Source organism: Sinorhizobium terangae (assembly GCF_009601505.1).
GTDB lineage: Bacteria > Pseudomonadota > Alphaproteobacteria > Rhizobiales > Rhizobiaceae > Sinorhizobium > Sinorhizobium terangae.
Genome location: NZ_WITC01000036.1, coordinates 228,544 through 280,104 on the forward strand (window position 1 = coordinate 228,544; position 51,561 = coordinate 280,104).

Annotated in this window: 54 protein-coding genes; 13 read left to right on the forward strand and 41 right to left on the reverse strand. The window is 61.3% G+C overall.

Translation table 11 applies throughout. The features are described 5' to 3' along the window. Positions 1–79: 79 nt before the first annotated feature. The 6 genes from motC to GHK62_RS09485 all read right to left on the reverse strand — a co-directional run bounded on the left by motC (position 80) and on the right by GHK62_RS09485 (position 7,179). Complete coding sequence (gene motC / locus GHK62_RS09460; RefSeq protein ID WP_153438406.1) at positions 80–1,384, reverse strand: chemotaxis protein MotC; 1,305 nt, start codon at positions 1,382–1,384, stop codon at positions 80–82. A gap of 4 nt (positions 1,385–1,388) precedes the next feature. Further along, positions 1,389–2,597: a MotB family protein gene (locus GHK62_RS09465; protein ID WP_153438408.1), complete on the reverse strand. Its 1,209-nt coding sequence runs from the start codon at positions 2,595–2,597 to the stop codon at positions 1,389–1,391. Next, complete coding sequence (locus GHK62_RS09470) at positions 2,594–3,247, reverse strand: hypothetical protein (protein WP_153438410.1); 654 nt, start codon at positions 3,245–3,247, stop codon at positions 2,594–2,596. Before GHK62_RS09470 ends, GHK62_RS09465 begins: the two co-directional genes overlap by 4 nt. A 432-nt stretch (positions 3,248–3,679) precedes the next feature. Beyond that, a complete protein-coding gene (locus GHK62_RS09475) occupies positions 3,680–4,651 on the reverse strand; it encodes a flagellin N-terminal helical domain-containing protein (RefSeq protein WP_153438411.1) in 972 nt (323 codons plus the stop codon). Positions 4,652–5,008: 357 nt separating this feature from the next. Next, positions 5,009–5,953 carry a flagellin N-terminal helical domain-containing protein gene (locus GHK62_RS09480; RefSeq protein WP_153438412.1) on the reverse strand — a complete coding sequence of 315 codons (945 nt, stop codon included), beginning with the start codon at positions 5,951–5,953 and terminating at the stop codon, positions 5,009–5,011. A gap of 281 nt (positions 5,954–6,234) precedes the next feature. Further along, positions 6,235–7,179, reverse strand: coding sequence for a flagellin N-terminal helical domain-containing protein (locus GHK62_RS09485; RefSeq protein WP_153438414.1), 945 nt, complete (start codon positions 7,177–7,179; stop codon positions 6,235–6,237). A gap of 404 nt (positions 7,180–7,583) precedes the next feature. Between GHK62_RS09485 and GHK62_RS09490 the strand changes: the two genes are divergently transcribed. Beyond that, on the forward strand, positions 7,584–9,494 hold the full coding sequence (locus GHK62_RS09490; RefSeq protein WP_234886834.1) for an O-linked N-acetylglucosamine transferase, SPINDLY family protein: 1,911 nt from the start codon (positions 7,584–7,586) through the stop codon (positions 9,492–9,494). A gap of 163 nt (positions 9,495–9,657) precedes the next feature. Here GHK62_RS09490 and fliP read toward each other — a convergent pair whose 3' ends face one another. The 14 genes from fliP to GHK62_RS09560 all read right to left on the reverse strand — a co-directional run bounded on the left by fliP (position 9,658) and on the right by GHK62_RS09560 (position 19,545). Then, positions 9,658–10,395, reverse strand: a complete 738-nt coding sequence (gene fliP / locus GHK62_RS09495) for a flagellar type III secretion system pore protein FliP (protein ID WP_153438418.1) — start codon at positions 10,393–10,395, stop codon at positions 9,658–9,660. 48 nt (positions 10,396–10,443) lie between these two features. Continuing rightward, positions 10,444–10,935 carry a flagellar basal body-associated FliL family protein gene (locus GHK62_RS09500; RefSeq protein WP_153438420.1) on the reverse strand — a complete coding sequence of 164 codons (492 nt, stop codon included), beginning with the start codon at positions 10,933–10,935 and terminating at the stop codon, positions 10,444–10,446. Positions 10,936–11,025: 90 nt separating this feature from the next. Then, positions 11,026–11,736, reverse strand: a complete 711-nt coding sequence (gene flgH / locus GHK62_RS09505; protein ID WP_153438422.1) for a flagellar basal body L-ring protein FlgH — start codon at positions 11,734–11,736, stop codon at positions 11,026–11,028. Beyond that, a complete protein-coding gene (locus GHK62_RS09510) occupies positions 11,733–12,272 on the reverse strand; it encodes a MotE family protein (protein WP_153438424.1) in 540 nt (179 codons plus the stop codon). The genes flgH and GHK62_RS09510 overlap by 4 nt, the downstream gene beginning before the upstream one ends. After that, entirely contained in the window at positions 12,269–13,384 is a 1,116-nt protein-coding gene (locus GHK62_RS09515; RefSeq protein WP_153438425.1) for a flagellar basal body P-ring protein FlgI, read from the reverse strand. Before GHK62_RS09515 ends, GHK62_RS09510 begins: the two co-directional genes overlap by 4 nt. After that, positions 13,381–13,887 carry a flagellar basal body P-ring formation chaperone FlgA gene (gene flgA / locus GHK62_RS09520; RefSeq protein ID WP_153438427.1) on the reverse strand — a complete coding sequence of 169 codons (507 nt, stop codon included), beginning with the start codon at positions 13,885–13,887 and terminating at the stop codon, positions 13,381–13,383. The genes GHK62_RS09515 and flgA overlap by 4 nt, the downstream gene beginning before the upstream one ends. 18 nt (positions 13,888–13,905) lie before the next feature. Then, positions 13,906–14,694, reverse strand: a complete 789-nt coding sequence (gene flgG / locus GHK62_RS09525; protein WP_136506087.1) for a flagellar basal-body rod protein FlgG — start codon at positions 14,692–14,694, stop codon at positions 13,906–13,908. Between the two features lie 11 nt (positions 14,695–14,705). Next, entirely contained in the window at positions 14,706–15,041 is a 336-nt protein-coding gene (gene fliE, locus GHK62_RS09530) for a flagellar hook-basal body complex protein FliE (protein WP_153438429.1), read from the reverse strand. Further along, positions 15,041–15,460: a flagellar basal body rod protein FlgC gene (gene flgC / locus GHK62_RS09535; RefSeq protein WP_153438431.1), complete on the reverse strand. Its 420-nt coding sequence runs from the start codon at positions 15,458–15,460 to the stop codon at positions 15,041–15,043. Before flgC ends, fliE begins: the two co-directional genes overlap by 1 nt. 5 nt (positions 15,461–15,465) lie before the next feature. Further along, positions 15,466–15,846 carry a flagellar basal body rod protein FlgB gene (gene flgB, locus GHK62_RS09540; RefSeq protein ID WP_136506090.1) on the reverse strand — a complete coding sequence of 127 codons (381 nt, stop codon included), beginning with the start codon at positions 15,844–15,846 and terminating at the stop codon, positions 15,466–15,468. A gap of 222 nt (positions 15,847–16,068) precedes the next feature. Continuing rightward, on the reverse strand, positions 16,069–16,626 hold the full coding sequence (locus tag GHK62_RS09545; protein ID WP_184108450.1) for a flagellar protein: 558 nt from the start codon (positions 16,624–16,626) through the stop codon (positions 16,069–16,071). Continuing rightward, positions 16,623–18,026 carry a flagellar protein export ATPase FliI gene (gene fliI, locus GHK62_RS09550; RefSeq protein WP_153438897.1) on the reverse strand — a complete coding sequence of 468 codons (1,404 nt, stop codon included), beginning with the start codon at positions 18,024–18,026 and terminating at the stop codon, positions 16,623–16,625. Before fliI ends, GHK62_RS09545 begins: the two co-directional genes overlap by 4 nt. Positions 18,027–18,041: 15 nt before the next feature. After that, positions 18,042–18,764, reverse strand: a complete 723-nt coding sequence (flgF, locus tag GHK62_RS09555) for a flagellar basal-body rod protein FlgF (protein ID WP_184108432.1) — start codon at positions 18,762–18,764, stop codon at positions 18,042–18,044. Between the two features lies 1 nt (position 18,765). After that, entirely contained in the window at positions 18,766–19,545 is a 780-nt protein-coding gene (locus GHK62_RS09560) for a DUF1217 domain-containing protein (protein ID WP_184108431.1), read from the reverse strand. Between the two features lie 183 nt (positions 19,546–19,728). Here GHK62_RS09560 and motA point away from each other — a divergent pair, with 183 nt between their 5' ends. The 6 genes from motA to GHK62_RS09590 all read left to right on the forward strand — a co-directional run bounded on the left by motA (position 19,729) and on the right by GHK62_RS09590 (position 24,985). Then, positions 19,729–20,607 (forward strand): flagellar motor stator protein MotA, encoded by an 879-nt coding sequence (gene motA / locus GHK62_RS09565; RefSeq protein WP_153438433.1) that lies wholly within the window; start codon positions 19,729–19,731, stop codon positions 20,605–20,607. Position 20,608: 1 nt separating this feature from the next. Then, positions 20,609–21,556, forward strand: a complete 948-nt coding sequence (locus GHK62_RS09570) for a FliM/FliN family flagellar motor switch protein (protein WP_153438434.1) — start codon at positions 20,609–20,611, stop codon at positions 21,554–21,556. Between the two features lie 58 nt (positions 21,557–21,614). Beyond that, a complete protein-coding gene (gene fliN, locus GHK62_RS09575; protein WP_167528201.1) occupies positions 21,615–22,229 on the forward strand; it encodes a flagellar motor switch protein FliN in 615 nt (204 codons plus the stop codon). 28 nt (positions 22,230–22,257) lie between these two features. Then, positions 22,258–23,289, forward strand: coding sequence for a flagellar motor switch protein FliG (fliG, locus tag GHK62_RS09580; RefSeq protein ID WP_153438438.1), 1,032 nt, complete (start codon positions 22,258–22,260; stop codon positions 23,287–23,289). A 167-nt stretch (positions 23,290–23,456) separates the two neighbouring features. After that, positions 23,457–24,539, forward strand: coding sequence for a flagellar biosynthesis protein FlhB (gene flhB, locus GHK62_RS09585; RefSeq protein WP_153438440.1), 1,083 nt, complete (start codon positions 23,457–23,459; stop codon positions 24,537–24,539). Continuing rightward, a complete protein-coding gene (locus tag GHK62_RS09590) occupies positions 24,539–24,985 on the forward strand; it encodes a hypothetical protein (protein WP_184108449.1) in 447 nt (148 codons plus the stop codon). The genes flhB and GHK62_RS09590 overlap by 1 nt, the downstream gene beginning before the upstream one ends. 143 nt (positions 24,986–25,128) lie before the next feature. Here GHK62_RS09590 and visR read toward each other — a convergent pair whose 3' ends face one another. Further along, positions 25,129–25,872 (reverse strand): transcriptional regulator VisR, encoded by a 744-nt coding sequence (gene visR / locus GHK62_RS09595; RefSeq protein ID WP_153438444.1) that lies wholly within the window; start codon positions 25,870–25,872, stop codon positions 25,129–25,131. An 11-nt stretch (positions 25,873–25,883) separates the two neighbouring features. After that, positions 25,884–26,621, reverse strand: coding sequence for a transcriptional regulator VisN (gene visN / locus GHK62_RS09600; protein WP_153438446.1), 738 nt, complete (start codon positions 26,619–26,621; stop codon positions 25,884–25,886). A gap of 183 nt (positions 26,622–26,804) precedes the next feature. Here visN and GHK62_RS09605 point away from each other — a divergent pair, with 183 nt between their 5' ends. After that, entirely contained in the window at positions 26,805–27,077 is a 273-nt protein-coding gene (locus GHK62_RS09605; protein WP_153438447.1) for a hypothetical protein, read from the forward strand. A 403-nt stretch (positions 27,078–27,480) separates the two neighbouring features. Here GHK62_RS09605 and fliF read toward each other — a convergent pair whose 3' ends face one another. The 18 genes from fliF to GHK62_RS09695 form a co-directional block, all read right to left on the reverse strand. After that, entirely contained in the window at positions 27,481–29,154 is a 1,674-nt protein-coding gene (fliF, locus tag GHK62_RS09610; protein WP_153438449.1) for a flagellar basal-body MS-ring/collar protein FliF, read from the reverse strand. A 247-nt stretch (positions 29,155–29,401) separates the two neighbouring features. Then, positions 29,402–29,794, reverse strand: coding sequence for a chemotaxis protein CheT (gene cheT / locus GHK62_RS09615; protein WP_153438451.1), 393 nt, complete (start codon positions 29,792–29,794; stop codon positions 29,402–29,404). A gap of 66 nt (positions 29,795–29,860) precedes the next feature. Continuing rightward, on the reverse strand, positions 29,861–30,409 hold the full coding sequence (gene cheD, locus GHK62_RS09620; protein ID WP_153438453.1) for a chemoreceptor glutamine deamidase CheD: 549 nt from the start codon (positions 30,407–30,409) through the stop codon (positions 29,861–29,863). After that, positions 30,406–30,795: a response regulator gene (locus GHK62_RS09625; protein ID WP_034851752.1), complete on the reverse strand. Its 390-nt coding sequence runs from the start codon at positions 30,793–30,795 to the stop codon at positions 30,406–30,408. The genes cheD and GHK62_RS09625 overlap by 4 nt, the downstream gene beginning before the upstream one ends. Then, a complete protein-coding gene (gene cheB, locus GHK62_RS09630; RefSeq protein WP_153438454.1) occupies positions 30,795–31,853 on the reverse strand; it encodes a protein-glutamate O-methylesterase CheB in 1,059 nt (352 codons plus the stop codon). Before cheB ends, GHK62_RS09625 begins: the two co-directional genes overlap by 1 nt. Then, positions 31,850–32,758, reverse strand: a complete 909-nt coding sequence (locus tag GHK62_RS09635) for a protein-glutamate O-methyltransferase (RefSeq protein WP_153438456.1) — start codon at positions 32,756–32,758, stop codon at positions 31,850–31,852. Before GHK62_RS09635 ends, cheB begins: the two co-directional genes overlap by 4 nt. Next, positions 32,755–33,225 carry a chemotaxis protein CheW gene (locus GHK62_RS09640; RefSeq protein ID WP_153438458.1) on the reverse strand — a complete coding sequence of 157 codons (471 nt, stop codon included), beginning with the start codon at positions 33,223–33,225 and terminating at the stop codon, positions 32,755–32,757. The genes GHK62_RS09635 and GHK62_RS09640 overlap by 4 nt, the downstream gene beginning before the upstream one ends. A gap of 5 nt (positions 33,226–33,230) precedes the next feature. After that, entirely contained in the window at positions 33,231–35,501 is a 2,271-nt protein-coding gene (locus GHK62_RS09645) for a chemotaxis protein CheA (RefSeq protein ID WP_153438459.1), read from the reverse strand. A 19-nt stretch (positions 35,502–35,520) separates the two neighbouring features. Beyond that, complete coding sequence (locus GHK62_RS09650) at positions 35,521–35,886, reverse strand: response regulator (RefSeq protein WP_065784641.1); 366 nt, start codon at positions 35,884–35,886, stop codon at positions 35,521–35,523. Between the two features lie 3 nt (positions 35,887–35,889). After that, entirely contained in the window at positions 35,890–36,183 is a 294-nt protein-coding gene (locus tag GHK62_RS09655; protein WP_153438461.1) for an STAS domain-containing protein, read from the reverse strand. 38 nt (positions 36,184–36,221) lie between these two features. Continuing rightward, complete coding sequence (locus GHK62_RS09660) at positions 36,222–37,856, reverse strand: globin-coupled sensor protein (protein WP_184108430.1); 1,635 nt, start codon at positions 37,854–37,856, stop codon at positions 36,222–36,224. 678 nt (positions 37,857–38,534) lie between these two features. After that, the gene (locus GHK62_RS09665) at positions 38,535–39,929 is read right to left on the reverse strand and encodes an FGGY-family carbohydrate kinase (RefSeq protein ID WP_153438465.1); all 1,395 of its coding nucleotides are present in this window, start codon (positions 39,927–39,929) and stop codon (positions 38,535–38,537) included. Further along, positions 39,926–40,240 (reverse strand): L-rhamnose mutarotase, encoded by a 315-nt coding sequence (rhaM, locus tag GHK62_RS09670; protein ID WP_153438467.1) that lies wholly within the window; start codon positions 40,238–40,240, stop codon positions 39,926–39,928. The genes GHK62_RS09665 and rhaM overlap by 4 nt, the downstream gene beginning before the upstream one ends. A gap of 8 nt (positions 40,241–40,248) precedes the next feature. After that, positions 40,249–41,253: an ABC transporter permease gene (locus GHK62_RS09675; RefSeq protein WP_153438469.1), complete on the reverse strand. Its 1,005-nt coding sequence runs from the start codon at positions 41,251–41,253 to the stop codon at positions 40,249–40,251. Further along, positions 41,253–42,233 (reverse strand): ABC transporter permease, encoded by a 981-nt coding sequence (locus tag GHK62_RS09680; RefSeq protein ID WP_153438471.1) that lies wholly within the window; start codon positions 42,231–42,233, stop codon positions 41,253–41,255. Before GHK62_RS09680 ends, GHK62_RS09675 begins: the two co-directional genes overlap by 1 nt. Then, positions 42,230–43,741 carry a sugar ABC transporter ATP-binding protein gene (locus tag GHK62_RS09685; RefSeq protein WP_153438903.1) on the reverse strand — a complete coding sequence of 504 codons (1,512 nt, stop codon included), beginning with the start codon at positions 43,739–43,741 and terminating at the stop codon, positions 42,230–42,232. The genes GHK62_RS09680 and GHK62_RS09685 overlap by 4 nt, the downstream gene beginning before the upstream one ends. Before the next feature lie 284 nt (positions 43,742–44,025). Beyond that, positions 44,026–45,015: a rhamnose ABC transporter substrate-binding protein gene (rhaS, locus tag GHK62_RS09690; RefSeq protein ID WP_153438473.1), complete on the reverse strand. Its 990-nt coding sequence runs from the start codon at positions 45,013–45,015 to the stop codon at positions 44,026–44,028. 123 nt (positions 45,016–45,138) lie between these two features. Continuing rightward, entirely contained in the window at positions 45,139–45,951 is an 813-nt protein-coding gene (locus GHK62_RS09695; protein ID WP_153438475.1) for a DeoR/GlpR family DNA-binding transcription regulator, read from the reverse strand. Between the two features lie 200 nt (positions 45,952–46,151). On the opposite strand from GHK62_RS09695, the gene GHK62_RS09700 reads away from it, so the two are divergent. From GHK62_RS09700 to GHK62_RS09720, 5 genes are all read left to right on the forward strand, one after another. Further along, the gene (locus tag GHK62_RS09700) at positions 46,152–48,251 is read left to right on the forward strand and encodes a bifunctional rhamnulose-1-phosphate aldolase/short-chain dehydrogenase (protein ID WP_153438477.1); all 2,100 of its coding nucleotides are present in this window, start codon (positions 46,152–46,154) and stop codon (positions 48,249–48,251) included. A 13-nt stretch (positions 48,252–48,264) separates the two neighbouring features. After that, positions 48,265–49,557, forward strand: a complete 1,293-nt coding sequence (gene rhaI, locus GHK62_RS09705) for an L-rhamnose catabolism isomerase (RefSeq protein ID WP_153438479.1) — start codon at positions 48,265–48,267, stop codon at positions 49,555–49,557. A gap of 173 nt (positions 49,558–49,730) precedes the next feature. Then, positions 49,731–49,985 carry a GlsB/YeaQ/YmgE family stress response membrane protein gene (locus GHK62_RS09710; protein ID WP_153438481.1) on the forward strand — a complete coding sequence of 85 codons (255 nt, stop codon included), beginning with the start codon at positions 49,731–49,733 and terminating at the stop codon, positions 49,983–49,985. A gap of 69 nt (positions 49,986–50,054) precedes the next feature. Beyond that, the gene (locus GHK62_RS09715; protein ID WP_153438483.1) at positions 50,055–50,243 is read left to right on the forward strand and encodes a hypothetical protein; all 189 of its coding nucleotides are present in this window, start codon (positions 50,055–50,057) and stop codon (positions 50,241–50,243) included. A 95-nt stretch (positions 50,244–50,338) separates the two neighbouring features. After that, positions 50,339–50,800 (forward strand): YbaK/EbsC family protein, encoded by a 462-nt coding sequence (locus GHK62_RS09720; protein ID WP_153438485.1) that lies wholly within the window; start codon positions 50,339–50,341, stop codon positions 50,798–50,800. Between the two features lie 44 nt (positions 50,801–50,844). On the opposite strand, the gene GHK62_RS09725 is transcribed toward GHK62_RS09720, so the two are convergent. Next, positions 50,845–51,561: nucleotidyltransferase family protein (locus GHK62_RS09725; RefSeq protein WP_234886835.1), on the reverse strand; the 717-nt coding region annotated here is incomplete at its 5' end.

The window sequence follows — 51,561 nt, forward strand, 5'->3', positions numbered from 1 at the left end:
TGCTCTCTTCCGCCCTGCCGCGATCCTGCCTTGCCTGTTGCTGCCGGGACTGCGCTACGCAAGTTCTCTTCGAGAGGCCTCATAGTCCTTCCTCCTTCAGGAGCGCATCGATCTCAGCGATCTTCGAGCGACCGTTGGTGACGAACCCTTCAAACGCCGGATCCGCAGATGGGGCCGCTCCGACGCTGGTCTGGCCACCGTCCCTCGGCTGACCCGGTGCCTCAGCCGCCTCGCCGAACGGGCTCATCCCGCTTCCCGTCTCCTCGGGCACAAGCTGGCCCTCTACCGCGGCGATTCCGTCTTGTGTAGGCGCTGACGCTTGTGTGAAGCTTTCATCCTGCGGCAGTTGCACCACCGCGTCCGCAACCGTCTTGGCCGCATCGCGGAGCGCACGGTCGCGCGGAGACAGCTTTTCATCAGGGATTGCATTGATGGTCTCGGTGGCGGCGAACACGTCCGCAGAGGGCACTGCGGCGAGCCCCTCGTAGAAGCTCGCGAGTACCTGCGACTGCGAAGCGCCTCCGTCGGCGAGACCTTCGGCCCGCTGCGAGGCAAGCCGCGCGAGCGCCTGGTTGCCGCCGATCGCCGCACGCCGGGCGACGCGAAGATAGACCTCGCGCTGGCGCGGTTGATCCATGAAGGCCAGGATTTCGGAGATCTTCTGCTCGGCGGCTTCGTCGAAATGTGCAACCGCGAGTTCGACGAACACGTCCGCGAACTGACTTGCGTAAGGCGACGTCAGGTAGCGGCGCGCATAACTTAAAGCGTAACGAAACCCTTTGTCGGGTTCGTTCGCCTTCAGTGCAAGAAAGACGGAACGGCGCAGCGCCGCCTCCTCGATGATCGTGCCCGGCGCAGTCAGACGGGCCCAGTCATAGTATTTCATCGCAGCCAGGGGGTTCTGCTGCGAGGTCGCGTTGCCGAGGATCAGAAAAAGATAGGGGCCGATGCGGGCGTTCTTGTATTCCGGCGCCGCCTTCGAAAGCGTCTCGACGGTGAGCGCGCCCTTGCCGCTCAGATATTGCCGCAGCGCGTCCGTTATCCGGCTATCGAAATTGCCTTCGATATCGCGGTCGGCCAGATAGTCGAGTGTGTCAGGGTTACCGCCGCTCATGACATAGACCAGCGCCGCGTCGACGTTGCGCGGATCGCGGAAGGCCGATTGCTCGACGACCCTCAGCCGCTTGTCGATCGCGCCCAGCATGAAGCGCTGCATCTCGATTGCGGAATGATCGCCGAGCACGACCGAATCCTGAACATATTGCAGCGACCTTATCATCTTGAAGGGCGCGAGCTCTTCAGCCTCTCGCGCCCGGGCAAGCCCGACGGCAAGCGGGAAGGCCAGAACCGACGTCAGGAGGATGGCGTGCAGCCGCTTCAGCATCCGATCAACCCTGTCCCGACTGCAACAGGATTTCGATGCGCCGGTTGCCGGGCGCGTAGGGATCGCTCGGAACCTGGAGGCGGCGATCCGCGAAGCCACTGATCTGGCTGACACGGTCCTCCGTCAGGCCGCCGCGGACGAGCATGTAGTAGGCGCTCTGCGCGCGCGCCGCCGAGAGGCGCCAGTTGTCATAGGTTCCGTCCTTGAACGGCCGTCCGTCCGTGTGGCCGCGGATAGCGACGGCACCCTTGCGCGCTGCAAGCAGCCGGCCGATTTTTGCCATGGCGAGCACGAGTTCCTTCTGCGGCACGGCGGAGCCGACCGCGAACATCGGCGCATCCGTCTGCTCGCTGATGGTCACCAGAAGGCCGCCCTCGGCTGGGGTTACCATCAGCCCCTCGATGAGGCGCCCGGCATTTCCGCCGAGTTCCTTCTGGATTTCGGCTTTGAGCGCGTCTGCCTCTTTCTGCTGATCTTTTGCGGCGGCCTCCGTCTTGGACGCGTCCACGCTCGCCGCCGCTTGGCCTTCGGCCTTGGCCGGCAGCGTGCCGTTGGCGGCCGGCTTTTGTTCGGCCGCTCCCTGCTGCGCAGGGTTAGTCGCGGCCGCCACGTCGTCTACCGCGGTATTGCCGGCGTCCTTGATCTCGACCTGCTTGGTCCAGAAGTCCGGATCGAAGGGATCGCGGTAGGCCTCGCCGCCCTCGGCACCCGTCGCCGGACCTGACCGCGCGGCGCCACCATCGCCCTTGACACTGATATTGGCCTGCTGGCCGACTTCCTTGGCGATCTCCGAAAGGACCGAATAGGGATTCTCGAAGAAATCGGCGTCGGAATACTTCGTTTCCTCGCCGGAGGTCGCGGTCAGCTGATCGCCTTTTTTGGCGGTACCGCCGGTTTTCGCTTGCTCGCCGTCGGTCTTCGACCGCTGCTGCGTCTGCTCGCCCTGGGCGTCCTTGGCGGGATCCTTGAGCCCCTTCTCCGAGGGCTTCTGATCGGTGAGTTGCACCGGATTGAAATAGGATGCGATGGCAGCCTTCGTCTCTTCGTTCGCGGCGTTGATCAGCCACATCACCAGAAAGAAGGCCATCATCGCCGTCATGAAGTCGGCATAGGCAATCTTCCACGAGCCGCCATGATGATCGCCATGGCCGTCCGCGGGACGCTTGACTATGATGATTTCGTTCTTGCCGTTATGATGGCTTTCGTCACTCATGCCAGAACTTTCCGGACGGTATCGGACCAGGCGGCCATTCTGGTCACCAGTACGGCATCACCCATTTCGACCGCGAGATCCATGTCGTTGGTTTCGATATGACGGAAAAGCATCGTGTCATCCGGCATATGCCGCTTCAGCGCCTCGAAAAGAGTGAGCGGCCCCTTGACCGTGATCGCGCATCCCTCGCCGGCGCCAAGTCCCTGTCTGACCATCCGCGCCAGATCTTCGATGGCGCGCTTCAGCAGCGCCTCTTCCATGACGGGCGCAAGTACGCGCGCCGTCTGGTCACCAAGGCCAAGGGCCAATCGCTCGGTCATTTCCGCGACCTTGCTTGCCAGCCTGCCCGCAACTTCCTCTTCGAGGCGCTGCGCCAACGCTTCCATTTCCTCGACGTGACGCGCCTTAAGTTCGGCGATCTCTCTTTCATGCTCGAAGACAAGTTCGGCGCTGGCTTCGGCCCGACCTTGGGCGAAGGCATCGCGCCGCTCGGCATCGATGTCGATCTCCGGCATGGCTGGCCTCGCACTAGGACGATCCGCGCCTGGAAAGTCGGCGTCGATATCCGGGAAATATTTCGGCGGCATCCTCGACAACTCGATCTTCGGTGCGCTGAAATCCTTGAGGTACCGGGAAAGCTGGGCGCTCATCGGCACGCCTCCGATGGTCGCGCGGCGGACGTCGGCATGATCCGCCCGTCCCTCGCACGCGGCCTCACGGCCCGGAAATCCAAAGAGCCTGACACGTTTTCAATGTCTCCCTCGGGTCCCCCCGCCCGAGACAGCGACAGGACCCAACATTCTCGATGTGCAACGGCTCCTTGCGAAAGCGGAGCTGGCAAGACCGATGCAAGCGGCGGCGCAAAACTCATTTTGGCCGACAGTCCGAAAAGACTGCGATGGGAGGCTATTCGGTCAAACTTGCGCGAAAATGGTTGGACCGCGCCAGGGCAAGCAGCGCGGTCCAACTGTCTCCGCCCGATGCCGATGACCGGCGGCACGGCGGAAGGCGACGCCGCTTGCTTTCGCGCAAGCGGACGGAAAGCGACGGCAGCTGCGCCGTCGCGCGAGGCATACCAGCGCTCACTGCTGGAAGAGGCGCAGGATGTTCTCGGAGTTGGTGTTGGCGATCGAAAGGGCCTGGATGCCGAGTTGCTGCTGCGTCTGCAGAGCCTTGAGCCGCGTCGATTCCTCGTTCATGTCCGCATCGACGAGACGTCCGACGCCTTTGTCGATCACGTCCATCAGGTTCGCGACAAAGCTTTCCTGCATGTCGATGCGGGTGGTGATCGCTCCGAGCGTTGAGGCGGAATCGGTGAGCTTGCTCAACATTTTGTCGACAACGCGGATCATGTCGTCCAGCTGCGCGCTCGTCGTCGCAGCGGTGAGCTTGATCTCGGTGCTGCCGGCGACAGGCGTGGCCGGGGGCGCGACGATGAGGTGAAACAGGCGCGCCGTGCCCGATGGCGTCGCCTGCAACTGATCAGCGTCATAGCTGTTGGTCAGCAGCCCACGCGTGGCATCGGCCGAATCGATCAGCATCGACTGAGCCGTGTCGAAGTCGAGCGTCGTCACGGAAACATTGCCGTTACCGCTGCGGTTGAAGGACGCGACGATCGACTTGGTCCCGACCGCCGCGGTGTTGGAATTGTAAAGCCAGTTCTCGCCGGAGAAAGACGCGGACTGCGCTGCGGAAAGCAGCTGATTCTTGAGCTCGGTGATTTCCTTGTCAATTTTCAGCTTGTCGACGCCCGGCTCGCGCGCGGCAACGAGCTTCGCCTTGATCTCGCTGATCACGTCGATCGACGTCTCCATCGCGGCATAGGCCGTATCGACCTTGGCGGCGCCAAGGCCAAGTGCGTCCTGGACGGTGGAAAGCGCCGCGTTGTCGGACCGCATGGTCGTTGCGATCGACCAGTAGGCCGCGTTGTCGCCGGCGGTCTGGACGCGGTAGCCGGACGAAATCCGGTTCTGCACCTCGGCCATGTTGCTGTTGATCGAGCGCAATGTCTGGAGCGCCGCCATCGCGGCGGCATTGGTCATGATGCTGGTCATAGATCGTTTGCCCTGAATGATTTTTTCAAGAACATTCCGGAGTGCACCGGCAGCGATGGGACCAGCGTCATGCGAACCGCCTCTAATTTGCCCTGAGAGACGGCCCCTCGCTCTTAACGAAGATGTAACGATTTGATGGTTAACAAATAGTTAACGGGCTTTACGAGGCAGTAATAAAAATAAACGAAAATAAACAAAGATTGAGGAATACCTAAATACAGCGCCGCGCGTCTTAACGGACGCGGCAGGGACACTGCAACCCTTTGTATTGCTGCTGGACAGGCAAGAAAGCGGAAAGCCGCGCTGCTCGTCGAGCAGCGCGGCTTTCTTGTGCGATTAAGCTGTAATCGGCTCCGATTAACGGAACAGCGACAGGATGTTCTGCGAGTTGGTGTTGGCGATCGAGAGCGACTGGATGCCGAGCTGCTGTTGCGTCTGCAGGGCCTTGAGGCGCGTCGATTCCTCGTTCATGTCGGCATCGACCAGGCGCCCGACACCCTTCTCGATCGAGTCCATCAGATCGGCAACGAAGTCGTTCTGCATGGTGACGCGGCTGTTGAGTGCGCCGAGGTCCGAAGCGGCATCGGTCATGGTCAGCAGCGCTGCGTCGACGCCGGAGATGGCTTCCGCCAGATCGCCAACAGTCATGCTGGTGATGTCCATCTCGAGCAGGTTGTAGCTCAAGGTGACCGTCGTCGTGCCGTCCGTGTCGGTGTATTCGAGGTCGCTCGAGAGCAGGCCAGAGCCGTTGGTGACATAATCGCCAGACGCATCGACTTCGATGAGCGAGCTCTTGGTCGTGTCGAACTGCAGCGTGGTCAGGCTGACATTGCCATTGGCATCGCGGTTGAACGAGCCGACGATCGACTTGGTGCCGGCGGCATTGTTCGGGTCGTTGTAGACCCAGTTTTCGCCGGAGAACGAAGCGGACTTCGCGATGCTGATCAGCTGGTTCTGAAGCTCGGTGATTTCCTTCTGGATCTTGCCCTTGTCGACGCCCGGCTCAGAGGCAGCAACGAGCTTCGCCTTGATTTCGTCGACGACGTCGATCGAGGATTCCATCGCGGTGTAGGCGACGTCGGTCTTGGCGGCGCCGAGGCCGAGGGCATCCTGAACGGTCGAAAGCGCCTTGTTGTCCGAACGCATCGTGGTCGCGATCGACCAGTAAGCGGCGTTGTCCTGCGCGGCACCGACGCGGTAGCCGGAGGAGACCCGGTCCTGAGTCGTTTCCATCGAGGAATTGATCGAGCGCAGGGTTGCGAGCGCCGTCATTGCGGCGGTGTTCGTCATGATGCTTGTCATTGGCTGAGTGCCCCTTGGTGACAGTTGAAAGAAAAAGGGACATTCCGGGATTACCGGGAAACGGCGGTCAGCTTCATGCCTGCTAACGCGTTAATCTTGTTGGTTAACCCGCCGTCTCGATGGCCACAGCAAACACCAACATAGTTAACGAAGGCTGAAGCGAATTCCCGATTCCGTCAGATTTTTGAGAAGCCATCGACCAGAAAGGCAGAAGGCCGCGTTCTTGCGAAACGCGGCCTCGATTTGCTGAAGTCAGGTACGGGTAATCACCCGCCCATTGCTTAGCGGAACAGCGACAGGATGTTCTGCGAGTTGCTGTTGGCGATCGACAGCGACTGGATGCCGAGCTGCTGCTGCGTCTGCAGGGCCTTGAGGCGTGTCGATTCCTCGTTCATGTCGGCATCGACGAGCTTGCCGACACCCTTCTCGATCGAGTCCATCAGATCGGCCACGAAGTCCTTCTGCATGTCGACGCGGCTATTGAGCGCACCGAGATCGGAGGCTGCATCGGTCATCGTCTGCAGGGCGGCATCGACACCGGAGATGGCCTCGGCCAGGTCACCAGTGGTCATGCTGCTGATGTCCATCTCGAGCAGGTTGTAGCTCAAGGTGACCGTCGTCGTGCCATCCGTGTCGGTGTATTCGAGGTCACTCGAAAGCAGGCCCGAACCATTGGTGACGTAGGCACCGGCCGAGTCGACTTCGATGAGCGAGCTCTTGGTCGTATCGAACTGCAGCGTGGTCAGGCTGACATTGCCGCTAGCGTCGCGGTTGAACGAACCGACGATCGACTTGGTGCCGGCAGCATTGTTGTTGTCGTTGTAGACCCAGTTTTCGCCCGAGAACGAAGCGGACTTCGCGATGCTGACGAGCTGGTTCTGCAGTTCCTTGATTTCCTTCTGGATCTTGCCCTTGTCGACGCCCGGCTCAGAGGCAGCAACGAGCTTTGCCTTGATTTCGTCGACGACGTCGATCGAGGACTTCATCGCGGTGTAGGCAACGTCCGTCTTGGCGGCGCCGAGGCCGAGTGCGTCCTGAACGGTCGAAAGCGCCTTGTTGTCCGAACGCATCGTGGTCGCGATCGACCAATAGGCGGCGTTGTCAGAGGCCGAACCAACGCGATAGCCGGAGGAAATGCGGTCCTGGGTCGTTTCCATCGAGGAATTGATCGAGCGCAGGGTCGCAATTGCGGCCATTGCCGAAGAGTTCGTCATGATGCTGGTCATGTGAGTTGTCCCTTTTTTACTGAATACGGTTGGGGGACATACCGGACTGCGTACACTACCGGTGATGACGGACCGGCTTCATGCCTCTCGGTTCCAACAAACATCCTTTGGAAGAAACCAAACCCGTCATGTGGAGACGAATATCGAGACCAATGCTTGCAAATTCATTAAATGCGGGTGCCTGTTCCGGATGGCTCGAATCATGCTTAACGCACAATTAAATGACTGACCTCATGTAGTTTTTTCGTCGCAGCACATCTCCTTGACAGGTGTAAGCCAACAATCTTGGAGTCACGCCTGAGGCAAGGTCCGGCAGCGACAATGTCCCCTGAAACATGTCGATCGAATCAGGACTGGAGCGGCAGGACGCCGACCGCTGTCCGCCCTATGCGACGGAGCCGCACTTGAACGCGCATGCCCTCTTCACGACCGCCTCCCGGCAATATCAGAAAGGCCAGTACACCGAGGCGCTCAACCAGCTTAACCACCTGATGAACATCAGCCGGGAGGCCAAGACATTCGTCCTCCTGGCGAAGGTCCTCTTGAAACTTGGCTTCAAGACCGATGCGGCGCGCGCCTATCAATTGGCCGGAGAGGAGAAGGGTTCGCGTTCGGAACATTATTTGACCGAAGCGATGAAGCTGCACTTTGCGTGCGGCAACGAGGACGAGGCGCTCAGCATCGGTCTTCCCCTTCTCGAAAAGGCGAAGACCGACCCGGACATCGCATTCATCATCGCATCCATCTTCTTGAAGCGGGACCAGAAGGAAATTCTCGGCCTGTTCAAGGCGCCGCTTTCCACCAGCGCAAATATCCAGCACCAGTCTCTCGCCTTCAAGCTTCTGACGGCCGATATCGACGATGCGCAGGATCGCGATGCAGTCGTCAATCTCTTCCGGAAAAATCCGAAGAGCACGGTGTTGCGGGCGGCCTATCTCGTCTTCGCCCGCGAGGCTAACGACTACGTAGAGATCGAGAAGTACTATCCGGACGTCCAGAAAGCCCTGGATGCGGGGAAATACCAGATCCTAGCTGCCGAGTCCCCTTACTATCACGTTACGTGGTGCGGCGATGAAAAGCTTAACCGATGGGCCGGCGCAAGGAGCCAACCTTTTGCTTCCGCAATTACCGAGGCGCGACGCAACATGCCGCATCAATGGGCGAAGAAGATCCGCATCGGATATCTTTCGGCGGACTTCTGGGATCAGCATGCAACGATGAAGTTGCTTCAGGCAGTATTGGAACTACACGATCCGGAAAGATTCGAGGTCACGCTCTTTTGCCATACGAAGGAGAGCAACCTGGCCCGCGATCGCGGCAACCGCGGCAACTGGGGACGAATTGTCCGCATCAACGATATGTCCGATGAGGAGGCGGCGGCTGTCATCCGTTCAGAAGGCATCGATATCCTGGTCGACCTCAAGGGCCATACGCTCGACAACCGGCTGAAGATCCTTAACCATCAGGCTGCACCGGTTCAGGTTTCCTGGCTCGGCTTTCCCGGAACCGCGACAAACATCGATGTCGACTATGTTATCGGTGACCCGTATGTGCTGCCTGAGGGAAGCCAGGATCATTACTACGAAAAGTTCTGCCGACTGCCGGAAACCTATCAGCCGAACGATCCCTATCACCGCCCACGCGCGTACGGCATTGCGCGAAAGGACCTCGGCCTTCCGGACGACGCGTTCGTCTTTGCGTCGTTTAACGCCAGCAGAAAGATCTCTCTGCAGACGATCAATCTCTGGATCGAAATCCTTCGCCGAACACCGGACAGCGTTTTGTGGCTCATGTGCAAGAGGGACGCGCAGGCCAACATTCTGCGCAAGTTCCAGAGCGGCGGTATCGCTTCGAAACGCATCATCCTGTGCAGCAAGACGGCCTATACACAGCATATCAACCGTCTGCCCGCGGCCGATCTCGGCCTCGACACCTATCCTTATAACGGCCACACGACCACGTCGGAACAGCTCTGGGCAGGCTTGCCGGTGCTGACCTTCAAGGGTACCAACTTCGCCTCGCGCGTAAGCGAAAGCCTGCTCAACGCGATCGGGCTTCCAGAACTCGTGACCGCCGGCGCCGAAGCCTATGTCGCCGAAGCGGTCGCACTCTATGAGAACCGCGAGAAAATCGCCGAATACAGGAAGACGCTCGAGGAGAACCGCTTCCGCATGCCGCTGTTCGACGCGGAGCGCTTCTGCCGACACCTGGAGCGCGGCTATGAGATGATGGTGGATCGCGCCAAGCAGAAGCTGCCACCGGATCACATCGATGTTCCCGCACTTCCGCCGCGCGAGGGTTCCTTCGAGCGATAGATCGCCCGCATCACAGAAAAGGTTGAAAGAGGCAGTGGATCCACTGCCTCCTTGCTGTTTGGCTTCGATCAGGCCGCATTTTCGCAGAACTCACAGTGTCCGCCAGGATGCCGCGGCGACAGTTTTGGATTGCTGGATTGTCGAAAGGCTGCCCGACTGCAGATCAGGTGAACGACCGCACCAGGCTGCCGACCAGCAGGTTCCAGCCGTCGATCAGCACGAAGAAGAGGATCTTGAACGGCAGCGAGATAGCCGTCGGCGGCAGCATCATCATGCCCATCGCCATGGTGATGGTCGCGACTATTAGGTCGATCACCAGGAACGGTAGCATGATCAGGAAGCCGATTTCGAAGCCGCGGCGGATCTCCGAGATCATGAAGGCCGGCACCACGGCCCTGAGATCGACCTTGTCTTCGACCACGACGGTCTGGCCCTTTTCCTTGGCGATATCGATGAAGAGTTGCAGATCCTTGTCGCGCGTATTGGCAAGCATGAACTCGCGGAATGGCTCTGCTACGCGCGGCATGGCCTCGGTTTCCGAGATTTCATTCTTGAGGAGCGGATCTATCCCCTCGCGCCAGGCGCGATCGAAGGTCGGCGCCATCACATAGAAGGTCATGAACAGGGCAAGCGACACCATGATCATGTTGGACGGCGTGGTTGCTAGTCCCATGCCCGACCGCAGGATCGCGAAGGCGATGACGAAGCGCGGGAAGCTCGTCACCATAATCAGAATGCCCGGTGCCACCGATAGAACGGTGATGAGACCGAAGGTGCGGATGATCCACGATGCAACGGAACCGTCGACCGGCGTGTTCAGAATGTCGGCGGGAAAACTCTGCGCCCCGGCAATTCCCGACATCGCCAGCATGGCGATTATGAAGGCAGCAATCCGGAGCATTGAGGGGCCTGACAGAATGGATGAATTCCTAGTCCCGACCCTGCCGAATCATTGGATGACGAAGGTTCGGAACATCACATTCGTTACGCGTCCGTCGGAGCGCAGGTCAACCCGCTCCTGAATGTCATCCCGGAGATATTGAAAGCCTCGCGGCCCTTGAATTTGCTGCAGGGACACGGTCTTGAGATAGGCTGCAATGTCCTGGTGTATCTGCTCGGCCAAGGCAACGTCCGGGATGCCATTGAACTGCAGCGCGACTTCCAGGCGGACCCAGTTTTCGGCGGGATAAGCGAGGTTGGTCGTGATCGGCTCCAGCTGCACGACACCATTGGCCTCGGTGGCGATCTTGGGAACACCTTCGGTACCGGTGGCGTTCGGCGCGACTTCGGCAACGGCCTCGGTCTTCTCCGCTGGTGGAGGCGGCGCCAACAACTGACCGACGAGCCATCCGCCGCCGCCGGCGACGACGGTCACCACGGCCAGGGCGGCAATCGTCATCACCTTGGATTTGGAGGACTGCGCGCTATCGATTTCTTCCATGGTGCCAATCCGTGCCGGTTGGCCACGGCGCGGCGCCTTGTCGGGGAGACAGGCGACGCCGTGGCACTTCGATTTGCAATCCGCCCCCGATCAGATCGGCGAGAGCAGGTCTACGACTTGCTGGCCCCAAGGCGGCTGCTGCACTTCGGTCAGGCGGCCACGGCCGCCGTAGGAGATGCGGGCCTCGGCGATACGGTCGTAGGAGATGATGTTGTCGGCGTCGACATCCCTCGGCCGGACGATGCCTGCGACATTGAGGATGCGCAGTTCATGGTTGACCCGAACTTCCTGCGAACCGCTGATCAACAGGTTGCCGTTCTCGAGCACTCCGGTCACGACGGCGGCGACAAGCAAGCGCAGCTTTTCGGACCGCTCTGTCTTGCCATCGCCCTCGGTCTTGGTGTTGGAGCCGTATTTGAGATCACCCGACCAATCGAAATCGCTGGTCTGCGATGCCCCGCTGGCCCCGATGTTGAAGCCGCTTGAATTCTTGCGGCTGCGATCCGTCTTGTTGTCGAAGGACGCCTTGTCGTCGATCCTGATATCGACCGTCAGGATGTCGCCGACATTGATCGCGCGCGCATCCTTGAAGAGAGCGGCCTGCTGATCGTTCCAGAGCGAATACCCGTTCGTGATCTGGTGCGGCTGCTTTGGATATGCGGCGAGCTGCGGCGCCTGCGTATATTGCAGGCCACTGCCGATCGGGCTCATTGACGGGGCCTGGCCGATCTCCCGCAGAGCCTGGTTCTGACATCCCGCAAGGAGGCCCGCGGCCAGGACGGCCGTAAAATGCTTTCTCATGATGGCTCCTTGGAGGTGTTGGGATCGCTCGCGCTCGAAATGATGTTGGTCAGCACCGCTGCCTTGTCGTCGCTCATCTCGCTGAGGATCAGCGACGACTGACGCGGCGGCAGCTTCATGACGATGGCCGCGGCGATCTCCGGGCGCACCATCTCGAGCTTACCGGCGGCCGCATCGGGTTTCATCGTCTTGTAGATATCGACGAGCCCGAGTTCCGCCTGTTTGAGGAAATCGTTGCGGCGTTTCAGCCAGTCCTCGTATTCGGCGCGCCGCTTCTCGAGCGTCGCGATGCGCTCGTCGACGTTGGCCTGAAGATTTTCCAGTTCCTTGCGTTGCAGGAGATAGCGCTGGTCACGCGCGGCATCGGCGATGTTCGTGCAAAACTGCTGGATCTCGTTGGCACTGCCGCTTTCCGCCGGTGGCGCCGTTACGTCCTGCGCAAAGGCCCCCGGCAGCGCCAGCATCAAGGCGCCGGCGGCCGAGATCACCAGCATGCGCAGCGAATTTCCGAGAAGTTCGTCCAAATGTCCGGTCATTGCAGAACAAGCTCCGCCTGAAGGGCTCCCGCCGTTTTGATGCTTTGCAGGATGGCGATGATGCCATCCGGCTTGACGCCGATATTGTTGAGACCGGCGACGAGCGAGCGGAGACTCGAGCCATTCAGGATCGCGACCGTTCCGCCATCCGATTGTGCCTCGATAATGGTGTTCGGTTCGAGCGCCGTCTCGCCGCGCGAGAACGGCGCCGGCTGCACGACGGTCGGCGCCTCGGTCACCTGTACGGTGAGCGTGCCGTAACTGACCGCGACCTCGGCGACGCGCACGTCCTGGCCAATGACGATCGTGCCGGTTCTTTCATTGATGACGACGCGCGCCGGCACATCGGTTTCGATCACCAGGTTTTCAACATCGGCCATCAGGCGTGCGAGATCGGCCATCTTGGGCTTTTCGACCAGCACCGACTGCGAATCCTTGGCTTCGGCGATGCGGCCGCCAAACTGCGCGGCGGCATATTTGTTGATTGCCGCGGCCATGCCGACAGCCGTCGAAAAATCCGGGTTGCGCAGTTGCAGCACCAGATTGACGCCGTCCTTGAACCGCGCCGGCAGTTCCCGCTCGATGATGGCACCGTTCGGCACGCGCCCGGCCGTAGTCACGCCCTGATTGAGGGTGGCGGCATCGCCTTGCGCGCTGAAGCCGGTCACGACGACCGAGCCTTGCGCCACCGCGTAAATCTGCCCATCGGCGCCGGAGAGCGAGGTCATGACCAGCGTACCGCCGCGCAGCGACGTCGCATCGCCGAGAGAGCCGACCGTCACGTCGACGCGGCTGCCCGGGCTTGCGAAGGGCGGCAGTGTTGCCGTGACCAGCACCGCCGCGACGTTGCGCGTGCGCGACTCGCCGCCCTGGGTCGAGATCCCGAGGTTCTGCAGCATGGCGCGGATCGACTGGTCAGTGAAGGGCGAAGAGCGCAGGCTGTCGCCGGTTCCCTGCAGGCCGACGACGAGACCATAGCCGATAAGCTGGTTGTCTCGCCCTGCCTGCAGCGAGGCCACGTCCTTGATGCGGGAGGCGCCATGGGCAAGCGTCAGTGTCGCGGCGAAGGCCGCGATGAGTGTCAGGAACCACTTACAGACATGCCGCTTCATTTCGCCACCACATGGATCGTGCCGTCAGCCATGACCGTGCCGGAAATGATGACGCCGGTATCGATGTTGCGTGCGCGGATCAGTTCGCCAACTGCGGCGTCCTGCAACGGCGAGCCGGCCGCCGTGATCGTCAGGCCGCCATCGTTGAAGACGAGCCGAACCGTCGAACCGCGCTCGACGGCATATTGCTCGCGCAATGCCGAGGCGAGGATCACCCGTCCGGGAAGGAGGGTCCGTTTCGTGACCTTGCCCTCAATCTCCTCGATGGAACGGACATAGCCGTCCGCGAGATTGGGATTGGTCACGTCGACCACCTCGACAAGGCTCTCGTCGAGAGTCTCGCCGGGATAGATGGTCTGCTTGGGGATGACAGCGGTCGGCCGTTCCGCGAAAACAGTAGCCGGCGACAGAAGGGCCGCGACAGCCGCGGCGAAGGCCACGGTTCGTACCCGAAGCGGGGAACCGTTTGTCGATTTGTTTGCGGCGGATCGGCGAAACATCATGTTTGCCCCTGTTTCACGTTACCTGAGGTTCTTGCTGACCGTCGCCGCCATCTCGTCAGCGGCCTGAATGATCTTGGAATTCATCTCATAGGCGCGCTGGGCCGAGATCAGGTCGGTGATTTCCTTGACCGGATCGACGTTCGAGGCCTCGAGATAGTTCTGCTTGATCTGGGCGAAGCCGGGATCGGCCGGCGTGCCGATGATCGGCTCGCCGGAAGCCGGCGTTTGCTTGAAGAGGTTCTCACCCTGCGGCTCAAGGCCGGCCTCGTTGACGAAGTTCGCGATCGTCAGCTGGCCGATTTCCTGCAATTCCGTGTTGTTGCCGATGCGGACCAGCACCTGTCCGGAAGAAGTGAAGGTGATTTCGCTCGCATCCTGCGGCACCGTGATGCCGGGAACGACGGCGTAGCCGTCAATGGTGACGAGCTGGCCGGTGGCATTGGTGTTGAAGGCGCCTGAACGGGTATAGGCCGTCTCTCCGTCCGGCGTTTCGATCTGGAACCAGCCGCGGCCGACGAGCGCCAGGTCGTAGTCGTTGCCGGTGTTGACGAGGCTGCCCTGGATATGAAGGTTGCGCACCGCCGAGGTCTGGACGCCGAGACCGATGATCGCGCCTTCCGGGACGATCGCCTGGTTGGCGCGGTTGGGCACGCCCTGGGCGCGCTCGGTCTGATAGAGCAGGTCGGAAAACTCGGCGCGCGCCCGCTTGTAGCCGGTCGTATTGATGTTCGCGATGTTGTTCGCGATGACTTCCAGGTTGAGCTGCTGGGCGTTCATGCCCGTGGCGGCGATGGAAAGGGCCTTCATGTCTCGTTCCTTCAGATCTGCATGCGCGCGATTTCGAGATAGGCGCTCACCACCTTGTCGCGAATGGCGAGTGCGGTCTGCAGCGACTGTTCCGCATTCATCACCGCGTCGATGACTTCACGGGTATTGGCTTCGCCGCGGACAGCCTGGAGCGATGCCCCTTCGGCGGACTTCATCGAACGGATGGCGTCGGTCGTCATGTTGCCGAGGACTTCGGCAAAGCTCTGCGACTGCGGAACGGAAGCGCCGGCGCTCGGCGCAATGAGCGAGCTGGAGGCGGTCAGGCTCGTGCCTTCCGTCTCCTTCATGGCCGAAAAAGCGCCGACGGACTGGATTGCATCGATCATTATTGCGAAGCCCTCAACAGGTCGATTGTCTGGGAAATGAGATCGCGAGACTGCTTGATGGTCTGCAGGTTGGCCTCATAGGCGCGGTTGGCCTCGCGCATGTCGGCCATTTCGATCAGGACGTTGACGTTCGGCATCTTGACCATGCCCTTTTCGTCGGCTGCCGGATTGCCGGGATCGAACTCGATGTTGAAATTCGAGTCGTCCGTGCCAAGACGCTGGATCTCGACGAGAGATGCGCCGCTCGCCCGGTCGACCTCCGCCGCGAAGCTGATGGTCTTGCGGCGATACGGCTCGGCACCGGGCGTATCGCCCGTCGAGCGGGCATTGGCGATGTTTTCTGAAACGATGCGCAGACGGGTAGATTCCGCCTGCAGGCCGGAGGCCGAAACCTTGAGGGCCGAAGTCAAAGGATCCATGATTCTTATTTCCGTACCGTCATGAGCATCATCCGGTGAAAGGCTTTGACGAGCCCGGCATTGAGCTCGTAGTCGCGCTTGATCTCACCGGTCTTCATCATTTCCTGTTCGATCGCGACCGTGTTGCCGGACTGCTGTACCTGCACGTCGTCGATCATGCTGACTTCGGTGACCTGGGCGGCATCCGGGCTTTCGGTGAAGTGCGCGCGATGCGTCGCCGCCATCTGGATGCCGGTGTTCTGCAGCACGCTTTCAAAGGGCTCGACGTCTTTCGCCCGGTAGTGCGGCGTATTGGCGTTGGCGATGTTCCCCGCCACGACGTTCTGACGAACCGTCAGCCATTGGGCCTGGCGCGACGCAAGTTCGAAAAGCTGAATCGGTTCCATCAAAAGCTCCTGCCTGATGATGACGAACCTAGGCAGGTAATCTTGCGTGGGACTTGTCGGGATCGCGGATTTCTGGCTGCACCGCGATCCAGCTCTACAGCGGCTGCAATTCCAGGAAACATGCGACAGCGCCGCATTTTCATGCACGAATGGGAAACGGAGCTAACGACGGCTAAAGGGAGGCGCCTTGTCATTCGCGGCCGCCTGCGTTTGATCGCCGGTCTACTGCTCTTCGTAGATCTCGCCCTTGGATGTGATCATCACCCAGCGGCCATCGCGCTCCTGAAACGTCGCAAGACGGCTGTTGTCAGGCAGGATCGACCCTACGCGAACGATATACATGCCGCTTGCGTCCTCGATCAGGGCGCGGCCATTGATGACATGCCTCAGCCTGAAGCCCGACTGCCCCGGGAACGGCTGATCCATCCCAGCTTCTGTTTCCGCCTGCCCGCGACCCGGCGCATCACCAAGCCCGGGCACGGTCGCCGTCGTCAGACGATCCACGGCGGCCGCCGTGTCGCTATCCATATCCTTCATCGCCTGGGGCGAAACGGACAGCACATCGCGGCCGGGGCGCCCCGGCATGTCGCGCGCCGATCCCTGCCACAGCCGCGGCATCGAGAATTCACCCTGATGGACGAAGGCATACCAGGGAAAGAAGGTCGCAAACGCCGCCATCGTCAGTCCGATGGCAGCCAGGAACTTGTCGATCAGCGGCATCTTTGCCTCGCGGCGGCGCTGCTTGACGATCTCGTCTGCGTCGTAGTCGGTCACCCCTATCCCCTCGGTCGCATGCCGGCTGCACCCGGCTGATTTCCCATCGCGGCCGCCTTCAGCGCGTTGGCGAGATCGGTGAAGGCGTCGAACGCGGCTCGCTCGCCGGGCGTCTGCTTGAGTACGTCATAGATGATCGGCACCTGCTTGATCGCCATGTCGAGATCTGCATCGCCGCCCGGCCGGTAACCACCGATCAGGCGAAGGTCGCGCGTTTCCTCAAAGCGATGAATCAGTGCCTTGAGACGCGCCACCAGCTTCTCCTGATCCGGAGTCCACGCCTTCCGCGCCAGGCGCGAGATCGAGGCGAGCGGATTGATCGGCGGGTAGCGTCCCTCCTCCGCCAGGCTGCGCTCCAGCACGATATGCCCGTCCAGAATGCCGCGCGTCGAGTCGGCGACCGGATCGTTGTGGTTGTCGCCATCCACCAGGATTGAGATGATCGCGGTGATCGTCCCGGTCCCCTCGACGCCGGGGCCGGCGCGCTCGAGCAGGCGGGGTAGTTCGGTGAAGACGGAAGCCGGATAACCGCGCGCGATCGGAGGCTCACCCGCCGCCGTCGCCACCTCGCGGATCGCATGGGCGAAGCGCGTCACGCTATCGACGATGAGGAGCACGTTGTCGCCCTTGTCGCGGTAGTGCTCGGCAATCGTGACGGCCGTCAGCGGTGCCATCTTCCGCAGCATCGGGCTTTCGTCGCTGGTAGCGACGACGGCGACCGATTTGGAGAGATTGTCGCCGAGCGTGTCCTCGATGAATTCACGGACTTCGCGGCCGCGTTCGCCGACCAGCGCTATCACCACCTTGTCGAAGGCATCCGCACGCGCCAGCATCGAAAGCAGCGTCGACTTGCCGACACCGGAGCCGGCAAAGATGCCAAGGCGCTGCCCGAGGCAAAGCGGCGAGAAAATGTCGATGGCACGCACACCCGTTCTGAAGCCATGCTCGACGCGCTTGCGCGCCATGGAGGGCGGCGCGGTGTTGGAGATCGAGCGGCGAACGTCGCCCTGTAGCAGCGGCCCGAGGCCATCGATCGGCTCTGCCAGCGCGTTGATCGTGCGTCCGCACCAATCGTCCGTCGGAGCAATCCGGAAAGCACCCTTGCGAATGACCGTATCGTGAGTGCCGATCGGATCGCCGGGTTCGATCGGGCAGACGACGACCTGCCCCGGCTCGACACGGACGACCTCGCCGAGATGGGTGCCCGTCGCGCTTTTGTGCGCGACGAAATCGCCGAGCCGAACGTGGCGCGAAAGACCGCTAACGGTGTAATGCCCCGGCGCGATCGTCTGCACGTGCCCACCCGGCGCGATCGAAAACTCCGGCTTCGAATAGCGCTCGACCAGCCCGGCAAGCGCCGCCAGCGATGTCGATGCGGCAAGGGTCTCGGGACCTTCGCGTTTCATGGTTTCCGTCATTTATCAGCTGCCGCCCAGCGTCTTGATCGCTTCTTCCAGCGATCCCTCGCTGTCGCGCATCAGGGCCGTGATGTTGTCGAAGGCACGGGTGACCATGATGAGCTGCGACATTTCCTGAATGGCGTTGACGTTCGACTCCTCGAGGAATCCCTGCATGACGCCGACATCGAAACGGTCGACGACCGGCTCCGGCTGGATGGCCGGCATGACGGCGCTGTTGTCGTATCGCATGAAGCCGTTGCTGAAGTCCGCCTCAAAGAGGCCGAGCAGAGCGACCTGATTGCCGTTCTCGTGGATGGCGCCATCGGCTCCGACGGTGATTTCGCCTGCTCCGCCATTCAGCTGGATCGGCGCCCCGCCGGCATCGAGCACCGGATAGCCCTTGATGGTGACGAGCTCACCGGCTTCCGTCAGCGTGAACCGGCCGTCGCGGGTCAAAGCCGGCCCGCCGGGCGTGTCGATCGAAAACCAGGCGTCGCCCTTGATCGCAAAATCGAGCGAGGCGCCGGTGCGTGCGAGCGACCCGGTATTGGTGTTGAGGTACTCCTCACCTTCCGACACGTAGGAGACCTTGGTCGGCTTGGTGTCGCCGAGCATCTGGTTGAACTTCACTTCAGCGCCGCGGAAGCCGACGGTGCCGGAGTTTGCGATGTTGTCGGCGATTGTGTTCAGGCGCTTTTCGAGCGCCATCTGCGATGAGATCGCCACATAGAGACCGGTCTGCACCTCAGCGTCCCCCGAGTTTCAGGCTGTTAATGGACAGGAGCAGATCGGAGGAGATGCCGTAGCCGCTCGATGAACCGAAAACCGCAAGCGGATCGTAGCTGTCCGTGGAGTTGTTGACTTCCCAAAGGGCGGTAAAGCGATCGAGAAACGCCGCCAGCTTCTCGGGATCCTGGAAGTCCTTGAGGTCGATCGCCGCCTCATAGGCCTCGGCCTGGCGGTCGACGTCGGTCGCCGCGAACTCCTCCGGCAGTTGCAGAGCAGTCCGCACGACCTGTGCCAGCGCCTCGTCGGCGATGATGGCGTAGCCGCTGGTGATCGTCGGCGCCATGCGCGAGAAATAGAGCGCCAGCCGCACGCCGGCATTTTCCTCGCCGGCATTCTGTTCCAGCGTCTGGCGCGCATATTTGTCGGCAACACCTTTTTGCGCGCGGTCGAATGAGGTCGCCGCCTCGCCGTTGCGGGCGAAATTGAGCGATTCGACCAGCGCCTTGTAACGACCGTCCGTCAGCTTGTTGGCGAAGGCGTCGTCGCTGTCGATGCCCCCGGAAAGCACCTTGCGCATGAAGGCCTTCGCATAGGCCATATCTTCGAGGCCGTGCGCCTTCATCGCGTAGTTGTAGAGCCGGCTGTCGGCGAAGAAATCGTCGATGGTTTTGATGCTGCCGATCTTCGACAAGTAGTATTCCGTCTCGCGCGCGACGTCCGGCTGTTCGGAAACGCGCTCCAGCGACTTCGTCAGATCGGCGGTGATCAGCTTGTAGCTCGTATAGGTCGTGGTCACGATCGCTTCGCCCTGTCCGGAATAAAGCCGGGCGCAATGTGGCCCGACCTAGCAAATCCTGACCTGACTGGCTTGCGCGAACCTGTTCCGGGCGCGGCTTCAAGAAGGTCTTAGGAACAGCCTCACGCAAGGATGAAATCCTATTCCATCAACGGAAAATCACGATCGCGACAGGTATCGACAATGAACATCATCATCGGGCTTCTTGTGACCTTCGGCTGTATCCTCGGCGGATATCTCGCGATGGGTGGCCACCTGGAGGTGCTGAACCAGCCTTTCGAGTTGATGATCATCGGCGGTGCAGGCATCGGCGGCTTCATCATGGCCAACTCGATGAAGGTCGTGAAGGACACCGGCAAGGCGCTCGGCGAAGCCTTCAGGCATAAGGTGCCGAAAGAGCGCCACTACCTTGATACGCTCGGCGTCCTCTACAGCCTGATGCGCGATCTCAGGACCAAATCCCGCAACGAGATCGAGAGCCACATCGACAACCCGGAAGAATCCTCGATCTTCCAGTCAGCGCCCACCGTCCTGCAGAACAAGGAACTGACCGCCTTCATCTGCGACTATGTGCGGCTGATCATCATCGGCAACGCCCGCTCACATGAGATTGAGGCGCTGATGGACGAGGAAATCCAGACAATCACCCATGACAAGATGAAATGTTATCACTCGCTGACGATCATGGGCGATGCGCTGCCGGCGATCGGTATCGTCGCAGCGGTTCTCGGCGTCATAAAGGCGATGGGTGCCATCAACGAGGCCCCGGAAGTGCTTGGGGCCAAGATTGCCGCCGCACTCGTCGGAACGCTGCTTGGCGTCTTCCTCTCCTATTCGGTCGTCGGCCCGCTCGTCGCCAACATCAAGGCCGTGCGCGAGAAGCAGAACCGCCTCTACGTCATCGTCAAGCAGACGCTGCTTGCCTACATGAACGGCTCGGTTCCGCAGGTCGCGCTCGAATATGGCCGCAAGACGATCTCCGCCTATGAGCGGCCGTCCATCGACGCCGTCGAGCAGGAGATGATGAACCCGGGCGGCGGCAGCGAAAGCAAGGCGGCATAACATGAACCCGAGCATGGCATCCAACGTCTACGCATTCGACAAGAGGCTGCTTGCGCGCATGATCGGCGCGCTCGGCGACGACAAGGTGATCGGCCGAACCGCACTCGAACTCGGCCAGGTTTTCGGCGAACTGCTTCCGGGCATATACAAGGCCGAGACTGGTCACGACATTGCGATCGGCTATGCCGGTTTCAAGACCGGTTTCAGGAACGAGCTCATTGCGGGCCTTGGAGACGGTGTTCTGCTCACAGACGCTTCGCTGCGCAACTGGTGCCAGGATTTTCAGATCGGTTGTGACAGTCCCGTTCTCATCACCCTCGTCGAGGCTCTGCTCGGCGCCGAGCCCACGAGCATCGGGGAACCGCAGCCCCGGTCGATGTCGCAGATTGAGATCGACGTCGCGGTGCCGATCTTCGAAAAGATCGCCGATGTGCTGCGCCAAGCGGTGAACGCGCCGGGTGGATTCGAGGTCGTCGTCAGCCGTCCATACAACAGCGAAACGCGCCCCAAACCCGATCCCGCGATGGAGGACGTTTACGCGGCCTCCATCGACATGACGATCGGCCTCGGGCCGGTGCTCTCGACCTTTTCGGTCGTCGTTCCCCAGAGCGTTCTCCTGAAGACGCAGATCGTCCCGCCCAAAGGCGCCGGCCAGGGTCAAAAAACAAAGACGGAATGGACCGAACAGCTCGAGGAGCAGGTTCGCCGCTCCGCCGTGACGCTCGAGGCACGCATCCGGTTGGAAAGCCTGACGCTCGACACGATCAGTCGCCTGCAGCCAGGAGACGTGATCCCGTTTCATGACGGTCAGGACGTTCGCGTGGAGGTAAACGCCAATGGGCGCGAGCTCTATGTCTGCGAGTTCGGGCGGTCCGGCGCGAAATACACGGTCCGGGTCAAGGATACGCACGGCTCCGAGCAGGACATTCTTCGCCACATCATGAGTTAACAGCCCGCCCTCTCCCGGCAGAATGCCTGAGGCAAGCTTCAACTGGAATAAATCGCACATGGCACCCAAGAAAGCAGCACCCATCCAAGAACAGGCCGCATTCGCCGTCGAAGACACGGAGCTCGACCAGGCGATCGACGACCTGCGCGGCGTTCTCAAGAAGGATGGCGAGCAGGCGACGGATTTTGGCGCCGACTTCGGCTCCACCGGCGCGCTGGACATGGCAACAGAATTCGGCGGCGACTTTGGGGGTACCAGCGATACTGCAAGCGCATTCGGCGGCGACTTCGGGGCGGATAGCTTCGGCGGCGACTTCGCGGGCGCCGGAATGAACGGCGCCTTCGACGCCGGCGGCAGTTTCGGCGGCGGCTTCGATGCCGCCGAGCCGGCAATCGAAGCCGCGCCAGGCAGCGGCATGACGGCCAATCTCGATCTGATCATGGACATTCCGATCGATGTTCAGATCGTGCTCGGCACCAGCCGGATGCAGGTTTCCGGGCTCATGGGCCTCAGCGAAGGCGCAACGATCGCGCTTGACCGAAAGATCGGGGAGCCGGTCGAAATCATGGTCAACGGCCGGGTGATCGGTCGTGGTGAAATTACGGTACTCGAGGGCGACGTGACCCGTTTCGGCGTCAAGCTCATCGAGATCAAGGGCAGCAAGAACTCATAGGCCCGATGATTGGGCGAGGGATAAATCCATGATGGATTTCGAAAGTTTCGGGGCACAGACGCCGGCAGCTCCGCTGAGTCAGACAGACAAAGCGGCGGCCGTATTGCTTGCGATGGGCAAGTCCGTAGCCGGGAAGCTCTTGAAGTTCTTCACCCAGAGCGAACTCCAGGCCATCATCGCCGCGGCGCAGTCACTGCGCGCCATCCCGCCTCACGAACTCGAATCGCTCGTCAACGAATTCGAGGATCTTTTCACCGAAGGCGCCGGCCTGATGGACAATGCCCGGGCGATCGAGAGCATCCTGGAGGAAGGGCTGACCCCGGACGAGGTCGATGGCCTGCTTGGCCGCCGCGCCACCTTCCAATCCTACGAAGCAAATATCTGGGATCGTCTGCAGGAGTGCGATCCGGTGCTCGTTGCCCAGTCGCTCGCCAAAGAACACCCGCAGACGATCGCTTATGTCCTGTCGATGATGCCTTCGAGCTTCGGCGCCAAAGTGCTGCTGCAGCTCTCGGAAACACAACGGCCGGACATCCTGAACCGCGCCGTCAACATCAAGAACGTCAGTCCGAAGGCGGCCGCCATCATCGAGGCGCGCGTGATGGAAATGATCGACGAGATGGAAGCCGAGCGCAACTCGCCCGGACCCGCCAAGATCGCCGAGGTCATGAACGAACTCGAAAAGGGACAGGTGGACACGCTGCTCGCCTCGCTCGAGACGATCAACACCGACTCGGCCAAGAAGGTCCGGCCGAAGATCTTCCTCTTCGACGACATTCTCTTCATGCCGCAGAGAAGCCGCGTGCAACTGTTCAACGACGTCTCCACCGACATCATCACGATGGCGCTTCGCGGCTCGGCGCCGGAACTGCGCGAATCGGTTCTCGCGTCGATCGGCGCCCGTCAGCGCCGTATGATCGAATCGGATCTGGCTGTCGGCGATGCAGGCATCAACCCGCGCGACATCGCGATCGCCAGACGGTCCATCACGCAGGAGGCAATCCGCCTCGCCGCCAGCGGACAGCTGGAGCTCAAGGACAAGGAAGCGGAGGCCGCCTGAGGCCGGTCGCGACCGCAACTCCATAATTCCTGTTGACCCGGCCCCACCGGCGTCGCCAGACCCTTGCGCCCCTGAGCTTTGAGGTTCACGACAGCGGGAGAGCATCGCCGCGGGCTTGCCTGATCGGGTGACGTTCGATCGGGAAATCGCCGGGAGCTTCCTGTTTCATGTCGGAAGATCAGGACAAAGACAGCAAGACCGAGGCGCCATCGGAGAAGAAGCTCTCCGATGCCGCCGACAAGGGTAACGTCCCATTTTCCCGCGAGGTGACAGTGTTCGCCTCGACGCTTGCGATTTATATCTTCGTCGTCTTCTTTCTGTCGGATGGCGCCGCGAGCGTCGCCGAGGCCCTCAAGGACATTTTCGAGCAGCCGGAAGCCTGGAGGCTGGACACATCGACCGACGTCGTCGCGCTGATTTCGCACATCATCCTGAAATCGGCGGCGCTGCTCGTCCCGATCTTCGTGCTGCTGATCATCTTCGGCGTCGGATCGTCGACCTTCCAGAACCTCCCTCGCCCAGTCCTCGATCGCATTCAGCCGAAGATGAACCGCATATCCCCTGCGGCCGGCTTCAAGCGCATCTACGGCGTGCAGGGATTGGTCGAATTCGGCAAGTCCCTGTTCAAGATCGTCATCGTTTCGACCGTTGTGGTCCTCGTTCTGTGGAACGACTATTTCGCCACGCTCGATCTGATGTTCTCGGATCCGGTGACGATTTTCACGGCCATGACGTCCGACCTCAAGCAGATCATGATCGTCGTGCTCCTGGCGACGGCCGTGCTTGCGATCGTCGATCTCTTCTGGACACGGCATCACTGGTACACGGAACTGATGATGACGAAGCAGGAGGTAAAGGAGGAACTGAAACAGTCCCAGGGCGACCCGATCGTCAAGTCGCGGTTGCGCTCGATCCAGCGTGATCGGGCGCGCAAGCGCATGATTTCCTCGGTGCCGCGTGCCACATTGGTGATCGCCAACCCGACACACTATGCCGTCGCGCTCCGATACGTCCGCGAAGAGAACGATGCACCGGTTGTGGTCGCCATGGGCCAGGACCTTGTCGCGCTCAAGATCCGCGAACTTGCCGAAAAAAACGGCATTCCGGTCTTCGAGGATCCGCCGCTCGCACGCTCCATGTTTGCACAAGTCTCGGTGGATAGTGTTATTCCACCGGTGTTTTACAAGGCAGTCGCCGAACTCATTCACCGGGTTTATGCAGCTCAGCCGCAACAAAAACGGGTGACGTGATCTCGATGAAAAAGTGCGAATTCTCCGAAAAGCGCGAGCAGATAGTGGCGGAAGCAATCCGCCCGGTGGCGACAGAACTGCGTCTGGTCGACGCCGCGGACTTCATCGCGCTGTTACGATTCGAGTCTCATGCGAGCCTCGCTGACCTCGTGGAGTCTGCCGCCGAGCTCTACTTCCTTCCCGGCACGGTGAATTTCGGCCTCGGTGGCAACTACAATCTGGATTGGGACAGCAACCCCGAGATCGTTCTCGACCTTGAACTGAAGCTGCGTGGCGTTACGGTCTATGCGCGGCTGACTCTCGGCAACGACACCGCCGGGGTCGAGATCAGCCATATCAGCTTCCAACATCCCTCCACGGATCCGGACGAAAACACCGTCTTCCTCGCGAAAAGCCTGGAAGAGGCGAAATTCGTCAAATCTTACGCCCTTCCGCTCGCGAGCTAATGCATGTCGCTCAAAAGTGTGCAGCGGTTTTGGGCCAACGACATGCATGAAAACAAAGACCTAAAGCGCGTCGCTTGAGGCCGTTTGAACGCGACGCGCTTTAGCACCGATGCTCTCGTGTCGGAGAGCCACCGTTCAACTCGTCAGCTGATGTAACCGAGGCGTATCGCCTTGGCGATCGCCTGGATGCGATTGACGGAGTCGAGCTTCGTCGTTGCCGCCCCGAGATAGGCGTTCACCGTGTGCACGGAGAGACCCATCTTCTCGGCAATTTCCTCGCTGATGTGCCCGTCGCCGGCCATCTGCAGACAGGCGATCTCCCGGTCGCTGAGCGCTTCCGCCTGAAACAGCCGCCTTTCGTCTGCCGCGAGCATATCTGTCATGATGTGGCAGCTCTGCGCGTGCAGTTCGACGACCTGCTCGCTGGACGCGTCGATATAGCTGCTGGTAAAGACGACATAGCCGTTGCCCTGGGCGCCGAGCCGGACCGGAAAGGCGATTCCCGAATAGGCGAGTTTTCGTCCCGCCAGCCGCTGCGCGAACGGGCGGAAATCGGCGGCTTCGGCGGCCTGGTGCTCACCGAGGCCATCCCACAGGACCGGCAGCAGGGACCGGTCGAGATGTGCGAGCAGTTCCTCACCATAGATGCCAATGAGATCGCGCGCGTTCGCCTCGCACGCAGTGCCCCAATTGTGAAGAACGCAGGTCAACTTGCGCGCCGCAGGCGTGCCTCTGCCGTTGACGCGCAGGACCGCGAAATTCTTCGCATTGATTTGCCGCTGCATCGCCTGCAGCCGTGTCACCAGGGTGGCCGCACGCGCAGCTCGCCCATTCCTGCCCAGTCGGCCATCATCCTCGGGGCGACCGCCTGTGACGAAATGAACCATCGGTGCCTCCCCTAAACCAGATTGTTGCGAACGGCGTGGGCGATCGCTTCCGACCTCGTTCGCGTCGCAGTCTTTCGCATCACGCTGGTGATGTAGTTGTTGATGGTGTTGCGCGATATCCCGAGGATGACGGCGATCTCCTCGCTTGTTTTGCCTTCGGCGATCCAGAACAGGCATTCGATTTCGCGCTCGGTCAGTTCGCATTCGCGCTCATGCCGCGCATCGACGCTGGTCTTGAGGCTTGCGACATAGGCGGCAAGCAGCGCGATATCGCGCAGTCCCTCCTGCGACAGGATGACGTCCGCGGGGAACAGGAGCATCAGCGAGAAGCGAGCGCGTCCGACATTGAAAACAATGGCGCAATATTCCCGGCTGACCCCGCGAGGCAGGTCTATGTCGTCCGGCATCGTGTGAAAACACGGCTGCAGGACCGCGAGGCACTTCTCCAGTTCGGTCGTCTTGGCGTTGAGGCCGACGACGATTCCGGCCAGCCGCCGCACGACATCGAACGGCCAATCGGAGCAGACGACGCTATCAAGCCCGCCGTCCTGCGAAAGCTCGTGGCGCGCGAGCAGATAGTGGGTGGCACCAACGTAATCGGTCAGCGCCGTAAGTGCGTTTGCGAAACCACCACGTTCGGCGGTTTCAGCGAGTCGCCGGATCAATTGTTCCCTTGAAATTTCCCGACCGCTTCGATGCGGCGCCGCCGTCTGCAAAGGCCAGACGGCCCCTGCCTGCGAAATGTCCATAACTTCAGCCCCCGTGCCGAGTTCGACGCCCTGGACATGCGCTCGTTATCGCCGCCGACAGCCCGGTCGGAACCGATATTCACCGCCATCCGCAAATCAGGACGCGAATCAGTTCCTAAACTGTACATCGCGTCCGCGGAAAAACCACTGGCGCGATCCGGGCGGTTACTTCAAGAGTGACCGATGAAAGGCCTTGCATCTCCCTGCCTAGCGACTGATCAAGCGAAAACCGCGCGGAACAGCGTGAACAGATATACCACATTGATATTCCATATTTTTTCATGCAATTTTGATGCCACGAAAGTTGAGGAAGGTGCCTCCGATCCAAGACACGCGCGCGATTTCGTGCTGCCCGCAAGCCTGCTTTTTCGCCCAAACGCTCCCAACGAAATAAAGGCAGAATTTACTTTACCTCAGCGCCTGTTGCCGAAATGCATCGGTTCCGGAGCAGTCTGACGCGGTGAACGCCATGAATAGAACCGCACCAATGTCACGTTATATTTGGATTCGTCGAAACTATATTAGATGAAAACTAAGCATTGGACACAGCGCCCATCAGTAGATGCGCCGCCGGTCGGGGCGCCAACCGCGGCTCAGAATCTATAAAGGTTGCGATATTGTTAATTTTCATGCCGGCCGACTCGCCGGAGACTCCGTGGGCGGCAGCGGATTCTTGATGCCGATTCCCTTTTCAGTCACCAATACACGCCGGACTCAGCCAATATTTCGACCGGCGCCAAAATCGGCGTTCGGGATCTCTGGCGGGGCCACACGAGACGGAACTGATGCGACGGCAAAAAAATCCCGCCACTTTTGGCGGGACTTTTCTGCGAAATGCCGTTTGCCTTGCGAACGTTCGTCAGGCGGCGCGGTCGAGGGCCCATTTGCGCAGGATCTTCGCTGCGCGTTCCTCGCTGATTTCCACCATGCGGGCAAGCCGCCGTTCCGGTCCCTCCTTGACCCGGCGGTTGAAGTTGCCCTCCTCGCCGAGGTTGAGCAGGTCGTCGGTGCTGTCGAAGCCGAAGTCCGCGCCGAAGCCTTCCATGAGCGCACCCCCGGCACCGGCACCGACCGGCGAGAAGTCGGGCAGTTCGAGACCGGCCGCCTCGCCTTCGAGTTGGCCTGCCTTGCCGCCGAAGCCCATCTGGCGGGCGAGCGGCCGCATGCCCATCCAGACAACCAGGAAGGCGACCGCAACGAAGGCAAGCGAGTTGATGATGCCGCCGAGATTGCGCGTCAGCATTTCCATGACGCCCGGGCCCGCAACCGGCTGGTCCAGCAATTGCGTCTCGACGAAATCCATCGCGTTCAGCGTGACGACGTCGCCGCGGTTTGCGTCGACGCCAGCGGCCGAGGAGACGATCTTCTGCATTTCCTGGAGATAGGCGTCGATCTTCGCCTGGTCTGCCGGTTCCCCCACCATTGCCGCGAGGCGGCCGCGATTGACGACAACGGCGATCGACAGCCGCTCGATCGAATAGCTGCTCTTTACGGTGGCGATCGTCTTGCTGTTGATCTCGTAGTTGGTTTGCTCTTCCTTCTTTGCCGCCTCGTCACTGGACTGGGGACCGGCGCCACCGCGCGGTGCGGCCTGGGGCACGTTCTGCTGCACGGTTGCGGCATTGTCCGGCTGCTGCTGGCTGGACTTCTGCTCTTCCTTGGTCACGCGGGTCGAGCGCTCGACACGCGACTCGGGGTCAAAGACGGTTTCCTGGATCTGCTGCGCATCGGTGTTGAGCGTCGCCGTTACGCTTGTGCGGAAATTGTCCATGCCGAGGAATGGCGCGAGCGCATTGTCAATCTTCTTTTCGAGGTCAGTCTGGACATTCTGGACGACGCCGAGCGACTGGTTGAGCGCGCTGTTTGCCGGATCGTCGCCGGAGGCGAGAAGCTGTCCGGTCGAGTCGAGGATGGTGACGTCGTCGACATCGAGCCCCGGCACGGAGGATGCGACGAGATGACGGATCGAGGCGGCGGCATTGCGGCCAACCGTTGCGCTCGCGCGAATCATGACAGACGCCGTCGGCGTCTGGTCGGCCTTGCGGAAGCTCCCGCGCTCCGGCATCACGATGTGCACGCGTGCGGCGGCGATGCCGGAAATTTGCTGGATGGTGCGGGCAATTTCGCCCTCAAGCGCACGAACGCGCGTCACTTCCTGCATGAAGGAGGTGAGACCCAGCGATCCGACATTGTCGAAGAGTTCGTAACCGGCATTGGCGCTGCTGGGCAGACCCCGTTCGGCAAGCAACAGGCGGGCCTTGCCGGTCATGCCGACCGGAACCTGGATGCTACCGCCATCCGACCCGACATCGAAATCGATGTTCGCCTCGGCAAGCGCAATGCTGATCTGGGTCACATCGCTGCGCTCAAGGCCGACATAGAGCGTTTCATAGGAAGGTCTGTTGACGTAGATGCCCGCTGCAAGGACGAAGCCGACCGCAACGATACCGGCCACGGCGAGCGCGATCAGTTTGCTTTGCCCCAGACTGCCGAGGTTTTTCGTGAACGTCGAGAATTGATCGAACAGATTCATTCTGTTTCCGCACCCAGTATCGCAAGAGGCCAGCCGGTCATCCGGCCTACGCCTTGCGCAGATCCAACATTCGGGTTCGCTGGGTATCGGCTTGCGCTCAGCCGATGTCCAATACGCGCGAATCTACCAGCCCCGGATGCGAAGCTAGGTGGCGAAACTTGCGCGAACTTGGTCAGACCGCATTGCGTCGGCTAAAACAACCTCGTGGTTGTTTCTCAGGCATGTAGCGGAAACTGTCGGCTACGGATCAGAATGCCTCGAAGTCGCCGGAGGCTTTGTTCAACGGCTGAGAATGGCCATGGCGCAGCATGCCATTACTCAACGCCTTCTTCATATCGGCAAGCTTGATTAGGTTGACCGCAGTCGTAACGTCGACGAGCCAGGTGTCGGGGATGGATGCCGTGATCGTGTCGATAAACTCGGCCAGACCGCGCGTCTTCTGGACGGCGAGATCGATGCCCTGGAGCACCATCATCTGTTCGGACTCATCCGCTGCGGCCAAGCCGCGATCGCCGTAGAGCTGCGGCTCGATGCGCTCGATGAGATAGGCGACGTCATGGAGCTCGGTGACGATGCGCATCAAAACACCGGGCAAGGATTCTTCGGCGTGAGGCGTATGGCTCTGATAGTCGATCTGCATGGTCTGATCTCACGTCGTCTGCGAATTCGGAAATTGCGTTTCCTGCCGGCTCATGGGTGAGCACGATCAGAAAAATTCGATCGAGCTTTCCACCGGTTTCGGCACGGGCATGGGCCGCTGATCCAACTGGATTGCCCGCTGGGCCTCGACGCCTGTCAAGGCATATTGGCGGGCACGACCCGAGGACGGCCAATATTCCAGCTTGCGGCCGTGCTCCCCGCCCGTGCTCTCACCGACGATGCGGATGCCTTCGTCCAGAAGAAACTGCCGCGCAAAGGCGGCATTCTGCTCACCGACATTCGAGAACCTTGCGATCGTCTTGGCGCCGCCGAAGATCTTGGCTTCCAATCGGTCGCGGCGCGCTCCCTGCTTCAGCAGACCGTTGATCAGCAGTTCCATCAGGTGCACGCCATAGCGCGTGGCATCGCCGCCGGTTGTCGCGGAGCCGGGCAACAGGAAATGATTCATGCCGCCGACACCGATCACGGGATCGCGCAGGCAGGCGGCCACGCAGGAGCCGAGAATGGTCGAAAGAACGATATCCGGATCGTTGACGACCTTGAACTCGCCCTGGATGACGTGCACGCGCCTTCCGGCGGCAGCTGCGGTCGTCATTTCAGCGCCCCGAACACAGCCTCGATTGCAGCCTTCATCTTTTCGATCGTGAACGGCTTGGCGAGAACATTGTTGGCGCCGAGGGCGGCTGCCTTCTGCACCAGCGCGCGATCGCCCTGCGCGGTCAGGATGATGAAGGCCGCCTTCTTCGTCGTCGGGTTCGACCGAACGGCCTGAAGCAGCCCCAGACCATCCATCTTCGGCATGTTGAAATCCGAGATAACCAGATGGTGCGGGTTCTGGGCCATGATCTTCATGCCCTGCTCCCCGTCGCCCGCTGCGGTGATCTGCTTGAAGCCGAGCTGCTGCAGGGCATCGCCCAAGAGCAGGCGGCTCGTGACCTGATCGTCGACGATCAGAACTTTTATTTTTTCGGCGATGGACATTATTCGCTTCCTTCTTTTCGGGCTGCTGCGGTCTTCAGGATCTCCTCCCCGATCGATCCGAGGGGGAGCTGCGTTTCGACAGCACCCAATTCATAGGCAACTCTCGGCATGCCGTAGACGACACAAGTCTTTTCGTTTTGTCCGAAGGTGCGTGCTCCGGCATGTCGCATCTTGAGGAGACCGGATGCGCCGTCACGGCCCATTCCGGTCAGGATGACACCAATCGCATTGCGGCCTGCGAGCTCGGCGACCGAATCGAACAGCACATCGACCGAGGGGCGATGGCCGTTGACAGGGGCGCGTTCGACCAGCCGGCAGCAAGGTGCGGCGGCATTGGCCACCTGAAGGTGGCGTTCGCCGCCCGGTGCCAGGTAGATCTTGCCGATCTCCAGGCGCGCGCCATCGGTCGCCTCCTGTACCGTCGGCGCGCAAAGACGATTGAGCCGCTCCGCAAAGCTCCTGGTGAAAGTGTGCGGCATATGTTGCGTGATCACCGTCGGAGGGCAATTGGCCGGGAACTTCTGCAAGACGGTAATCAGCGCTTCGACCCCGCCGGTCGATGCTCCGATGGCGATGATCTTGCGGCCGGCCCTGTATTCGGAAGCGGCATTGGCGTTTGCGGCAGCCGGCGCGGCGGCCTTGTTGCCGGTGATGATGAGTTTTCGCTGTGACCGGGCGGCCGCCTTCACCTTGTCGACGAGATCGCCAAAGGGATTCGGGTCGCCGGGATGCGGCTTGCCGACACAGTCGAAGGCACCGATTTCAAGCGCGGCGATCGACGCTTCCGCGCCCTTGTGGGTCAAGGTCGAGACCATGATGACCGGCATCGGGCGCAGGCGCATGATCTTGTCCAGGAACTCGAGCCCGTTCATGTTCGGCATCTCGATGTCGAGCGTGATGACGTCGGGATCGAGCTGCTTGATCGCCTGTCGGGCCTCGATCGCGTCGGCCGCCTGACCGACAACGGTGACGTCCGGATCCGCACTGAGCACGGCTGTGATCAGGCCGCGCATGGTGGCCGAGTCATCGACAACGAGAACGCGTGCGGGAACACTCATGCCCGAACTCCATGAAACTTGCCCGTATGGCGATAGGTGGTGATGCCAATGTTGTCGAACTTCGACTTGGCGTCGCCCGACACCCGCTCCGAATGGCCGATATAGAGGTACCCGTTGGTGTTCAGCACATCGGCAAAGCGCGACCAGATCTTCATCTGCGTCGGCTCGTCGAAATAGATCACCACGTTGCGGCAGAAGATGACGTCGAAGGGCCCCTTTACCGGCCATTGCGCCATGAGGTTGAGTTCGTTGAAGGTAATCAGCCGCTTGACCCGATCGTCGATCTGCCATTTGACGCAGCCGCCGACATTGACCTCGCTGAACCATTGCTTGCGCATGGCGGGGTCGACGGTTTCCAGTGCCGTCGCGTCATAGGCACCTGCCCGGGCGAGCGCCAGGATCTTCGGATCGATGTCCGTCGCAAGAATGCGGAAGTCGTAGTCCGCCGCGTTCGGCAGCAGCGAGAGAACCGTGAGCGCGATCGAATAGGGCTCCTGGCCATCCGAGCACGCAGCCGACCAGATGCGAACGCGCCCGCCATTCTTCGCGCGAGCGATGAGGTCGGGCAGCACGTCCGACTTCAGATGCTCGAAGTGATGATTTTCGCGGAAGAAGCGGGTGAAGTTCGTCGTCAGATGCGAGAGCATGTCGCGCCGTGCCGCCGCGCCGGTCGGCGAGGCGACGAGCTGGCAATAGTCGCGAAAGCCCTTGAGCCCGAGATTGCGGATGTGCTTCGAAAGCCGCGAATAGACGAGCGACGCCTTGGATTCGTTGAGGTAAATGCCGGCATCCGCATAAATCATCGCAGCGATTTCGCTGAGATCGCGGCGTGTCAGCGGATACTCGCCGCTTGCAAGGCATTCGTCCGGCGACAGCTTCGGTTCGAGAATGGCCTGGGCTCTCATGCCGCCTCCCTTTCTTCCTGGCGGGGGAAGACCGCTTCGAGTTCGATCAGGCAGATCATCCGGCCTTCGATCGCTAATACGCCTCGGGCGAAGCTCTTCTCGAATTCCGACGAAATGTCCGGCGTCGGCTGGATCTCCTCATCCCTGACGGTCAGGATGTCGGATACGGCATCGACCAAAAGTCCGACCATTTGGCGCTTTACCTGGGCAACGATGATCACATGCCGAACGGTCGGCTCCGCAGGCTTCATGCCGAGACGCGCTGACAGATCGACGATCGGCAACACTGCGCCGCGCAGATTGATCACGCCGAGCACATAGGATGGCGCATGCGGCATCGGGGTCGCCGGCGTCCAGCCGCGAATTTCGCGTACTGCCATAATGTTCACGCAGAATTCCTGATCCCCGACGCGGAAAGCGATGAGCTCCCGTCCGCCAGTCGTCAGATTTTTCGCGGCATAGGTCATGACTGTTATCCGGCTGCAGCAAGCGACATTTCAGGTTTCAGGGATTGCCCGCGCGATGCGGCAACGATGGCGTCGACATCAAGAATGAGCGCCACGCGGCCATCGCCAAGGATGGTCGCCGCGGCAATTCCCGGGACATGGGTATAGTTCGCCTCAAGGCTCTTGATCACCACTTGCCGCTGCCCCTGGATCGCGTCCACCATCAGGGCGCGCTGGCCGCCGCCCTCGGACTCGACGAGCAGCGCCACGCCCTCGACCGGATTGGCCTGCGTCGCGCGGAAGTTCAGGATGCGGCCGACATCGACCAGCGGGCAGAATGAGTTGCGGATCGAGATCAGGCGCTGGCTGGCGCCGAAGCTGTGGATCGCGGAAGCCTCGGGCTGAAGCGTTTCGACGATCGCGGTCAGCGGCACGACCAGCGTCTGGTTGGCGACCGTCACCACCATGCCGTCGAGGACGGCGAGCGTCAGCGGCAGGCTCATCGTGAAGACCGACCCCTGTCCGGGCTTGGACGAGATGTTAATGCGCCCGCCGAGCGCCTGGATCGAGCGCTTGACGACATCCATGCCGACGCCGCGGCCGGAAATGTCGGAGATCTTGTCGGCGGTCGAGAAGCCCGCATGGAAGATCAGGTTGTCGATTTCCTCGTCCGAGAGATTGGCGTCGGCGGCGATGAGATCGTTGTCGATCGCCTTCTGGCGCACCTTCTCGCGATTGATGCCCGCGCCGTCGTCGGCAAGCTCGATGACGATGCGGCCCGAACGGTGCTTGGCCGTCAGGCGCACAGTGCCTTCGGCGCTCTTGCCGGCGGCAAGCCGTTTTTCCGGCGTTTCGAGGCCGTGGTCGACGGCGTTGCGGATCATATGCGTCAGCGGTTCGGCGAGCTTGTCGATGACTGTCTTGTCCACTTCCGTATTCTCGCCCTCGGTGACGAGGCGAACGGACTTGCCGGTCATGTCGGCAATTTCGCGGACGATGCGCGACATGCGCTGGAAGACTGGCTTCACCGGCTGCGCGCGGATCGCCATGACGCTGTCCTGGATCTCGCGGGTGAGCTGTTGCAGCTCCTCGAGGCCCATGTTGATCGACGACGTACCATTGGTGTCGTTCTCGATCACGCTCTGCGACAGCATCGCCTGGTTGATGACGAGCTCGCCGACGAGGTTGATCAGCCGATCGACGCGATCGAGGTCCACGCGGATGGTCGGGGTCGCGGCCGAGGCGGCCTGCTGGGCGGCGGCGCTCGCCGCAGCCGTCGCATTCTTCTGAGCCTCCGCCGGCGCCCGGGTCGACGACTGGGCCATCTGCAAGACATTGCTTGCCGTCTCGGCCGCCGAAACGGCCGCATCGCGGTCGCGGTTGGCGAGTTGTTCTTCCTCCTCTGCCGAACCGGCGGGTGCCTCGTCCAGCAGCGAGAGATCGAAGGGAACGGGCTGCATCGGCAGCTCCTCGTTCGCATCGACCGCACAGGCGTCGGCCAAAGTGATGTCGAGGTCGCAGTCCCATTCCGCGAATTCGAACACTGAGCGGATCGCGTCTTCGCCCTTGTCCGTCTTCAGCGAAATCTTCCACGAGAAATAGGCCGCCTCCGGATTCATCCGGTCGAGCGGCTGCAGGCCATCCATGTCGCAGTGGATGCTCATCTCGCCGAGGCGCGAGAGGTCGCGCAGAAGCAGCGTCGCGTCATTGCCTTTGGCATAAAGTTCGGATTTCGGCCTGAAGACGATCTCGTAGCAGGTCGCCTCGATCAGGGCCGTTTCATCCGCCTCGAAATCCTCGAAGGAAAAGGCAACGGGCTGGAAGCCTTCCTCGTTGAGAGGGGGCGTGGCAACGGGCGCAGGCGCGGGCGCTGCAGCCTTGGGCGCCGGCTCGGCAGCGGAGGTCTGCGGCGGCTCGCCGTTCGCCAGCGCCTCGAGTTCCTTGATCAGTTGGCGGCTGCGGGCCTGGTCGACACTGCCGCCATCCCGGGCAGCATTGGTGAGGTCGGCGAGCACGTCCGCCGACTTCAGCATGACCTTCAGAACGTCCTGGTTGGGCTCCAGCCTGTTGGATCGAACGCAATCGAGCGTCGTCTCGAACACATGCGCGAACGACACGAGATCATCCAGCCCGAACGCACCGGCGCCCCCCTTGATGGAGTGGACCGCGCGAAAGACGGCGTTGACCGTTTCCGGATCACGATCGCCGTCGTTGAGCTTCAGGAGACCCGACTCCAGTTCCGCGAGCTGCTCCTCGCATTCCTGGAAGAAAATCTCTTTGATTTCGTTCATATCCATTGGAGGCTGTCCTCGGATTTCAGGCCGTTACGCGCTCGATTGCATCGATCAGCTTGGTCGGGTCGAACGGTTTGACGATCCAGCCGGTGGCGCCTGCCTGCCGTGCACGGTTCTTCTTTTCGGCGTCGCTCTCCGTGGTCAGCACGAGGATCGGTACGGCGCGGTAACGGTCGTTCTTGCGCACGCCCTCTATGAAACCGAAGCCGTCGAGGCGCGGCATGTTGATGTCCGTTACGATAACGTCCGGATTGGCTTCCTCGAGCACCTCTAGACCTTCGACGCCGTCCTCGGCCTGGATCGTTTCGAATCCGGCATTGTTGAGCGTGACGAGAAGCATGTTCCGGATGGTCCGGGAGTCGTCGACAGTCAGAACTCTCTTCTTCATTTCTCAAATCTCCTTTGCCATCAGGGGATCGATGTCCACGCCGATGAGCTGTGTCGTTTTAACGAAGGCGTCCGACACCTTCGCAAAGGTGAAAGACAGCTGCTGCTCTTCCCAATTTCTTGCACCCGCGATCAGCACCTGAACGCAGAGCGCACCGATCCGCTCGACGGCGGAGGCGTCGATGGCGACCGCGCTGCCTTTCAGCGCCAGCAGCTTTTCATGCAGGGCCGTCGCCTCATTCAGATCGAGCACAGGAGCGAGCCTGAGCGTCTTCTGAGCGGTCTTCTTGCTGGCCATTTCGGTTTTCCTCGCCTGCCTAAATGTCTTGCCCAAGGCTAATGATGCCGCCGCGCAGCTTGTCGCTCCGAGACAGCATCGTTGTCGAAGAGAGCGGACGCGTCGTCCTCGCCGGCCGGCGCTGCCGCGCACTGCGGTGCGCGCGGCAGCGCCGGGCTGCGCGTCGCCGCGGCACGCGCCGCCTGATGCCGTTCGAAACGGAACCTGCGGATGGTCCGGCTGAGCTCTTCGATCACTCCATGAAGGTCGTCCGATGAACTCGCCGCGCTTTCCGCCAGCGCCGCGCTTTGCTGCATTGCTAGCGAGATGCCGCCGATTTCTGACGTCGCGGCACGAAGATCGCTCACCTGATCTTCGGCATCGCGGGCGATGCCCGAAACGGCCGCGTTGATGGAAATCACCTGCTCGACAATGCTGCTGATCGCGTCCTGGGTCCGAGCGACCCTCTCGACGCCGGCCTCGACCTGTGCCTTGGTTCCGGTAACAAGCTGCTTGATCTCACGCGCCGCCTCGCCGGAACGCTGCGCAAGTGCGCGGACCTCCTGGGCGACCACCGCGAAGCCGCGGCCGCTCTCGCCGGCGCGCGCGGCCTCGATGCCGGCGTTGAGAGCCAGAAGATTGGTCTGGAAGGCAATCTCGTCGATCACGCCGATGATCTGACCGATTTTTTCGGCCGATGCCTCGATGTCGGCCATCGCGGAAATCGCCTGGCCGGCAATCTCACCGCTGCGCTCGACGGCAATGCGCGTCGCGTTCGCTTTCGCCTCGGTTTCACCGATGCGCGCCGATCCGGCTTGCACACGTTCGGTCATGCCGCCAAGCGTTGCCGCCTGACGCGAAAGTGCCTCGGCTTCGCCTCCAGCCTTGCCAGAGAATTCAGCCGCGCGGGCGTGCAGCTGCGAGACCATCGCTTCTGCCGTTACGCTACGCTCGTCCGCGGATTGCAGGGCAGCCTGAATCTGATCGAGGGAGGCATTAAGGCGTGTGACGATCGGTTGATATGCATCCGAAGCGTCTTCCGGCAGGCGGACAGCAAGGTCGCCGTCTCCGAGAGCCTGCAGAAAGTTTGCGAAAAGATCGCTGACTTCCGTCTCGTCGTCCCGGCGCTGTTCGGCGAGCTGCCGCTGATGCTGCTGCCTCAGCGCATTGAAACGCAGCGACACCGCAATCTCCGTGTCGACGAAGGTGGTGCGCACGAGCGCAGCGACAAGGGCGCAGAGTTCCTTCTTGCGCGCCTTGCCGAAGGGAAGCAGTGAGTTGGGCCACGCGTCCTCGATAAGACCGGTCAGCAAATGCTCCAGCACTACCGCATGGCCGGCGACCTGCCAGCGCGGGTCGAGCCCCATCCGGCCTTCCGTATCGGCAAGCACTTTCACGCGCTCTGCATAAAGCCCGTCGAAACGGGCATCGGTCAGCACGTTCCAATGCGACGACTGCAAATCGTGCAGGCGATCGAGCTGGCGGTCGCTGTCGAAATGGCGGGCGGCCTCCGGATAGGTCTGGAACCTTTGAAAGAGATCGCGAAGCGCAAGGTCGATGCGCGGCGAAAGGGCCTGCCGATGGTGGCGCAGAAGCGCGCAGCCGTCTTCGTCGAGCCCGGCAAAACGCAGGCGCTCAAGCAAGCTTCCCGCTTGGCCCTTCCTTGCCTGTTCTGACGACGCGTCCTGCTTCACACCAATCCCCGGCCTGTTGCACAATCGAAACTCGCCTGGGGAGGGCCGGCCAGCAAGCCAGCGGTGGGCACATCCGATCAATGTGATCAGCGCGCCGCAGCGTCTGCCATCGTCCATCCCGCAAGTAATTTCGGTGAAGAATAGATACCGGACCGGAACCGGTACGGCGGTGCGGCGTCATGCCTTGAGGAGTAGCTGAGACTTTCCTATTCCGACGTGTACGACCATGTTTATGGTTAATTCGTTGCTTGAAAGTTAACGGTTCCTGGCCCGCAATTGGATTCGCTAAAGTTCGCGGATGACTTGTGGACCACCGGTTGTGCAATGCAACGGGACGGCGTTATTCGATCAAACAACAACAGGTTTTCAATCACAAGAGTTTAGAGTTGTGCTTCTACTTGCCATCGCGTATCGAAGCGCAAGTGGAAAAGGCGCAGGCCGCCGGCAGTAACTTTCACACGGGCTGGGCGACATCATGATGGTGCGCCGACGGGAAATGAACAATGATTGTTCTTGGAATAGGCGCCGCCATCACTGCAATCCTGACAATGGCGGCAATTTCGATCGTCATCAATCTTGAACACAACCGGTCGCTACGCCGGAACGCGGTTTTCTGATCGACCTGCGCGATGCAACAGCTCTACTTGGTAATGTACATCACATTACAGCGGGTAGACTTTAGGCATTGACTGCGCGCTTTACGTGCGCCGCAGTGAGCGCTCGCCATTCCTCGGCATATTCCGCATAGCCATCCGAGACGGTATCCTTGAAGGGTTCCGCCCCCGTGTGAACACGAACGCCGGCCACGAGACAGGCTGCACCAAGGCTGGTTCCGGTGGCACTGTGGCTGCCGGCAAGGACCGGTCTGGCCGTGGCTGCGGCAAGCATCCGCAGGTAGGCGGCGTTGGCGGCGAAGGGTCCTTCGACGACGATCTCTCCCCTTGCTCCGATGAGATCAAGGCATGTCGCCGTCATCAGGGCGAGATGAAAGGAGACGACAGCAAGCCGCTCGTCCGGAGCGAGCGCCCTTTCGTCGGTCGTCCAGCACGCACGGGTCGAAGGAAAAGGACCCGAGCCGACGGGCACCGATGGCAGCAGCATGTGGCGAGCGTCCAGAACCTTGCCTTCCGCCTCCAGGGAACCGGTGGGCGGGTCCTCGCCGACAAGCGTCGAGAAGGCGCGACCGCCCATGAAACGGGCCGAGGGGACCGGATCGCCAAGCGCGTTGACGTTGATCAGCGTGTCACGTTTCTCGTCGAGATCCACCCTGTCGCCGCCGACCGACAGGATCACAACCCAGGTACCGGTCGAAACAACCGAGAACGGGGCGCTGCGGGTCAGCAGATGCGGCAGCAATGAGGCATTGGAGTCATGGATCCCGCAATAGACCGGCAGATTTCGCGGCAAGCCCGTTTCGTCCGCCAGCTGTTGTCGCAGCCCGCCCAGCACGTCGCTCGCCTTGCGCACGGGCGCGAAGAGTTTGCGCCAGCCGAGTGCCCCGACCATCGATGAAAACGCCGCGGCTTTCGGATTCCAGAGGTCGGTGTGGCAGCCGAGCGAGGTCAATTCGTTCGCCCTTACGCCTGTCAGCCGGTAGGACCAGTACTGCGCATAGGTCAGGATCGTCGTGACCTTCGCGAAGTGCTCCGGAAACATGCGCGCCTGCCAGAAGAGCTGTGCGCCGACATTCAGGCCCATCGGAAGACGCGCCGAGCCGGTCTCCGAGAACGGCGCACGAACCCGGTCATAATCCTCCGCGAGCGCATCCGGCCCGGTGAACTCGTAATCCAGAACCGGCAGCGCAAGATTGCCGGCATCGTCGAGCAGGACGGCGGTCGCCCCGTGTGTCGCAACCGATATGGCGTCGACCTTGTGCTCGCGATGAAGTGCCGCGAGACTGTCGAGAACGAAGCGCCAAAGGCGCTCGATATCGAAGTGCGGGTAAAGGCCGTTGTCGACCACGCCATTGCCCGTCTTGCGCACGGCGATTTCCTCGAACCGGTCGAGATCGACCAGCGCGACCTTGGCGTTCGTCTTGCCTATGTCGATGACAGCGACCGTCTTCATCGTCAGCTCAGATGGAAAACAGTCTTCAGCGGTACGGCGACAGGCTCGTTGTCGTCATGCGTCTCCATAATATCGGCCATATGGGCCCACCACTTTTGCATGACCGGGTGCGAGGGAAGCTCCGCCATCCCGTGCGTGTCGGTCCGCCAGAGCACGCCGAAAAGCAGGTTGGTCTCTTCGTCGAGATGGATCGAATAGTCGGAAATTCCCGCTTCCTTGAGCAGAACGACCAGTTCAGGCCAGATCGCGTCGTGGCGCGCCTGGTATTCGGCGGCCATGCCGGGATTGAGGCGCATGCGGAAGGCATATTTTTCCATCGATAACCTCAATGTGCGAGGCGGCGGCGCGCACGCTGCCAAAGGATCGGCAGGGCGATGACCGAGATCAGCAGCAGGCCGATGAAGATCGACATGACGATGCCCGGCACGTTCAGGAGGCCGAAGCCGAAGGTGACCATGCCCATGATCAGCGCCGCCAGCACGACGCCGGGAATGGTACCCGAGCCGCCGAGAATGTTGACGCCGCCGAGAACGACCATCGTTACCACTTCCAGTTCCCAGCCGAGTGCGATCGACGGGCGTGTCGAGCCAAGGCGCGAGGTGAGGCAGATCGAGGCGAGGCCCGCCATCAGCCCGGTCAGCAGGAAAAGGATGAACTTCACCCGCGCGACGCGCACGCCCGAAAAAAGCGCTGCGGTCTGGTTGTTGCCGATCGCATAGACGGCGCGGCCGAAATTCGTCTTGTGCAGCAGCACGCCGTAAAGGATGGCAAGCAACACGAAAAGCGTGAACTCGAAGGAGAAGACCCACCAGACATAGCCCTGCCCGAACCAGGCGAAGCTTTCGGGATAGCCGGTAAACGCCTGGTCGCCGAGGACGATGAAGGAGAGCCCGCGAAACAGGCTCATCGTGCCGATCGTCACCACGATCGACGGCAATCCGAGGCCGGTGATCAGCAGCCCGTTGACCATGCCGCAGACGAGCCCGACGCCAAGGCCGATCGCGACGAGCGCCGGCGTATCGACGCCCAATTGCACGGCATAGCCCATTGCCGTCGAGGCGAGCGCAATGATCGATGCGACCGAAAGGTCGATCTCGCCGGAGATGATCACGAGCGCCATGGCGAAGGCAATCATTGCCTTCTCGGTGAAATTGAAGGTGGCGTCGGAGAGGTTCCACGGATCGAGAAAATAGGGCGACGCCAGCGAATTGCCGAGAAAGATCGCGATCGCGACAGCAAGCAGCAGGCTTTCCCAGCTTTTCAGGATGCGGGCACCGCGGCCCTGCAGCCGGTCCGGAATATTGCGGGGAGAAAGGTGAGCGTCCGTCATCAGACCGCCTCCGCTTTTCTAAGAATGACACGGCCCTTGCGCTTCTCGGCGCGGGCGTTGACGGCGACCGCGATGATGATGACCGTTCCGGAAATCGCCATCTGCGCGAAGGGCGATATGTTGATGACCGGTAGCGCGTTCTTGATCACGCCAAGGAACAGGGCGCCCAGCACGGCGCCCGCCACCGAGCCGATGCCGCCGGCAATCGAAATGCCGCCGATGACGCAGGCCGCAATGATATCGAGCTCGAATCCGGCGGCGATATCGACATAGGCGACCGCATAGCGCGACACCCAGAGATAGCCGGAAAGGCCGGCGAGCGTACCCGAGAGGCAATAGGCGAAGAAGCGCGTGCGGCCCACATCGATGCCTGTATAGACGGCCGCATGCGGATTGCCGCCGACGGCATAGAAGGCGCGCCCAAGCGGAGTGCGGCTCATCACCAGGAACATCAGCGCAATCATCAGAAGCGAGAGCCAGGAGAGCACCGGCAAGCCCACAAGGTCCAAACGCGGCAGCGCCTTGAAGGCGTCACTCATCTCGTGCGCGTTGATCCACTTGCCGTCGGTCAAGAGAAAGATCAGGCCGCGATAGATCGTCAGCGTTCCAAGCGTGACGACGATCGGCGGGATGTTGAGTTTCCAGACGAGCGTTCCGTTGATCATGCCAAGCACGCAACCGAGCGCCATCGCCGCAAGAATGACCAGGGGAATCGGCAGGCCGGGAAAGGCGTTGTTCAACATGGCCGCGACCATGCCACTCAGCGCAAGGTTGGCGGCCATCGACAGATCGATACAGCGGGTAAGGATCACCGCCATCTGCCCGAGCGCCAGAATGATCAGAATGGAGGTGTCGTTGTAGACGCGAGCAAAGCTTGCCGGCGTTACGAAAGCGGGGAACCGCAACGCGATCAGGGCGACGAGCGCGACGATGGCGACGACCAGCAGGATTTCGCGATTCTTCAGGAGCTTCGCCATCATGCGGCCCTACCGTTCGATTGCGTTTCGATGCCGGCCGCCGCGCGCACCAGTGTCTCGGCGGTCAGCTCGGCGCGCTCGAAGCGTCCGGCGATCCGCCCCTCACGCATGACGATCACACGATCCGACATGCCCATGATCTCGGGTATTTCCGAGGACACCATAATGACGCTCAGGCCCTCGGCCGCAAGTTCGCTCATGAAGGCGTGGACGGCTGCCTTGGAGCCGATGTCGATGCCCTTGGTCGGTTCGTCGAGGATGATGACCTTCGGCTTGGTCGCGAGCCATTTGGCGATCACCACCTTCTGCTGGTTGCCACCGGAGAGCGTGCCGACGTCCTGGTCGAGAGAGGCAGCGCGGAGGTCGAGGCGCGAGGTGTATTCGCGTGCGAGTGCGAATTCGTTGGCGAGCTTCAGAAAGCCGGAGCGCGAGGTGTGCGACAGCGACGGCAAGGTGACATTCTGGAAGATCGGCATGCCGATGATCGCGCCCTGCCGGCCGCGTTCCTCCGGCACATAGACAATGCCGGCGCGAATCGCCTCGGCGGGGCTTCGGATCACCAGCACTTGTCCGTCCAGCTTAACCGCGCCGGCCGACGGCCGGGTGATGCCGATCAGCGACTGCATGAATTCCGATCGGCCGGCGCCGACGAGGCCGTAGAAACCGAGGATTTCGCCGCGCCTCAGTTCAAAGTTGATGTCCTCGAATTCGGTCGGGTGGCGATAGCCGGAGACGGTCAGCACCGGCTCGCCGATCGCGACCTCCTTCTTCGGATAGACGGACCCGACGGCGCGGCCAACCATCATGCGGACGAGATCGTCCTGGCTCACGTCGGCGATCAAGCCCTCCCCCACCATCGTTCCGTCACGGAAAACCGTGTAGCGGTCGGCGATCCGGAAGATCTCGTCGAACTTGTGGCTGATGAAGAGGATCGCCTTGCCGTCGGCCTTGAGGCGCTCGATCAAGGCATAGAGTTCGTGGATCTCCTTGTGCGAAAGCGCCGCCGTCGGCTCGTCCATGATGACGACGCGCGCATCGACCGAGAGCGCCCGGGCAATCGCCACCAGATGTTTCCTGGCAATTCCGAGGTCGCGCAGCCGGATCGTCGGATCAAAGTCCGCCCCAGCCCGATGCAGCAAGGCCCGCGCGTCGGCATTGAGCTTCTTCCAGTCGATGAAACCGAAACGATTGCGCGGCGCATGGCCGAGGAAGATGTTTTCGGCAACGGAGAGTTCGTCGAAAAGCACCGTCTCCTGATGGATCGCGGTGACGCCGGCACGCGCGGCCGCAAGAGCAGTTGGAAACGTCGTTTCCTCCTCCGCCACACGGATCACGCCGGCGTCGGGCTGATAGATACCGGTCAGGATCTTGACGAGGGTCGACTTCCCGGCACCGTTCTCCCCGACGAGCGCCGTCACCGACCCGGGATAGAGTGCGAGCGAAACATCCGAGAGCGCGCGCACGCCGGGGAAGGACTTCGATATGCCCTCGAGCGTGATGGCGGGCTTCATCCGCGATGTGGTTGTATCCTGCAGCAAGAGAGGGTCCACCAGTTCAGTCGTTTCAATTGGGCGGCGGTCGTTCGTTCAACCGCCTTCGCCGTGAGGCCTCGGCAATGAGGTTGCCCCTCACCCTAACCCTCTCCCCGCTCGCGGGGAGAGGGGACACCGCAGGCGGCCGCCGGATACCTCGACGTTCGTGAGGGCGAGGCAGCGCCGCTTGTTTCCTTCTCCCCGCCTGCGGGGAGAAGGTGGCCGGCAGGCCGGATGAGGGCAACGGCCCCTCGCCTCGCCGATCAGAAGATCTTCGCGAACTCTTCGACGTTCGAGGCATCATAGACGAACGGATCGGCCATGGCCCCTTCATTGTTGTCGTCGAGCTTGACCGTGCCCATGCGGCCCATCTTGAGTTCCGCGCCGGGCTTGGCTTCCGCGCCGCCGATGAGATCATAAGCGATCATCGTCGCCGAGTAGCCGAGGTCGATGGGGTTCCAGATCGCGAAGGATTTCGACGCGCCGGACTTCACGTGGCCCGCCATTTCGGAAGGCAGACCGAGGCCGGTGACGTTGATCTGGCCGATCTTGCCGGCGTCCGTGACCGCCTGCGCGGCCGCAACGATGCCGACGGAGGTCGGCGCGATGATCGCCTTCAGGTTCGGATAGGACTGAATGAGCCCCTGCGTTTCGCGGTAGGACTTGTCGGCAAGGTCATCACCATAGACGGTGGCCACGACGTTGATGCCCTTATAGTTGCCCTGGACCTTCTTCATTTCGGCAATCCAGGTGTTCTGGTTGGTCGCCGTCGCCGAGGCCGAGAGCACCGCGACGTCGCCGCCTTCGGGCAGGTTGTCGGCGGCAAGCTTGATGATCATGTTGCCGATGAGCGGGCTCGATGACGGATTCAGGTGCATCAGCCGGCCTTCCTTGGCGACGCCCGAATCCCAGGAAATGACCTTGATGCCGCGGTCCATCGCCTTCTTCAGCGCCGGCACGAGGGCGTCGGTATCGTTGGCCGAAACGGCGATCGCATCCACCTTCTGGGCGATCAGCGAATTGATCACCTCGATCTGGCCTTCCGCTGTCGTCGAGGTCGGTCCGGTATAGATGACGTCGACATCGCCGAGTTCCTTGGCGGCTTCCTGCGCACCCTTGTTGGCGGCTTCGAAGAAGCCGATGCCGAGCGCCTTGACGACGAGCGCGATCTTCTTGTTTTCCGCATGCGCGGCATTGGCCATGAGCGCCACCGCGACGGCGGCAGTGACCATCAGTGATTTCAAAATTTTCATGACTCTCTCCTCCCTTTGGGCCGCGCGCATTCGGTATGAATGCATCGGTCCGGCCCCTATCTGCGGCCCGCCCGGCCATGCCCGGGATTGCCGCAACGTCCCACTCCCCTCTCCTCGCCCGTGTCAGGCGGGCGATGAAGCACTTTCCATGTCGACGACGGGCTTCGCCTTGGCGATGACCAGATTGACGCCGGCGCCTTCGAGCATCGCGGCATGCCTGTCCTCGATGCCCGAATCCGTGATCACAGTGGCGATGCGCTTCAGTCCGCAAAGTATGAGGCTCGATCGCCTGTGAAATTTCGAGGAATCGACCAGCACGACCAGTTCGTCGGCCTGATCAATCAGTTTCTGTTCTGCCTGGATCAGAAGCGGATCCGCTTCCATCAGCCCGAGTGGTCCGAGCCCCTGTGCGCCCATGAACATGCGACGCGCATAGAAATTGCGCGTCACGTCGTTGTCGAAGGGGCTCAATATGATGTTCTGCTCGCGGTAGATCGTGCCTCCCGAAAGCATCACGGTGTTCTTCGAATGCTTGAGCAGGTGCTCGGCAATTGGGAAGGAATTGGTGAAGACCTGCATCCGGCGGTTTGCAAGAAAATGCACCATCTGGAAGGTCGTGGTGCCGCCGTTGATGATGATCGGCTCTCCGTCCTCGCAAAGCGCAACCGCCTCCTTGGCGATCGCCTGCTTCTCGCGGGCGTGCAGGCCTTCGTTGACGCTGAAGGGGCGACCGGCGAGACCGACGAATTGCGGCGGATTGATCGCCTCGGCACCGCCGCGTACGCGGCGCAGGCGTTTTTGCACGTGAAGAGCGGCGATATCGCGCCGGATCGTCGCCTCGGAACTGTCGGTCAGCTCGACGAGTTCGGGCACCGTCACGACCGGTTTCTCCTGAACCGCAGACAGGATGATCCTATGTCTTTCTTTTTCGTGCATTCGCTCCTCCGATGCCCCGCATGCTTCCATCACTCCCGAGCATTGTCAATCAGTATCAATCATATTTTTTCCTTGTGCAGCGCAATATGAACGATTTTGATCGTTTTTGATTGACATTCGCGCGCCGACCGTGTGATCTGATGCCAATCATGTCGCCGCGGTCCTACTGCCGCCGGATAGCTTACCGGGAGGAATTCAACATGCTCGACAAGCAACAGGGCGCTCGCCTGGCCAATCTCTGGGATGAGGCCAAGGTGACAGGGATGAGCGAGCCGGAGAAGCTTCTCTACCGCTCGAATCTTCTCGGATCGGACAAGCGGATCACCAATTACGGTGGCGGCAATACCTCGGCCAAGGTCATGGAAAAAGATCCACTGACGGGCGAAATGGTCGAGGTCCTCTGGGTGAAGGGATCGGGCGGCGATGTCGGCACCATCAAGCTCGACGGCTTCGCGACCCTTTACATGGACAAGCTCCGCGCCCTGAAAGGCATTTACCGGGGTGTCGAGTTCGAAGACGAGATAGTCGGCTACCTGCCGCACTGCACGTTCAATCTCAATCCGCGCGCCGCTTCGATCGATACGCCGCTGCACGCCTATGTGCCGAAGACCCATGTCGATCACATGCATCCGGATGCGATCATCGCGATCGCTGCATCCCAGAACAGCAAGGAGCTGACCCAGCAAATTTTCGGCGACGAGATCGGCTGGCTGCCGTGGAAACGGCCGGGCTACGAGCTGGGCCTGTGGCTCGAAAAATTCTGCCTCGAAAATCCGAAGGCACGCGGTGTGGTCCTGGAAAGCCACGGGCTCTTCACCTGGGGAGACACGGCCAAGGAAGCCTACGAGACGACCATCGAAATCATCAACCGGGCGATTGCCTGGTTCGAGGCAGAGAATACGGCACCTGCCTTCGGCGGGGCGGTAAAGCCGGCTCTGGATAGCGCCGAGCGCGCGGCGATCGCCAAGCGATTGATGCCAATCATCCGCGGGCTGATCAGCGCAGCGGAGAAGAAGGTCGGACACTTCGACGACAGTCAGGCTGTGCTCGATTTCGTGACATCCAAAAATCTCGAACCGCTGGCCGCGCTCGGAACGAGTTGCCCCGACCATTTCCTTAGAACGAAGATCCGGCCGCTGGTCGTCGATTTCGATCCGGCCAATCCCGACATCGAAAAGACAGTTGCCGGGCTTTCCGAGGCGATCGTCGCCTATCGCGCCGACTATGCCGCCTATTACGAGCGCTGCAAGCGCGCCGACAGCCCGGCGATGCGCGACCCGAACGCCGTCGTCTATCTCGTCCCGGGCGTCGGCATGATCACCTTCGCCAAGGACAAGGCGACAGCCCGCATCTCCGGCGAATTCTACGTCAATGCGATCAATGTCATGCGTGGCGCCTCCGGCGTGTCGACCTATGTCGGCCTGCCCGAGCAGGAAGCCTTCGATATCGAATACTGGCTGCTTGAAGAAGCAAAGCTCCAGCGCATGCCGAAGCCGAAGAGTCTCGCCGGCCGCATCGCGCTCGTCACCGGCGGCGCCGGCGGTATCGGCAAGGCGACGGCCAACCGGCTGATGCAGGAAGGCGCCTGCGTCGTTCTCGCGGACATCGACGAAACGGCGCTCGAGGCGGCGCAAACCGAACTGGCCGGCCGCTACGGCAAGGATTTCGTCCGCTCCGTCAACATGAACGTGACCAGCGAGGCGGCGGTGGAAGCCGGTTTCGGCGACGCGCTCCTCGCCTTCGGCGGCCTCGACATCCTCGTCTCCAATGCCGGGCTTGCCTCGTCGGCAGCGATCGAGGATACGACGCTGGCGCTCTGGAGCAAAAACATCGACATTCTCACGACCGGCTATTTCCTCGTTTCGCGCGAAGCCTTCCGCATCTTCCGCAACCAGAAGGCCGGCGGCAATGTCGTGTTCGTCGCCTCGAAGAACGGCCTTGCCGCCTCCCCCGGCGCGTCCGCCTACTGCACGGCGAAAGCGGCGGAGATCCATCTTGCCCGCTGCCTGGCACTCGAAGGGGCGTCGGCGCAGATCCGCGTCAACGTCGTCAATCCGGACGCGGTGCTGCGCGGTTCCAAGATCTGGACTGGCGAGTGGAAGGAGCAGCGCGCTGCCGCCTACAAGATGGACGTGGACGACCTGGAGGCTCATTATCGCGAGCGTTCCATGCTGAAGCTCAGCGTCTTCCCGGAAGACATTGCCGAGGCGATCTACTTCCTCGCTTCCGACATGTCGGCAAAATCGACGGGCAATATCGTCAATGTCGACGCGGGCAATGCCCAGTCGTTCACGCGCTAATCCGGAGGCTGCCATGACCGAGATGATCAGCAAGGCCGTTGTCGAGGCGGAGAATGCGAGCCGTCGGGACGCGCTCAACCGAGACTATGAAAGCCTCGGCGAAAGGCTTGCCCGCCGCGGCATCGCGATCGACTCCATCAAGGAAAAGGTCGCCGCCTATGGCGTTGCCGTCCCCTCCTGGGGCGTCGGCACCGGCGGGACGCGTTTTGCCCGATTCCCAGGGCTGGGCGAACCGCGCAACATCTTCGACAAGCTCGAAGACTGCGGCGTCATCCATCAGTTGACGCAGGCGACGCCGACCGTCTCGCTGCATATCCCGTGGGACAAGGTTTCCGACCTCAAGGCGTTGAAGGAGAAGGGCACGGCGCTCGGCTTGGGTTTCGATGCGATGAACTCGAACACCTTCTCCGATGTGCCCGGTCAGGCGCATTCCTACAAGTTCGGGTCGCTCTCGCATAGCGACGCGGCGACACGGCGCCAGGCGGTCGAGCACAATCTCGAATGCATCGAGATCGGCAAGGCGCTGGGGTCGAAGGCGCTGACGGTGTGGATCGGCGACGGCTCCAATTTTCCCGGGCAGAGCAACTTCACCAAGGCGTTTGAACGCTATCTCGACGCGATGAAAGCAGTCTATGCGGCGCTTCCGGACGACTGGCGCGTCTTCACCGAACACAAGATGTACGAGCCTGCTTTCTACTCGACCGTAGTGCAGGACTGGGGGACGAATTACCTGATCGCGCAGGAGCTCGGCCCCAAAGCCTTCTGTCTCGTCGACCTCGGCCACCATGCGCCGAACGTCAATATCGAGATGATCGTGGCTCGGCTGATCCAGTTTGGGAAGCTCGGCGGCTTCCACTTCAACGATTCCAAATACGGCGACGACGATCTCGATACGGGGTCGATTGATCCCTATCGCCTGTTCCTGGTTTTCAACGAACTGGTCGACGCCGAGATGCGGGGTGCGGAAGGCTTCAATCCCGCGCATATGCTCGACCAGAGCCACAACGTGACGGATCCGATCGAGAGCCTGATGACCAGCGCGATGGAAGTCTGCCGTGCCTATGCCCAGGCCTTTCTCGTCGATCGCAAGGCGCTCAACGACTATCAGCAGAGCAATGATGCGCTAATGGCGTCGGAAACGCTCAAGGCCGCCTTCAGGACGGACGTCGAACCGATCCTGGCGATGGCACGCCTCGAACATGGCGGTGCGATCGCGCCGGTTGCGACCTACCGCACGAGCGGCTATCGCGCCAAGGTGGCGAGCGAACGGCCGGCGGTCGCCGGCGGTGGCGGCGGTATCGTCTAATCAGTTGCGAGCGATTGCGAGCGGTCGCTCCCAACCCCACATCGCGGAACCGTTGGAAGCGTGCACCGGCCGCCGGAAAACGGTGCAAAATCGCCACACGATAAAATTGCCCCCTATCTGATTTCAAATCCTGATCTATCTTTTCCTATGGATCCACTGGAGAGGAGCGATTCATGGGTATTGAAAGCATCCTGGTATTCCTGATCGTGGGCGCGGTTGCCGGCTGGCTTGCCGGTCTGATCGTCAGCGGCTTCGGCTTTGGCCTGATCGGCAACATCGTCGTCGGCATCGTCGGTGCATTCATCGCCGGCTATCTCTTTCCCGCGATCGGGATCAGCCTCGGCACTGGTATCCTTTCCGCGATCATCCATTCGACGATCGGCGCGATCATCCTTCTGGTGCTGATCCGCATCGTCAAACAGGCATAAGCCTGCTGAAGAACCTTTGCGACCTTTGCGCGTCTGGAAGGACGCGCGGCGCTGCAAGCGGAGGCAACTATGACCGAACTCTATGCCGCAAATATCGAGACGGCCCTCAAAACCTTCATCACCGACCATCGGGGCACGCTGACGCGCGAACAGGCGATTTCGACAATCCTCGAGAGCTGGTTCGCAAGCCACGGCTATCTGCCGCCGCAGCAGGAAGGCCGGCGTCCCGAAGATCTTGACGCCTCGAACGACGATTGAAACACTAACGCCGTCCGCAGCGAGCGCAATCCCGGCTTGCCGCCACACATTCGCATTTTTCCCGACAACCTGTTTTGCCACACAGATTGCCCCCAATGAGCCTTGCTTCCGTCAAACAGTTCTTTTCCGAACACGCGCCTGACATCGATGTCATCGAACTTGCTCAAAGTACCGCCACGGTGGAACTTGCAGCCCAAGGCCACGGTGTCGAGCCCGCGCAAATTGCCAAGACGCTGGCACTCAAGGTCGGAGACGACGTCATCCTGATCGTCACGCGCGGTGACGCCCGGCTCGACAACAAGAAGTACAAGGCCCGCTTCGGCACAAAGGCCCGCATGCTCGGCTTCGACGAGGTGGAGGCGGAAACGGGCCATCCGGTCGGCGGCGTCTGCCCTTTCGGTCTGGCCAAGCCGCACAACATCTATTGCGACGAGTCCCTGAAGGCCTATGACGTCGTCGTTCCCGCGGCCGGCGCGACCAACGCCGCCGTCCATATCAGCCCTGAGCGCATCGCGGAATTGACCGGAGCGGAATGGGTCGACGTCTCGGCGCTGTGAAGCGGAACGTAACCGTCGAAACCGTTAATCTCATTCGACTATCCCTAAACTTTTCCCGGCGGCTTCAGCCGGAAGACGCGCCGCAGCTCGCGAATCTTACGCCTTGCTTCCAGCCATCGGGAGGGATGAGGCTCACCTCCGTAACGGTCCCAGGACGAGTAATGAACGATCTCGGTCAAAAGCGTGAGAAGCGCTAAGGGGACGACGAGATAGTCCCTCCCGACCTGCAAGCGGCGTCGCGCCAGTTGAAGATGCGCAAGCCTGCCTAACGACAATTCGGATACCTCCTCGGCACCGAACAAGGCATGTGCGGTGAGAATCTGCGTGTCCACGGCATTTCGCTCGTAACCGGCGGCAAAGAGCGCTCTCAGCACCTCCCACTCGATACGATGCGACCGGGCAAGTTTCACCATATCGAGAAGATGGCGCAGGTCGATCAAGCCGCGCCAATAGTCGCCGTCCTGGAACTGGTCATGCAAGATCAGGAAGACGATCTGGGCGAAGGGTGACGGGACGTGGACATATCCTCCGTCGAGTGCGAACTGCCGGCTGTGGCGGTAAAGCCATTCGATGTCGCTAAAGGAGGCGGGACCTTTCGGCCGGCATTGCAGATCGATGCTACCGACATCCGTCGGCCGGTCCAATACGGTCGGCAAATGAAACTTCGGGTTTCCCGGCCATGAGCCGTCACCGGCGCCGAGCCGGATTTCATATCCGATGCCCTGAAGCGCTCCGATGCAGGCGGCGATATCGGCGGGGCG

What these genes read in the sequence shown, in the direction of transcription:
- motC (WP_153438406.1), bottom strand. Translation starts at nt 1,384, where the DNA reads ATGCTGAAGCGGCTGCACGCCATCCTCCTGACGTCGGTTCTGGCCTTC.
- GHK62_RS09465 (WP_153438408.1), bottom strand. Translation starts at nt 2,597, where the DNA reads ATGAGTGACGAAAGCCATCATAACGGCAAGAACGAAATCATCATAGTC.
- GHK62_RS09470 (WP_153438410.1), bottom strand. Translation starts at nt 3,247, where the DNA reads ATGAGCGCCCAGCTTTCCCGGTACCTCAAGGATTTCAGCGCACCGAAG.
- GHK62_RS09475 (WP_153438411.1), bottom strand. Translation starts at nt 4,651, where the DNA reads ATGACCAGCATCATGACCAATGCCGCCGCGATGGCGGCGCTCCAGACA.
- GHK62_RS09480 (WP_153438412.1), bottom strand. Translation starts at nt 5,953, where the DNA reads ATGACAAGCATCATGACGAACACCGCCGCAATGACGGCGCTCGCAACC.
- GHK62_RS09485 (WP_153438414.1), bottom strand. Translation starts at nt 7,179, where the DNA reads ATGACCAGCATCATGACGAACTCTTCGGCAATGGCCGCAATTGCGACC.
- fliP (WP_153438418.1), bottom strand. Translation starts at nt 10,395, where the DNA reads ATGCTCCGGATTGCTGCCTTCATAATCGCCATGCTGGCGATGTCGGGA.
- GHK62_RS09500 (WP_153438420.1), bottom strand. Translation starts at nt 10,935, where the DNA reads ATGGAAGAAATCGATAGCGCGCAGTCCTCCAAATCCAAGGTGATGACG.
- flgH (WP_153438422.1), bottom strand. Translation starts at nt 11,736, where the DNA reads ATGAGAAAGCATTTTACGGCCGTCCTGGCCGCGGGCCTCCTTGCGGGA.
- GHK62_RS09510 (WP_153438424.1), bottom strand. Translation starts at nt 12,272, where the DNA reads ATGACCGGACATTTGGACGAACTTCTCGGAAATTCGCTGCGCATGCTG.
- GHK62_RS09515 (WP_153438425.1), bottom strand. Translation starts at nt 13,384, where the DNA reads ATGAAGCGGCATGTCTGTAAGTGGTTCCTGACACTCATCGCGGCCTTC.
- flgA (WP_153438427.1), bottom strand. Translation starts at nt 13,887, where the DNA reads ATGATGTTTCGCCGATCCGCCGCAAACAAATCGACAAACGGTTCCCCG.
- flgG (WP_136506087.1), bottom strand. Translation starts at nt 14,694, where the DNA reads ATGAAGGCCCTTTCCATCGCCGCCACGGGCATGAACGCCCAGCAGCTC.
- fliE (WP_153438429.1), bottom strand. Translation starts at nt 15,041, where the DNA reads ATGATCGATGCAATCCAGTCCGTCGGCGCTTTTTCGGCCATGAAGGAG.
- flgC (WP_153438431.1), bottom strand. Translation starts at nt 15,460, where the DNA reads ATGGATCCTTTGACTTCGGCCCTCAAGGTTTCGGCCTCCGGCCTGCAG.
- flgB (WP_136506090.1), bottom strand. Translation starts at nt 15,846, where the DNA reads ATGGAACCGATTCAGCTTTTCGAACTTGCGTCGCGCCAGGCCCAATGG.
- fliI (WP_153438897.1), bottom strand. Translation starts at nt 18,026, where the DNA reads ATGAAACGCGAAGGTCCCGAGACCCTTGCCGCATCGACATCGCTGGCG.
- motA (WP_153438433.1), top strand. Translation starts at nt 19,729, where the DNA reads ATGAACATCATCATCGGGCTTCTTGTGACCTTCGGCTGTATCCTCGGC.
- GHK62_RS09570 (WP_153438434.1), top strand. Translation starts at nt 20,609, where the DNA reads ATGAACCCGAGCATGGCATCCAACGTCTACGCATTCGACAAGAGGCTG.
- fliN (WP_167528201.1), top strand. Translation starts at nt 21,615, where the DNA reads ATGGCACCCAAGAAAGCAGCACCCATCCAAGAACAGGCCGCATTCGCC.
- fliG (WP_153438438.1), top strand. Translation starts at nt 22,258, where the DNA reads ATGATGGATTTCGAAAGTTTCGGGGCACAGACGCCGGCAGCTCCGCTG.
- flhB (WP_153438440.1), top strand. Translation starts at nt 23,457, where the DNA reads ATGTCGGAAGATCAGGACAAAGACAGCAAGACCGAGGCGCCATCGGAG.
- visR (WP_153438444.1), bottom strand. Translation starts at nt 25,872, where the DNA reads ATGGTTCATTTCGTCACAGGCGGTCGCCCCGAGGATGATGGCCGACTG.
- visN (WP_153438446.1), bottom strand. Translation starts at nt 26,621, where the DNA reads ATGGACATTTCGCAGGCAGGGGCCGTCTGGCCTTTGCAGACGGCGGCG.
- GHK62_RS09605 (WP_153438447.1), top strand. Translation starts at nt 26,805, where the DNA reads ATGAAAGGCCTTGCATCTCCCTGCCTAGCGACTGATCAAGCGAAAACC.
- fliF (WP_153438449.1), bottom strand. Translation starts at nt 29,154, where the DNA reads ATGAATCTGTTCGATCAATTCTCGACGTTCACGAAAAACCTCGGCAGT.
- cheT (WP_153438451.1), bottom strand. Translation starts at nt 29,794, where the DNA reads ATGCAGATCGACTATCAGAGCCATACGCCTCACGCCGAAGAATCCTTG.
- cheD (WP_153438453.1), bottom strand. Translation starts at nt 30,409, where the DNA reads ATGACGACCGCAGCTGCCGCCGGAAGGCGCGTGCACGTCATCCAGGGC.
- GHK62_RS09625 (WP_034851752.1), bottom strand. Translation starts at nt 30,795, where the DNA reads ATGTCCATCGCCGAAAAAATAAAAGTTCTGATCGTCGACGATCAGGTC.
- cheB (WP_153438454.1), bottom strand. Translation starts at nt 31,853, where the DNA reads ATGAGTGTTCCCGCACGCGTTCTCGTTGTCGATGACTCGGCCACCATG.
- GHK62_RS09635 (WP_153438456.1), bottom strand. Translation starts at nt 32,758, where the DNA reads ATGAGAGCCCAGGCCATTCTCGAACCGAAGCTGTCGCCGGACGAATGC.
- GHK62_RS09640 (WP_153438458.1), bottom strand. Translation starts at nt 33,225, where the DNA reads ATGACCTATGCCGCGAAAAATCTGACGACTGGCGGACGGGAGCTCATC.
- GHK62_RS09645 (WP_153438459.1), bottom strand. Translation starts at nt 35,501, where the DNA reads ATGGATATGAACGAAATCAAAGAGATTTTCTTCCAGGAATGCGAGGAG.
- GHK62_RS09650 (WP_065784641.1), bottom strand. Translation starts at nt 35,886, where the DNA reads ATGAAGAAGAGAGTTCTGACTGTCGACGACTCCCGGACCATCCGGAAC.
- GHK62_RS09655 (WP_153438461.1), bottom strand. Translation starts at nt 36,183, where the DNA reads ATGGCCAGCAAGAAGACCGCTCAGAAGACGCTCAGGCTCGCTCCTGTG.
- rhaM (WP_153438467.1), bottom strand. Translation starts at nt 40,240, where the DNA reads ATGGAAAAATATGCCTTCCGCATGCGCCTCAATCCCGGCATGGCCGCC.
- GHK62_RS09675 (WP_153438469.1), bottom strand. Translation starts at nt 41,253, where the DNA reads ATGACGGACGCTCACCTTTCTCCCCGCAATATTCCGGACCGGCTGCAG.
- GHK62_RS09680 (WP_153438471.1), bottom strand. Translation starts at nt 42,233, where the DNA reads ATGATGGCGAAGCTCCTGAAGAATCGCGAAATCCTGCTGGTCGTCGCC.
- GHK62_RS09685 (WP_153438903.1), bottom strand. Translation starts at nt 43,741, where the DNA reads ATGAAGCCCGCCATCACGCTCGAGGGCATATCGAAGTCCTTCCCCGGC.
- rhaS (WP_153438473.1), bottom strand. Translation starts at nt 45,015, where the DNA reads ATGAAAATTTTGAAATCACTGATGGTCACTGCCGCCGTCGCGGTGGCG.
- GHK62_RS09695 (WP_153438475.1), bottom strand. Translation starts at nt 45,951, where the DNA reads ATGCACGAAAAAGAAAGACATAGGATCATCCTGTCTGCGGTTCAGGAG.
- GHK62_RS09700 (WP_153438477.1), top strand. Translation starts at nt 46,152, where the DNA reads ATGCTCGACAAGCAACAGGGCGCTCGCCTGGCCAATCTCTGGGATGAG.
- rhaI (WP_153438479.1), top strand. Translation starts at nt 48,265, where the DNA reads ATGACCGAGATGATCAGCAAGGCCGTTGTCGAGGCGGAGAATGCGAGC.
- GHK62_RS09710 (WP_153438481.1), top strand. Translation starts at nt 49,731, where the DNA reads ATGGGTATTGAAAGCATCCTGGTATTCCTGATCGTGGGCGCGGTTGCC.
- GHK62_RS09715 (WP_153438483.1), top strand. Translation starts at nt 50,055, where the DNA reads ATGACCGAACTCTATGCCGCAAATATCGAGACGGCCCTCAAAACCTTC.
- GHK62_RS09720 (WP_153438485.1), top strand. Translation starts at nt 50,339, where the DNA reads ATGAGCCTTGCTTCCGTCAAACAGTTCTTTTCCGAACACGCGCCTGAC.